This window comes from Rhodococcus sp. 66b, from assembly GCF_002076325.1.
GTDB lineage: Bacteria > Actinomycetota > Actinomycetes > Mycobacteriales > Mycobacteriaceae > Rhodococcus_F > Rhodococcus_F erythropolis.
This window is the reverse complement of the sequence record NZ_MUZB01000004.1, coordinates 109,849-164,994: the sequence shown is the minus strand read 5'-3', so window position 1 is coordinate 164,994 and position 55,146 is coordinate 109,849. Positions and strand designations below refer to the sequence as shown.

Genomic DNA, 55,146 nt, shown 5'->3' with positions numbered 1-55,146 from the left:
CCTGGTCATTACGGGGAACATACGTTGATCTTCGATGGTGTGGTGCAGAGTCAGCGTGTTGCAGTAGAAGTCGCAGTTGACCCGTAGTTGCCAGACGAAATCCGCGATCGTCAGATTGTCGATCATTTCGGGTATCCGAGTCAGATCGGCGGTTTCGTCCGACAACTGTTGCAGGGCGTTCTCGAGTACCTCGATATCGGCTCGTAGAGGTTCGTGAACCTGACGTAGCTGTTCGATCATCCTCAGACCGGCAACTGTTGCCGTGTTGTGCGAATTAGGGGCGTTCACGTCAGCGCAACTCGATCCCGCTCCGCGAGCATCCTCGCTACCGGCAGGACGTCCTTTGCTGCCATCTCGATACGCTCGAATACCTCGGGGTTGAGGATAGTCGTTCCGTCGAAATCACCTGAGCTGAGATAGATCCCGACCGGAGCGGTCAGCGCTTGGAAGAAAGCGAACAGTGGACGCAGGGCATGGTCCAACACGAGAGCGTGGCGGTCGCTGCCACCTGTCGCAGCAAGAATCACCGGAGTGTTGGCAAGCGCGTACTGGTCCACGAGATCGAAGAAATGCTTGAACATTCCCGTGTACGAGCCGCGGAACACCGGTGACGCCGCGATGACGATATCGGCGGACTCGACTGCTGCCAGCGCTTCGGCGGTCACTGAGTCGACGTGATCGCGATCCAGAGCAGATGCAAGACCTGGAATCAGATCCACGATCTCGAAAACTCGTGTGTCGATCTGCTCGAAGTCTCCCAAGGTTTCGACGATCAGGTCGACGAGGGCACGAGTCTTGGAGGGTTTTTGAAGGTTGCCGACAACGGCAACAATTTTGAGCGGTGTGCTCATCGAAACTCCTATTTTTGGGACGACTTCAGTGATTCGATTTCCTTACGCACAACGGGGGCTACTTCGGTGCCGAGGATCTCGATCGCACGCAGCATGTCCTTCTGTGGCACGTTGCCGAACCCCATCTGGATCATGATGCGGTCATGATGGAACAGTTCGTACTGCGCCATCGTCTTGTCGATGATTTCCTGCGGGCCGCCGAGGAAGAACGCACCCGCGGTGGTTGCCTGCGCTTCGTATGCCCTGCGCGGCATGGGAACTCCGTTTCCCCGCTGATGATGATTCTGCATCCACCCGGCCTGGAAGTACGGGTACGACGTGTCGAGTGCTGTTTGCTTCGAGGTATCGACAAATCCTGGCGAAGCAATCGAGACAGCCAGCTTCTTCGGATCGTGTCCGAACTCCGCTGCAGCCCTGCGGTACAGATCGACGAACGGTTCGAACTGTTGGTAGCTTCCGCCGATGATGGCAAGCGAGAGGGGCAGGCCCAGTTTCGCGGCACGGACGACAGAGGCCGGAGTACCTCCGACTGCGATCCACACCGGAATCTGACGGTCCGGGCGGGGCGTCACGTCACCGTCGATCAGTGGTGCGCGAAGTTGTCCTTCCCAGTTGATCGGGTTCTCGTCGCGCAGTTTCAGTAGTAGATCGAGCTTTTCGGCGAAGAGTTCGTTGTACTGGGACAGGTCGTACCCGAAAAGCGGAAATGACTCCGTGTACGAACCTCGGCCGGCAATGATCTCGGCACGGCCTTCGGAAAGCAGGTCAACTGTCGCGAACTGTTGGAACACACGTACGGGATCGTCGGAACTGAGTACAGTTACGGCGCTGGACAGCTTGATGTTGTCGGTAGCCTGAGCCATTGCCGCGAGCACAACTGCCGGGGCTGAGACTGCGAAGTCGGTGCGATGGTGCTCGCCGACGCCGAAGACATCGAGTCCAACCTGATCGGCAACGGTTGCCTGCTCGACCAAATGGCGAAGGTGGACACCGGGATTCATCATCGCGCCGGTAGTGGGATCTGGGGTGAGTTCACCGAAATGGTAGACGCCCAATTCGAAAGCCATGTTGTTTCTCGCTATCTGTTCGTGGGGGTGATGGAAAGTTGTTCTACGTGCGCATCGCATGCGCCGCCTTGATTCGTGTGATGTGCGGCAAGTCGGGAGAAGAAGCGTTCGAGTACCGGAAGCTCCTCGGTTTCAATGAGATCGGAGAAGTATTCGGCGATCCCTCGCGTGTGTATGGCGGACGCTTTTCGAAGCGTCTTCTTGCCCGCAGGCGTCATCGATACCGTCACGACGCGTCGATCGTTGTCCGGGCGAACGCGCTCTGCCAGTCCTGCCTCGACCAATCGATCGACGACGCGCGTCACGCCACTGGTGGTGACCAGGACCAGTTCGGCCAGATCGCCCATTCGGATCGTGTTTCCCGGCGCTTCGTGCAGTCGGAGCAGAACGTCGTACTGGCCAAGGGTGAGCCCGGTGGTGGTTCGAAGGTCCGCCTCCATCTTGCCGAGGATGACGCTGTGGCTGACCACTAGGTCGCGCCAGACGGAACCACGTCGACGTTCATCGGTAGTCATCGGTGACAGCCTCCATTTATTTGCGCTCGCAAGTATTGCTTACTCAAATAATACGCCTGGATCGATCGAACTATTCCCCGCTCTCATTTGTGCTGGTAGCAAAGCATTGACTCGAACACGTGTTCGAGTATTCTTGTGTGTAGGGGATCGGGGGATTCAATGAGCGTGCTGTTGTCGGATGTGGTGTCTGGTTCTGCGGTGGGGTTGCGCGGACGCCTGTGGCAGTTGTCTGCTTCTGAGTTACGTGCGGTTGCGGTGTCGGTGAGTGCGGAGGTTCTGCGTCTCGAGGCTGTTCGGGTGGCAGTGGTCGACGAACTCTCGATGCGCCCGGATGATCAGGTGATCGCCAGCCGCGGGGTGGGTTGCTGGTTGGCGGCCAACACGATGCTGCAGGTTCGGGACGGGAAGAAGATCGCCGCGTTGGGTGCTGCACTGAGGCCGTTTCCGGCGGTGGCGGCTCGGTTCGATGTCGGGGATTGCTCGTTCGAGCATGCCGTGTTGATCGTGGCGTTCTGCGAATCACCGCCGAAGGGCATGCCGGACGCCGCGTTGCCTCGCTGTATCGATTTGTTGTTGGCTGCCGCGTCGGGCGTGGAGGCGACAACGACGAAGGTGCGAAACGTGATCGCAACCTTGGAGCGAGTGTTCGAGTCCGATGAGATTCCGCCCGCCGAGGATGTGGATCGGAATGAGTTGCGGATCGCGTCGACGTTGAATGGTCGGGTGGTGGTGCGCGGGGATTTCGATGCTCTCACCGGTGAAATGCTGCTATCGGCGTTGTCGAATCTGACGATGCCCACCCCGGCACCGGATGGAACTCCCGATGCTCGGTCGGCGGCGAAGCGGACTGCGGATGGGTTCACGGAACTGATCCGCCGGTATCTGGACTGCGCCAAAACCGGCACCGATGGTGGTCAGCGTCCGCACGTGAACGTGCACATCAATGCTCGTGATTTGGCGGAGCATCGGGACTGCGCCGCCGCATCCTCGCCCGATGGTGTTGCTGTGGCTGTGTCGGATCTCGATGTGGGGCACATGCCCTGGCTGGGGCCACTGTCGGTGTCGCAGACCAGGCTTCTCGGGTGCGATTGTTTCCTCTCGACTGTGCTGCTCGACGACCACGGGGCGCCGCTCGATGCGAAACCCGGGAAACGGTTGGTCTCTGCGGAGCAGCGAGTGGCGTTGATTGCGAGGGACAAGGGGTGCGCGTTCCCCGGCTGCACATGTGTACCGGCCTGGACCGACGCACACCACATCCGGCACTGGGCGAACGGCGGCCCGACGGTGATGAGCAACCTTGTCCTACTGTGCCGTTCACATCATCGATTGATGCACCGGAAAACCGGATTCGTCGGGAAGTGGGTGATCCGAATCGGCGCCGACAACAAACCGTGGTTCATCCCACCACCCTCGATCGACCCCGGGCAGCACCCGCGGCCCGCGAACACCACCTTCAAAACCTGAGAAGAACCTCGGGCACAACAGAACACGGGCCAGCACCGCATCGAAGGGATCCTCCGATGCGGTGCCAACAGGCCGTGGGGGAGTCGAATCAGTGCTTCGAGCGCTTGTGGCGGTACATCTCGGCATCGGCCGTATCCCAAGTCTCGGAAAGGCTTTGGAACATGGAAAAGTCGGCTCGGCCGATCGAACAACAGACGTCGGCATTCCGGAACGCCTTCTCCAAACACTCGACCAGGTAGTCGACGGCGCGCGGCTGTGTATCGGGCAGAGCGATTCCGAACTCGTCTCCGCCCAACCGTGAAACCACCGCACCAGGGTGCGCGCATGCTGCCAAGATCTTGCCGGCCCGTTGAACATATTCGTCACCCGCGGCGTGACCGAGTTCGTCGTTGATGGTCTTCATGCCGTCCAGATCGACGATGATGATAGATCCCGGATCGGCGAATTGGCGGTACCGGGTTTGCTCGGCCTCGAGGATGCGGTTCCACCCGCGCCGATTGAGAAGACCTGTCAACGGGTCGGTCTCGGCATCGAGTTGCGCAGTTTCGGCCAGTCGCACTGACTGCGCGCGCTGATAGTCGACATCGAGAATCGTTCCGAGGAGTCGGCACAGGAGGGTGAGGAGGGCCAGGTTGTCCTCGAGTACGGAGTCGCCCGTAATCGGGTCGGCGCCACACAGAGTGCCGAAGAGACTGCCGTCGTTGTGAAGGATTGGGATGCTGACGTATGCGCCTATGCCTTCCCACCTGTCATCTCGGGAAAGTGCAGGTACGAGTGCGCGATTCGATGAGGCTGGCGGCGCATTTCCGAGGACTACCTCGCTGCACATGGTGTTTTGCCAAGTCCGGGTCTCGCCGACTTCGATGTGAAGTGGGTTGGGTGAGACGGTGAGAAAGATTTGATTCGACCCGTCGAACCGCGTGATCGACCACAGTGCCAGCGGAAGATATTCGTCGAGGTAGGACACGATCGAGCGACTGGCGTCGTCGAAATTCGTCAGTGGTGGCAGGAGTGGCAACATCGGGATGGTGCGCGCCTGGCCGTGCGGCATTTGGTGACCTCCTGATCGACCCTAAGATTCTGTCGATGTTCAGGCTCTTGGTCCCGCGTGCGACAAATCTTCCACGAACAGTCTGCCTCGAGAATCCTGGCGATTGCTGAAAGTGTGCTGTGATTCTTCCGACCGCGGGGCGGTTGATTCTTTGGTGGCCCGCTAATCTTCCGGTATGGAGCTGGCGCGTGGAGCGAACACAGTCGTTGACGGAACTTCGCTGAAGGTGGCGGTGAACGGTAGCGCCCCGGGCACGGTGGACCTGATGGTGTTCCAGCTCGACGAACGGAACAAGGTGCGGAACGACGCAGATTTTGTCTTCTTCAATCAGCCGGTGTCGCCCGAAGGTGCGGTGCGCTTGGAGTCCGGCGGCGTCATCCAAATCGACATTGCGAGGTTGCCCGCCGACATCCACCAGCTGAGTGTTGCCGTGGCGCTTGATGCGGCGGCAAACGGAACCCTTTCTGCTGTCGGGGGCCTTGGTGTCGTGGTGGAGCAGGCTGGTTCCACCGCTATCGTGGCTCAGGCTTTGGGTTTGACGAGTGAGAGGGCAGCGGTCCTCGTCGAGATCTATCGCCGCGGCACGGACTGGAAGGTTCGGAACGTTTCGGCGGGTTGGGACAGCGGATTGGCAGATCTGGTCACTGCATTCGGAGTCTCGGTCGACGAGGAACCGCAGAGCCGACCCGACTCGGCTGAATCGGCAGATGGCATTCGGACCGTGCCCGACGAAGCCAAACTCTCGATGGTGAAGCGGGAAAAACTGGACCTCCGAAAGCGCGAAGTGGCCAAGGTCCTGCTGACCAAGGGTGGCAACGGAATTCGGGCGCGAGTGGTCCTGGTGATCGACAAAACCGGAAGTATGGCCAAGCAGTACCGCACCAGAGTGGTGCATCGTGTTGTCGAACGCATGGTTCCCGTTGCGATCCAACTCGATGACGACGGCAAGCTCGAGCCGTACTTGTATGCAGTCAGTTTCGTCAAGCTTCCCGAGATCTCTGTCCATGACGCGGAAGAGTGGTCGGATACCTACCTGCACTTGCGCGGCTCGCACGGCGGATTCAACTATGACCAGATCGGCGCCGCAAATCGTGAAGTGCCGATCATGACTGAGATTCTCTCCGGCCTGACACGTGGTTCGGCGCCGACGCTCGTCCTGTTCTTCACCGACGGAGGCTTCAGCGAGCGCAAGGAAATCACGAAATTGATGCGCGAAGCGTCTGGGCTCCCGGCCTTTTGGCAGTTCGTCGGAATCGGCAAGGCCAACTACGGAGTGCTGGAGAAGCTCGACGACCTCGACGGCAGGGTGGTCGACAATGCCGGATTCTTCGCGCTGGACGACATCGACACCGTCGACGACGCCCAGTTGTACACCCGTTTGCTGAGTGAATTCCCGGATTGGCACAAGGCAGCTGTGGCCGCGGGCATCACGACGCCGTGATTTAGCTGGTCGAAACCAACTGCGGTGCATTCTCTTTCAAGAATTCGTCGATGTGCGCCCAGGTGGAGTCTCTCGCGGTGGGGCCGGCAACGAGCCCGAGGTGACTTCCCGGCGCCTTCTCGAACCGGACCGACGGCGCGCCGGTGAGGACCGACATGATTGCTTCCACCGAAGCGATGGGTGCAATCACGTCAGTGGTGCCGCCGATCGCGAGAACGGGAACGCTCAGAGCTGACAGTTTGATCTCGCGTCCGGCAAGCGTGACAGCGTCGTTGTAGAGATTGTTGCCGAGCATGAGTTGTTCGCAGATCTGCTGAAATGCCTTGCCCGGGTATCCAGGCATGGCTGCCATGAACTTGTCTATCGATTCCATGCGAGCCAGAGTCTCGGTGTTGTGGAGGTTGCGCACGATGAACCATGGCTTGAGGACTTCGCGCTGCAACGCCGTCACCTTGTAACTCGCCTGGACGAGCGGAGCAGGCAGTCCGCCGACCAGATTGGTCGCGGAGGTGAGCGGGGTGTCGCCCGTGTATTTGCCGATCAGCCTCAACGGGCTGATAGCGGGAATCTTCGTGTAATCGATGGGCGTGCCGATTGCCGTGATCGATGCGATCGGAAGGTCGGAGTGAGCGGAGCCCGTGAGCAGAGACATGGTCCCGCCGAGGCTCCACCCGATCAGCGAAACAGGTGCGCCGTCATGTAGGTCCGAGATCGTACGGATCGCTTCCGGGATGATGTCGTCGACCCAGGCCTCGAAACCCATTCCGCGGTCGGAGTACCGCATGGTCCCGTAGTCGAGGAGGTAGGGCGTGTTTGCGCCATCCAGTAGGTGTGCGGCGAGGCTCTGGCCTGCACGAAGGTCGTAGCAGTCGGCTGAAACCGCGAGGGGAGGTACGAGGAGAACCGGATTGCCTCTGGGCGTCCACAATGCGCCGAAGCGATATAGATCGCGGTGTAGACCTTCGCTGATCAGTACCGACGGCGTGCGTTCGGCCTTTTCGACACCGTCGCCGAACGAGAGTCCCCATGCATTGCGCGCTGCGGTGTCCAGCGTCGGACGCCACGTCGCGATCAAACCACTGATATCGAGCACTGGTTCCCCTCGGAGTCGAATCGGCGGACGGCCGAGTCAGCCGCGCTCGGTGTATGTTACCTGCCTTCACATACATCGATCTCGGGGGTGCAAAAACCCAGCTCGGCAACGGAGCCACCGTGCCGAGCTGGGCTGATCGGGGTGATATGGCAGTGATCGGGTGGGGACGATCAGGCGGGGACGATCAAGCCGGTCGAGGCTGTGGCCGTCGCGTATCGCTGTGCAACGTCTTCCCAGTTGATGACGTTCCAGTAGGCCTTCACGTAGTCGGCCTTGACGTTCTTGTACTGCAGGTAGAAGGCGTGCTCCCACATGTCGAGCATGAGCAACGGAACGATACCGATGCTGATGTTGCCTTGCTGGTCGGTGAGTTGCTCGATGACCAGGCGCTGCCCGACCGTGTCGTAGGCCAGTACCGCCCAGCCGGACCCCTGCAAAGTCGTTGCTACAGCGGAGAAGTGGTTGACGAATGCGTCGAAGGTACCGAAGTGCTCGTCGATCGCGGCTGCCAACTCGCCTTCTGGTCGCTCACCGCCGTTGGGGGAGAGGTTCTTCCAGAAGATCGAGTGATTGGTGTGGCCGCCGAGGTGGAAGGCGAGGTTCTTACTGAGCAGCGGCGCCTTCGCGGTGATCGTGCCGTCTTCGCGTGCAGCAGCCAACTGCTCGATTGCGCTGTTGGCGCCCGCCACGTACGTGGCGTGGTGCTTGCTGTGGTGCAGTTCCATGATCTCGCCGGAGATGTGCGGTTCGAGCGCGGCGTAGTCGTAGTCCAGCTCGGGGAGAACGTATTCAGTCATGTGACATGCCTTCCTTTGAGGAAATGTTGTGAGACGAGAGATTTCGATAGGTTCGATCGTGATAGACGAGCGGCGCTGACACGTGCTGCGGATCGATGACGTCGACGACGCGCGCGGTGACAATCACTGCGGAGCCACACGTCGTGGCATTCAAGGGAACCGCCCGCAAGGCGTGGCCCGTGCCGTGCAGGAATGGTTCACCCGTCGACAGAAACGACCAGCGCATGTCGTCTCCGAAGCGCACAGCGCCGCGGGTCGCGAACGTGGCCGCCAGTCGCTCGTTCGCCGAATTTGCCAGGTGAACAACAAAACTGCTTGCGGAAGCAATGACGCTCGCAGAACCACGCAACGACTGCAGTGAGAACGCCAGAACTGCCGGATCGGCGCTGATCGAGATCACCGAAGACGACGTGATGCCGGCCGGGCCGTCATTGCCCGTGGCGGTGATGATCGAGACGCCGGCGGGATGATTTCGGAATGCCTCGACGAATGCGCTTCGGATGGACGGCGCCGAATCAACAGCGACGTCCGAAAGAGGTTGGGTGCCAACCAGTTTTGTCGTCACACTTAGCACCTCTTCTGACTCGGGTTTTGCTGTCGTTGCACTGTCTTGTGCAATACCGACGTTAAAACCTCGAGTGCAGTTGAGGTCAAGGTGCTGTGGCGGACCTCACCGTCCGAGCTTGGCTGCCAGACGTTCCATGTATCCGACCACCTCTTCGGGGCTCTTGTCCGGAGTGCCGAACATCGCCTCCGTGACACCGATATCTGCCCAGTGGGCGAGCTTCTCCGGATCGGGTTTGCCTGCCAGGACGGTTATTTCAGGCTCGCCGACTCTACCTGCTTCGGCCCAGATCTTTCGGAGCAGTTCCACGTTTCCGTCGATCTCCTGCTCGATCGGTGTGGTGATCCACCCGTCGGCAGACTTTGCGATCCACTTGAAAGTCTTCTCGTTGCCGCCGCCGCCCAACAAGATGGGAGGACGGGGCTTCTGAACGGGCTTGGGCCAGGCCCAACTAGGCCCGTACTTCACGAATTGGCCGTCGTACGAAGCTTCTTCCTTCGACCACAGTTCACCCATGGCTTCGAGATACTCCCGGAGTGCGGTCCGGCGTTTGTTGGGCGGTACGCCGTGGTCGGCGAGTTCCTCTGCATTCCAGCCGAATCCGACTCCGAAAACCACGCGTCCGCCGGAAAGATGGTCCAGCGATGCGATGGTTTTCGCGAGAGTGATCGGATCGTGCTCGAGCGGGAGGGCCACCGAGGTGCCCAATCGGATGGTGCTCGTGACCGACGCGGCGGTGCCGAGGGCAACCCAGGGGTCGAGTGTGCGCATGTAACGGTCGTCGGGCAATTCTGCCGACTGGGTTCCGGGGTGATCGGAATCCCTCGATACGGGGATGTGAGTGTGCTCCGGAACGTAGAAGGCGTCGAATCCATTCGCCTCCGCAGCCTTTGCTGCATCGGCAGGCCGGATGCCGCGATCACTGGTGAACAGGCTGAGTCCGTAGCGCACTGGTTCTCCTTCGATGGTCCGTCGAAAAACTGTAACCTGTTGCATCTTCGTTCGGATAGGTTTCCAGCCCAGTAAATCGATTGCCGACGTGACCGGGGGCGTGGTGAACTCGGGCGGAGCTGTTGTGGGCCGAGAGGTGGATGCAGTAGAGATGGACGCAGTGGAGATGAATCGGTTGTCGTGGAATGCGGCGACCGTCGCTCACAACAGTCACAAAGGTGACCAAGCACAGTTCTTTCGCAACGGCGGGTCGACCTTGTTTCCGGAAGAAGTGGCGCTGCTCGGCGAGATCGACGGCTCCTCGATTCTTCATCTGCAGTGCAATTCCGGTCAGGATTCGTTGAGTTTGGCTGCTCTCGGTGCCGCGGTGACCGGCGTCGACATCTCGGATTCTGCGATCGACTTCGCGCGAACATTGTCTGAGGAATCCGGCATTGCCGCCGATTTCGAGCGAGCGGATGTATCTGCGTGGCTCCGAGATGCCGGCGCTGCCGGGAGGAAGTTCGATCGAGTCTTCTCTTCGTACGGAACGGTGATCTGGTTACCCGATCTCGACGAGTGGGCCGAGGGGATTGCCGGTGTTCTGGCGCCGAACGGTCGATTCGTTCTGGTGGAGTTTCATCCGTTTGCCATGTGTTTCGACGAGAAGTGGTCGCTGACATACCCGTACGGAGGCGGGACTCCCGTGACCGAACCCGGTGGCGTCGGCGACTACGTGGCAGATTCAGCCGATCTCGTCTTGCCGGGCGCTCAGGGAGACGGAGTCGAGAACTTCGAAAATCCCTTCCCTTCATGTGAATTCAACTGGTCCATCGCCGAGGTGCTCGGCGCCCTGCGGCGTGCCGGATTGACGCTCGAGTCCTTCGACGAGTACCCGTACGCCAACGGTTGGCAAGGATTCGAGGAGATGGCAGAACTCGGCGGCAAGCGTTGGGGAGTCCCGGCCGGACGACCCGAGATACCGCTGATGTATTCGCTGTCTGTTCGCTTGGCCGACTGACGCCTATTTCCCCCGCATTTGCGGGTAATTGCAGACACAGGTAGTAATTACCCCCATGCCCACGACGCCACTGACACGACGCATCGCCGTCGACCTGTGCCGTCTTGGTGCCAACTGCTGTTGCTGTTGATTCCTTCCGACTCTCCTGAGTGAGAACGGCGCCGCTCTGTGCGCCTTCGCCCCTGCATGTGCGCTCGTTGCTGCATGTGTGCCGGAATTTTCCGTACGTCGAGGAAGAACAGCGATGTCGACTCCTGTCGAAGCAATAGAACCAACATCAGTCGCGGAACCGAACCGTGAACCGCGTCGGCCGTGGACTTCGAGTGTGACCACTGTCGGACTGCCGGTGCTTTCCGTGATCGCATTCTTGGCCTTGTGGCAGGTCGCCGCGGCGAGCGGCACCTGGAGTGAGACCTTCGTGCCCTTTCCGAGCACGGTCTGGCATGCCTTCGTCAACACGATGACCACGCACGACGGAGTGCGTGGCTACCAGGGGTATTTGCTCTGGGAGCACCTCTACATGACGCTGCGACGGGTGCTGGTCGGTGTGATCATCGGCGTCGGATTGGGCGTGATCCTAGGTTTGGCAATGGGATCGGTGACATGGCTGCGGAGCCTGCTCGAACCGTGGTTGACCTTCCTGCGGGCACTGCCGCCCTTGGCGTACTTCTTCCTGCTGGTGATCTGGCTGGGAATCGACGAGGCGCCGAAGATCACGCTTCTGGCGTTGGCTGCGCTACCGCCGGCAGCAGTGGCCACCACAGCTGCTGTTGTCGCGGCACCCGTCGGGCTGGTCGAAGCTGCCAGGGCGCTGGGAGCCTCACGGGCACAAGTGATCCGAGACGTGGTTGTCCCGTCGGCGCTGCCTGAAACTTTCACGGGCATTCGCTTGTCGGTGGGTATGGCGTACTCGTCAGTTGTCGCGGCCGAATTGTTCAACGGCATCCCCGGAATCGGCGGAATGGTCAAGGATGCAAGCAATTACAACAACACTCCGGTAGTGCTGGTGGGGATCTTCGCCATCGGATTCTCCGGTTTGATCATCGACGGACTGTTGCGGGCTGCTGAGCGCCGCGCCGTTCCCTGGAGGGGAAAAGTATGACCGACAATAAGAAATATGGCAGCATTTCCGAGCCCAGCGGCAATCTGAAGCGCAACAGCAATCCGAACCGCAACGAGGGAAGGGCTTCCCGGACGGCGTTCACGGTGCTGATCGGCGTTCTTGCCCTTGTTCTCGGTGCGTGCTCGGTGGATCATTCGGGCCAGGACTCGTCCAAGGAAACGATCCGTATCGCTTACCAGTCGTTCCCGAGCGGCGACTTGATAGTCAAGAACAATCGCTGGCTCGAAGACGCATTGCCCGAGTACAACGTGAAGTGGACGAAGTTCGATTCGGGAGCCGACATCAACACCGCCTTCATCGCCGGTGAAATCGATTTCGGCGCAATCGGTTCGAGTCCGGTTGCTCGTGGCCTCTCGGCACCGCTGAACATTCCGTACCAGGTCGCGTTTGTTCTCGACGTGGCCGGCGACAACGAAGCCTTGGTGGCGCGCAACGCAACCGGAATCAAGACCGTCGCAGATCTGCGTGGCAAGAAAGTGGCCACGGCATTCGCCTCGACCGCGCACTACAGTCTGCTGGCAGCACTGAACCAGGCCGGACTCAGTGCTGACGACGTCCAGTTGGTGGATCTCCAGCCGCAAGCATCCCTCGCTGCCTGGCAGCGGGGTGACATCGATGCCGTCTACACCTGGTTGCCCACGCTCGACGAACTCCGTAAGGACGGAACACAGTTGATCGCCAGCCGCGAGCTCGCGACGGCTGGAAAGCCGACACTCGATCTTGGTGTGGTGTCGACCGCGTTTGCCAAGGACCACCCCGAGATCGTCGACACCTGGCGAAAGGTTCAGGCCCGCGCGCTCACGACAATCGCCACAGACCCGGACGCGGCAGCGGAAGCTGTTGCCGCGCAATTGAGCGCCTCGAAGGAAGACGCGGCAGCGCAACTGAAGCAGGGAGTGTTCCTCACTCCCGAGCAGATCTCCTCGCCGGAATGGCTGGGCACCGAAGGCGCTCCCGGGAATCTGGCAGTGAACCTGCAGAGTGCAGCGCAATTCCTGGCCGAGCAGAAGCAGATCGACAGTGTGCCTGATCTGGCGGTCTTTCAGAATGCTCTCTATGTGAAGGGGCTTCCCGATGTCCTTGACCAGTAGCGAGACCGCACAGCAGGCCGCGGGAGGATTCGCTGCCGACCGCCCGGGCGCGATCCGAATCGACACCGTCTCGCACAAGTACGGCCACGGTCGAGAGTCCGTCACGGCACTCGGGCCGGTATCGATCGACGTCGCCCCTGGTGAGTTTCTGGTCCTCGTCGGAGCGTCGGGTTGCGGCAAGAGCACATTGCTGCGGCTGATTGCAGGTTTCGAAAATCCTTCCAGCGGAACAGTTCAGGTATCAGGATCCGATCCGATTCCCGGGTCGAGTGCCGGCGTGGTGTTTCAGCAACCACGACTGTTTCCGTGGAAATCGGTGGGCGGCAACATCGATCTGGCACTCAAATATGCCGGGGTGACGAAGAGCGAACGCGGGCGAAGGCGCGACGAGCTTCTCGACCGCGTCGGTCTGGGCGGCACAGCGGACCGGCGTATCTGGGAAATATCCGGCGGGCAGCAGCAGCGGGTGGCAATTGCCCGGGCCTTGGCGGCCGAAACGTCGTTGCTGTTGCTGGACGAGCCCTTTGCCGCATTGGACGCCCTCACTCGCGAGCGTCTGCAGGAGGACCTCCGCAGTGTCAGTGCCGAATCGGGGCGAACAAGTGTCTTCGTCACTCACAGTGCCGACGAGGCGGCCTTTCTCGGCTCCCGCGTCGTAGTTCTGACAAGCCGGCCCGGCAAGGTCGCGCTGGACCTGAAAATCGATCTGCCACGAACCGGCGTCGATCCCGACGATCTCCGAGGCTCACCCGAATACGCGGCATTCCGAGCCGAAGTCGGCCATGCGGTCAAGGTTGCTGCTGCAGCGTAGGTACCCTGCGCGTCGACTACCAGGTGGCCGCGTCGATAATAGGAAGGAGAACGTGCAGGACACGACGAACAAGGAGTGGTCATGGCAACTGAGGTGGAGTCCGGTGACCTCGTGCAGGCAGCCGGCCATGCGGGTCCGTGGACGGTAGTCGAAGTTCGCCAGGGCATGGCGTTGCTCGAACACAGTGACGGGCACAGGTTGTCGCGTCGAACGACGACATTGACCGTCGTCCGTAAGGGCTCGGGCAAGAAGACGACGGCGGTCGACGACGGGAAAGACGAAAACGGGTCGCCTACCCTGTTCGACTGATCTTCTGTCAGCCCGAGACGGCGTCAGCTGGAGAAGACGTCGTCGACGCGTTTGTCGAAGTACTCGGCGATTCGGAACGCCAGCGACAGACGCGGGTCGAAGTGTCCCTTCTCGATCGAGATGACGGTTTGGCGCGTGATTCCGAGTGCGTCGGCGCACGCTTGCTGTGACAATCCGGCCGCCGTCCTGAGTTCTTGAAGATTGTTGCGCATCAGATCTCGATCGTGGGGGCGCGGTCCCTCGACACCGCCCAGTACCGAATTCCGAAGTCGACCAGGCCGAGGGCAGTGAAGATCAGGAGCGGCAGTTCGGGAGCGCCGAAGACATTGTGCGCGATCAGCGCGATTCCCATGGCAGTGATCAAGTCTGTGAACGCGCCGAATCCGGCCTTGCGACTCCATTCTGTTTCGACGGTGTCCTCGGGATAGGCGGGAGCCTTGTTCTTTTCCGATGGGAAAAGGGCCCATACCGATCCGATGCAAGCCGGCGCCATGACGATTGCGAAGACGACGAAGGTCAACGTCTTCTGGTCGCCGGCGGTCAGTGCTGCGAAAAAGCCGAGGGTCAGCGTTACTGCGACGCCGATGCCGATAACCAGGCTCCACCGTGCCGTGGTGCTCATGAAGCCTCCCGGATGTAAGAGTTCTTTGACAGGGGTTGAGCGTAGATTCACGCACGCCGTATGTCAAAGAACTCTTACATCGCGCTCTGGGTCACGCGATTCCGAAAGGCGCTGAGTATGAAAACTTCCCCGTCTGATCAGCGCGATGCGTGGTGAGCGTTCTGATCTGAAAGTGAGCGCCCCACTCAGCTTCCGGAGACTCCACTCCGACGTCCGTGCTGGTGACGAATCCGAACCGCGGGTAGTACTCGGTGCTGCCCAAGAGTGCGATCAGCGGCACGTCCAGGGCGTCGCACGCGCCGATCACCGCATGCATCAGTGCCGAACCAACCCCGCTGCGCTGGTTACCCGGGGTGACAGCCAGCGGGCCGAGGCCAACAGCCTCCACGGGACCGACCCATCCGCGTGTTCCGATCACGAAGCCGACGATCTCACCGCCGGCTACGGCGACCAGGGACAACTTCGGTAAGTAGTCGTCCGAGGCGAAGAGTTGGCGTGTCAGTTCGATCTCGTAGGGAGTCTCGCCGGGCGGTGCCTGGTCGGCAAACGCCGCCCCGAGCAGTGAATAGATGGCGTCACGGTCGGAAGAAGTTTCGCGGCGGATGTACATGGCCACGAAACTACCCGGTTCACTTCGGATTGCGCTCCCCGTTTTCGGCTTGACGTGCCACTCGCTTTTCGTAGTCCGCACGCCCGTTCGGATCTACCGATGTCAGTGCGCGGCGATCGTCGATCACCCGGCGGCCGATGTTGATGATCCATTCGGGGACCAGTGCGTCGACGAGATCCCAGCCCGCAAGGTAACGGGGAACTGCAGTTTCGGCTCGCCGATGCGCGACCGTGTCGACGACGGCCTTGGCCACTACCTCGGGCTCAACCGTCGGCATTCCCTTTCCGAGTGGCACGCCTGACGAGAGGCCGGTCCGCACCGCGCTGGGCAGGATCGCGCTGACGCTGACCCCGGAATCTGCGAATTCGACACGGGCAGAAGCCGAAAGACCCACTGCACCGAACTTGCTGGCGTTGTACACGGCCATCCCGGGTATCGGAAGTTTGCCTGCCATCGATGCGATGTTGACGACGTGCCCGCGTCGTCGATCCACCATGCCGGGTAACACGGTGCGCATCCCGTGAATAGGCCCCCAGATGTTGACGTCGAGGGTGACTCGACTGGTGGCGTCGGACTCGTCGAGGAAGCTGCCGAGCGGCATCACTCCCGCGTTGTTGACGAGAATGTCGATGTGGCCGAATTCGCCGATCACCTTGGAGGCGAACATATCCCAGGAATCGCGCGACGTGACGTCCAGCAGGTAACCGCGGGCACGTGGGCCGATGGACTCCGCTGTGTCGACGGCCGTCTCCTCGTCGAGATCGCCGACGCATACGAGTGCACCGCGAGTAGCGAACAACTTGGCTGTCGCCCGGCCGATTCCGCGGCCACCGCCCGAGATGACGACGACCGCTCCGTCGAGATCGATCGGCGGGTAGGTGGTGCCGAAGAGGCTCATGCGGTGTACTCCGGTTCCGGACTAGTGGTGGGCTCGGATGGCGTGGGTTCAGATGGCGTGGGTTCAGACGGCGTGGGTTCAGGGGGCGTGTTGTCTGACTCAGGGTTCGACGTGTGGTTGTAGGCATACGGATCGAAGTCCCGTAGCCGTCGACGCATGGCGCCGGACGACCACGGCCAGTTGAAACTGTTGCGGCCGTTGACGTCGAAGAAATAGCTTTCGCAACCACCGGCGTTGTAGACCGTGGTCCCCAATGCCTCCTGAACCTGAGAGTTGAAGGCTGCCTGAACTTCCTCTCGCACGTCGATGGTCTGCCAGCCGTGACGACGCGCGTGGCCGATTGCCTGCGCCACATAGTTCAGTTGGGCTTCCAAGATCATGAACGCCGATGTGTGCCCGGTGCCGAGGCTCGGGCCCAGCAGGATGAATGCGTTGGGGAATCCACTGACGGCGGAGCCGAAGTACGCCTGCGGGCTTCCCTGCCAATGATCGTCGAGTGATCGACCTTCTCCGTCGAATACCTTGGATGCGATGGGCATGTCGAGGATGTGGAAGCCCGTTCCGAAGATGATGGCGTCCACCTCCGCCTCCACTCCGTCGGCGCCGATCACGGTGTTACCGCGGATCTGCTCGACGGCGTTGGCATGGACGCTGACGTTGGGTTTGCCGAGGGCCGGATAGTACGAGTTCGACATGAGCAGTCGCTTGCAACCGAGGGTGTAGTCGGGAGTCAATGCCTTGCGCAGCTTCGGATCGCGTACCTGTAGGCGCAATTGGGCTGACCCGAGTTTCTGCACGATTCGCAGGATCCATGGATTACGGAATCCCAATCCGAGCGCTTCCATGATTCCGTATTCGATGCTGCGCAAGGCTTTCTGTGCTCCCGGCACGAATCGCATGACGGACCTTTCGATCCGCGGTACGTAGTGATCGGGTTTGGGGAGAACCCATTGAGCGGTTCGCTGGTAGAGGTGAAGGGCGGAGACCTGGGAGACGATGCGCGGAACGAACTGGACTGCCGACGCTCCGGTTCCTACGACGGCGACGCGTTTTCCGGTCAGGTCGTAGTCGTGATTCCACTGCGAGGAATGAAACACCTCTCCCTCGAACGCTTCCAGTCCGGGGATCGCCGGTGTCAGGGGTTCGTTCCATGGGCCGGCAGCGGCTATCACGAAGCGAGCAGTCAGTTCGCCGCTGGAAGTTGTTATCTTCCACAGTGATTGCGACGCATCCCATCGCGCGGAGAGCATTTCGACCCCGAAGCGAACGTGTTTGTCCACTCCGTGCGTGCCCGCCGTGTTCTCGATGTATTCGCGGATCTCCGGTTGCTCCGCGAACAAGCGCGTCCAATCCGGATTGGCGGCAAAGGAGTACGAGTACAGACCGGATGGAACGTCGCAGGCGCACCCGGGATAGGTGTTGGCGCGCCAGGTTCCACCGAGGGAGTCGGCCTTCTCGAGGAGTGCGAAGTTGTCGATTCCGAGACGCTGCAGGTGGATAGCCGCGCCGATTCCGGAAATTCCACCGCCGATGATCACGACCTCGAAGTGGTCAGATTCGTTGTTCACTGAGTCTGCGCTTTCACTGGTGGGAACGAGTGGGCTGGAACGGGTGCACATCGAGTTCGCGCTTGACACTCGCACGTGTTGTACGCAGCGATGATTCGAAGGTGGCGAGCCGTCGGCGGCCGTCCATGAAGTTGGCGCCCATCACGGCAAGGTCGTCGTCGGTGGCATCGATTCGTATGACTCTGGTACCCGCGGAGCGGACCAGTTCGATCTCCTGATCGAGCCCCTTGGACATGGCATTGCGCAGGGCACTGCGTTCGATACGGGCGGCGCCGCGCGCCGGCCTCAGGGTTCGAGAAGCCATGGGCGCCAGTACAACCAGCTCGTCCAGTTGAAGGGGGAGCAGAAGGTCTACCGAAGCCGTGGATGCGGCGCCGCCGTCGATGTACCTGACGCCGTCGATCGTGACGGGTGGAAACCAGCCGGGAATCGCCCATGACGCTCGGAGCGCTTCACCGACGGTCACTTTCGGAGCCCCCTGTGCCCCGAATGCGACCCGTCGCCCCGTTCTGTAGTCCATGGATACCATGTACGCGTTCGGATGTGGGAGCCACGAATCGCCCGGAGCAAGTGATTCGGCGAGCGTAGTGAGCCAGGACGGGTCGCCGCCACCAACCGGTGCGATGCCGCTCATCCGGCTCAGAACCGGAAGGTCTCGACGCGTGAGGAGTCGTGGATTGCCGACGCCCAGTCTCGGAAGTGGCGGGAGCTTTCCGGGCGCCGACGCGATGTGGGTGAGGAGCTCGGGGCGTGCGGCGGCGTTGCCGAGTTGCATGGCAACCAACTCGTCGACACCGACTCCGCTGCCGAGCATCGTCACGAACTCGGCGCCGGCGGACGTCCCGATGATGGCTGTGGCTTCCCGTGGGTCCCAGTCGAGTGCATCCCGGACCGAGGCGAGCGCGGCAACAGTCCAGGCAAAACCGAGAGTGCCGCCGCAGCCGATGGCCAAGCCGCGTCTCGGTGCGCTGTTTTGGCGCACGGTGGTACCGGTCACATCTGAAGTCATGTTTCGGAGACTATCAGTATCCGAATAACGTTGGTACCCCAAAATTGGTTTCAGTACTCCACTCGACAACCGTTCGCGGTATTCGGCTACCGTGGGAATCTCGATACCGAGGACCACTGGGAGGTTCCGATGGCGCGATTGACCAGGCAGGAAGCGCAGGCGCTGACCCGCGAGACCCTGTTGGCGACGGCCGTCGAGCACTTTCTCGATCGCGGATACGCCGCGGCCTCTCTCGATCAGATCGCCGAGGACGCCGGGTACTCCAAGGGGGCGGTGTACTCGAATTTCAAGAACAAGGATGAATTGTGTGCCGAAGTTCTCGGCCGGATCAGGCTGACCAAGGTCGGTGAGATCACTGCGCAACTCGGGGCGAAATCGACCCTCGACGATGCGGTGGCTGAATTCGCGCGGTGGGCCGAGCGAACAATCGGGGACCAGAGGTGGACGCTGCTCGAGGTCGAGTTCTCGGTGAGATCGCGGCACAGCGAGGACATTCGGGAGAAGATCGCGGCGGGTGCAGACCAGGTGCGCGGACTGATCGCCGGATTGGTCCAACACCTCACGGAATCCAACGGGGTGACGCCGACGCTGGATCCGGACGCAGCCGCGCTGCGAATGCTCAGCGTCGGAATCGGTTTGGGGCTACAGCGCGCAATCAGCCCAGAGCTTCCCGTCGATCCGCTGGTGGATACGGTGCGGGAAATTTTGTCGGGCGGCTGAGGAGTGCGCGGAGCATGCCGCCGATCTCGGCGACCGCTGCACGGGATCCGGCACTGGGCCCCAGAACGTTGACGAAACCGTGGATGAATCCGGGGTAGCGTCGATCCGTGACATGAACACCGTTGTCTCGCAATCGTGCTGCGTACGCTTCGCCTTCGTCCCGGAGTGGATCGAACCCCGCCGTGATCACGATGGCTGGTGGCAGTCCGGCCACGTCTGGGGCGCGTAGCGGCGACACCAACGGGTCGAGTCGATCGGCATCCTTGCCGAGGAAGCTGGACTCGTAGAAGTTCATATTGGCCTCGGTCAGGAAGAAGCCTTCACCGAACGTCGTTCTCGAGGGAGCCTTCTCGTGAAAGTCGGTCGCGGGGTAGATCAACAGCTGTGCTGCCGGTGGGGTCTTGCCGTCGTCGCGGGCACGCAACGCCACCGTCGCGGACAGGTGCCCGCCCGCACTGTCTCCTCCGACAGCGATGCGTGTCGGGTCTGCCCCGAACTCTTCGGCGCGGTCGACGATATCCTGGTACGCGGAATAGGCGTCGTTTACCGGTGTGGGGAAAGCGAATTCGGGTGAAAGCCGGTAGTCGACCGAGATGACCCGTGCGCCGGAGGTCTCGGCCAACAGGCGACACGGAGCGTCGTGGGATTCGATGCCGCCCTGTACCCAGCCGCCGCCGTGGAAGTAGGCGAGCAGAGCGCCGGAGTCGGCAGTCGGAACGTAGAGCCGGGCGCGGAGCGGGCCGTCGGAGCCCGAAACGGAGATCTCTTCGGTGCGGACCTGCGCGGGTCGGCCGCCCATCATGATCGCGGTTCGGGTGAGATTGGCGCGAGCAGCGGCGAGTGACTGGGGATCGGTGGAATGTGAGGGGAGTGGCCGCGTCTTCGCAAGCGTGAGCAGCAGGTGTGCGTCGGCGTCGAGCGTGTTGCCCTCGATGACGACGGGTGGCCCGGTGATTCGACGTTTCACCGCGCTGGGCAGCGCGAATGCGGCTGCTACCAAGGACGCTTCGGCGCGATCTCGAATGCTGCGGCTGCTGGCCTGCTTCACGGATTCCGACACGTGGCGCAGACTACCAAGCATGACTACTGCGGCACTGTCGATCACGCAGATCGAGAACACACATCTGGTTCGGTGCGGTCACGCCAATTGGGTCCTGGTCGAAGAGGGGGCCGATCTGACGTTGATCGACGGCGGATACCCGGCCAACGGCGCCGACGTCGAACGCTCGATCGAGCAGATCGGTCACCAGCTCGGGGATGTTCGGGCAATCCTCGTCACTCACGCGCATGTCGATCACATCGGTGGAATCGCGGACATCGTGACTCGGCTCCAGGTTCCGGTCCTGATGGATCCGTTGGAAGTGCCCCACGCGAAGCGGGAGTACCTGCAGCAGTTGTCGCCGGCCAAAGTTCCGTTGCTGTTGTGGCGGCGAGGCGCTCCGAAGTGGCTACTCGACGTGATCGGAGCAGGCGCGTTGAGAGGCGCGGAACTGCCTCGCGCACAGGCCTTTGCGGCAGGTGGTGCGCTGGACGTTCCCGGTCGGATCGTACCGATTCCTACCCACGGGCATACCGACGGCCACAGCGCTTACCTTGTCCCCGAGGCAGGAGTCATCGCGTCGGGTGACGCTCTGGTGACCGGACATGCGACGTCGAGCGTCGCCGGACCACAATTTCTGGTGTGCCCCTTCAACCATGACCGTGGAGCGACGGACCAGGCGTTGGACAATATTGCCGCTGCGCCCGCCGGCGCGCTGTTTCCCGGACACGGGCCGGTCTACGAAGGCAGCTTGGCTGCCGCAGTCGAACAGGCCCGAGCGGGCCGGACAAGGATGCGTCCATGAGTACTGTCGAAACGGTCGACGAAGGCGCGGTGCACGGTTTCCTGCACCGCCCCGAGTCAGTGCCCGTCGCAACCCTGGCATTGACCCACGGCGCCGGAAGTAATTGCGACACTGTGCTGTTGCGTGCTGTCGCCGACGGCCTTGCTGCAGCAGGAGTGCAAGTTCTGCGCTTCGATCTCGCGTTTCGGGTGCGTCGAGCTTCGGGGCCGCCGCATCCGTCGCGTGCTGCGGAGGATCGTGCGGGCATTGCCGAGGTGATTGCCGCTGTTCGCTCGGACTACTCGGTGCCCGGACCCGTTCTGCTCGGCGGACATTCGTACGGCGGTCGGCAGGCGTCGATGCTGGCAGCGGAAAACCCGGGACTTGTCGACGGCCTGGTCCTGCTGTCCTATCCACTGCATCCACCGAAGAAGCCCGAGAAGCTCAGAACCGAACACCTGCCCGACCTGAACACACCCGCCGTTGTCGTCCACGGATCGAAGGACGAGTTCGCGACGACGGAGGAGATACAGGCAGCACTCGACCTGGTTCCCGCCGCGACACGTCTGGTGGAGTTCGAAGGAGCGCGACACGACTTGTCCGTGGTGAAATTTCCGGTGGTGGAGGCGACAGTCGCGGCCGTATCGGCTTTGTTCGTGTTCTGAACGCCGAGCGGGCAGTTGCCCGTGTCGGTGGTTCCTGGTGAGATCGAATCATGAGTGCCCAGCCGTATCAGCCCAGTGCCCTGTCCGACGTCACGGTGAGCGTCGACGGGGACGACACAGTCGTCAGCTTCCCTCGGGTGCTGCCGTATCCCGTCGAGAAGGTGTGGGAGGCGATCACCGACCCGGAGATGTTGGCGCAATGGACGCCGTACACCGCCGATCGGAATCTGAGCCGTACCGGTGACGCCGTGATCACCATGCTCACCGAGGACGGTGCCCCCGAAATGTCGCTGCCGGTCACCGTTCACGTTGTGGAGACCACTCGGCGGCTCGAACACGAGTGGGGCCCGGACGAATTGGTGTGGGACCTGACCTCGGTCGAGGGCGGCACCCGCGTCGCACTTACGCAGAGGTCGCGCGCCGAGGGGATGGCGTCGGCACTCGCTGCCGGATGGCATTTGTGCTTCGACGTACTCGATGCCCTTCTGGCAGGCGAGCCCTTCGGACCGATCGTGGGCGAACGGGCGCGCGAGTACGGCTGGGACGCACTCAACTCCGGTTACGCGCGACAGTTGGGCATCGACGAATCTCAGGTTTGGTAGCTGCTCAGAGTTTGCGACTGGCAGGCTTTCTGGTGGAGGCTCGCACGATCAGTTCGACGGGAAGTTTCACGGATTCGACGTTCTTGCCGGAGATAAGTGCGAGTAGGTGCTCGAGCCCGGTCGCGCCAATCTTTCGGGCGGGGGACCTCACCGTTGTCAGGGGCACCGGGAGTTGCGAGACAACCGGAATGTCGTTGTAGCCGACCAGCGCAAGATCGTCGGGAATGCTCAACCCGAGATCACGGGCCACACCGAGTACGCCGATCGCGATGGTGTCGCTCACCGTGAAGACGGCGTCGGGGCGTGAATCCCCACCGAGCAATGTGGCCGCCGCATCGACACCCCCTTGAACTTCGAACTCGGACGCCACTATTCGGTTCGGCGGCAGTTCCAGACCGGCTTCGGTCAGGGCATCGCGGAAACCCGCGACGCGTTCCCGCGACGTGCTGGCGTGATCCGGCCCCGCGATCACTCCGAGATCGCGATAGCCGCAGTCCAGAAGATGCTTCCCCGCGAGGTAGCCGCCGAGGCGGTCGTCGCCGCTGACAAAGGGAAGACCTCGGTTCGGAGACGACGTCGCCGAGTCGATGTGCCGGTTCAGCAGCAGGATCGGGAGTGAGCGCAGGGGGAGCGAGTCGACGAAATCGGTACCCGGCAGGTGGATGCTGCTCAGCATGAGACCGTCGACCTGTCGGCTGACCAGGAACTCGACCGCTTTGCGCTGCGCGTCCAGATCGTCGGGTGGGCTGGAGAGAAGGACGGAGTACCCGGCTGCGGTGGCGGCTTCCTCGATGCCTTGGAACATCGTGGCCACCACGACGTCCGTCAGCCTCGGCATCACGACGCCGATGGTGGTGGTCTTGCGGGTACGCAGGCTGGCCGCCCACAGGTTCGGTTGGTAACCGAGTTCCTCGGCAACCTGACGAACTCGGAGTGCGGAGTCGGACCAACCGTCGGCGGGCTCGGGCTGACGGAGGACCCGCGACGCCGTCGAGATGTGGACCCCGGCCTGGTCGGCGATTTCGCGCAGCGTTGGCGGACGGCCGTTGCTGCGGTTCGACGGATCGGGCGTCATCTGCGTCGGGGCTCCTGGTGTGCGTCGGTTCTGAGCTGGTTCTGAGTCGGTTGGCCGTCCGGGGATTGACGGGTGTGCAACCGGGCTCTACTCTAGGCGATGCAAACGATTGCGCAATCGTTCTCGCAAAGGATTGCGCCCGAGAACACTGGAGGCCCCGTGACCACGCCGCAGTCCCTGTCCGAGCTTTTTGCCATCGACACCCTGCTGGACGCCGAGGAGATCGCGATCCGCGACACGGTCCGCAAGATGGTCGACGATCGCATTCGCCCGCACATAGGTGAATGGTTCGAAGCGGCAGCACTGCCGGCGCGTGAGCTGGCCAAGGAACTGGGCGCGCTCGGCGTTCTGGGCATGCATCTCGAGGGCTATGGCTGTGCCGGAATGAGTGCCACGGCGTACGGGTTGGCCTGCCAGGAACTCGAAGCTGTCGATTCGGGCATTCGCAGCCTCGTCTCGGTCCAGGGCTCACTGGCCATGTTCGCGATCCACCACAACGGAAGTGAAGAGCAGAAGGAAGAATGGCTCCCCCGGATGGCGGCGGGTGAAGCCATCGGCTGCTTCGGTCTCACGGAACCCGATTTCGGATCCAACCCCGGCGGTATGCGAACCAACGCCAAGCGCGACGGCGACGACTGGATCCTCAACGGCACCAAGATGTGGATCACCAACGGCTCCATTGCGGACGTCGCCGTGGTCTGGGCGCGAACAGACGACGGCGTGCGCGGATTTGTCGTTCCCACCGACACTCCGGGATTCTCCGCCCCCGAGATCAAGAACAAGATGTCGCTGCGCGCGTCGGTCACCTCGGAACTGGTGCTCGAGGACGTGCGTCTTCCTGCCTCGGCGATGCTGCCCAAGGCACGCGGACTTTCCGGGCCCCTCGGCTGCCTCAATGAGGCACGCTTCGGCATCATCTTCGGCGCGATGGGTGCCGCACGTGACTGCCTCGAGACCGCGATTTCCTACGCGCGTGATCGCAAGGTCTTCGACAAGTCGCTCGCTGCGTACCAGATCACCCAGGCCAAGATCGCCGACATGGCAGTCGAATTGGGCAAGGGGCAGTTGCTTGCCATCCACCTCGGACGCCTCAAGGACGCCGGGACGGTTCGCCCCGAGCAGGTCAGCACCGGCAAGCTCAACAATGTCCGCGAGGCCATCAAGATCGCCCGTGAATGCCGCACCATTTTGGGCGCCAACGGCATCACGCTCGAGTACCCTGTGATTCGGCACGCCAACAACCTCGAATCCGTACTCACCTACGAGGGCACCTCCGAGGTTCACCAGCTCGTGATCGGTCGGGCACTCACCGGTGAAGAAGCGTTCCGGTGACGGTCGACGCTGTCGGAGCGCTCGACGGGCTGGTGATCGCGGATTTCGGTCGCGTCCTCGCCGGCCCGTACGCCACGATGATTCTCGCCGACCTCGGCGCGGAGGTAGTCAAGGTCGAACGTCCGGGTGTCGGCGACGACACTCGTAGTTGGGGTCCGCCATGGGTCGGGGACGAGTCGAGTTACTTCCTGTCGGTGAACCGCAACAAGAAGTCGGTCACTCTGGATCTGCGCGAGCCGGAGGATCTGGAGAGTGCGCGTGAGTTGGTTCGCGGCGCGGATGTAGTGGTTCAGAACTTCCTGCCGGGAACGATGGACCGGCTCGGATTGGGCTACGACTCTGTGCGAGAAATGAATCCGCGTGCGGTCTACTGCTCGATCAGTGGCTTCGGTGGCAACAACTCTCTGCCGGGATACGACCTGTTGATCCAGGCGGTGGGCGGATTGATGAGTATCACCGGCCCCGATTCCAAGACTCCCACCAAGGTCGGCGTCGCGGTGGTCGACGTGATCACGGGCCTACACGCCAGCGTGGGAATCCTTGCAGCGCTACGCCATCGCGATCGAACGGGCGAAGGACAGCACGTCGAGGTCAATCTGTTGTCCTCGTTGCTCTCCGCGCTCGCCAACCAGTCGTCCGGCTACGTTGCCGCGGGCGTGGTGCCTCAGGCAATGGGCAATCGACATCCGAGCATCGCACCATATGAGGTATTCGACACCGCGGACCGTCCGCTGGTCCTCGCTGTCGGCAATGACCGGCAATTCGGTTCGTTGACAGAGGTTCTCGGAGTTCCCGAACTTGCCGCGGATGTGCGGTTCATCTCGAACCGGGATCGGGTCGCGCATCGAGAAGAGTTGTTCGATGCCGTCACTGCTGCATTGGCCAAGGGCACTGCGGACTCGTGGTTCGAGGCGCTGACCGAGCGAGGTGTCCCGTGTGGACCTCTCAACGACATCGCCGACGCGATAGCGCTGGCGGAGCGACTGAATCTCGATCCGGTGGTGTCCATCGACGACCCGCGTCGCGATGCACCGACCCGGCAGGTAGCCAATCCGATTCGGATGAGCGGCACACCGGCAACCTATCGGTCGGCCCCTCCGCGGTTGGGGGAGGACAGCGTTCCCACTCCGTCGGGAGTCAGTTGACCCAAGCGAATCGGCCACCGGAATACCCGGTGGCCGATCTGCGTGTGTGGGTGACTCAGCTGACCTTCAGGACCAGCTTTCCGGTGTTCGCACCGGCGAAGAGAAGGTTGAGGCTGTCGCCGAACGCGTCGATACCCCCGTCGACGACGTGCTCGCGGGCAGTCAATTCGCCACTCTTGATCCACTTTCCGATCTGCTCCTGCGCTTCTGCGTAGCGATCGAGGTAGTCGAAGACCACGAAGCCGGCCATCGTGGCCCGATTGACGAGAAGTGACAGGTAGTGCGCGGGGCCTGGCTGAGGCTCGGTGGCGTTGTAACCCGCGATGGCGCCGCAGATGACCACCCGAGCGCCCAGGCGCAAACGGGAGAGAGCAGCGTCGAGAATTTCTCCGCCGACGTTGTCGAAGTACACGTCGATACCGTCGGGAGCGTTGGACTTGAGCGCCTTGTAGACGGATTCGTTCTTGTAGTCGATGGCGACATCGAAGCCGAGGTCCTCGGTGAGCCACGCGCACTTCTCCGGACCGCCGGCGATGCCGATGACCTTGCATCCGTGGAGCTTTGCGATCTGACCGACCAGGCTGCCGACCGCGCCCGCAGCACCGGATACGACGACGGTGTCACCGTCTTTCAGCTTTCCGACGTCGAGCAGTCCGAAATATGCGGTGACGCCGGGGAATCCGAGAGCTCCGAGCCAGGTCGGTAGGGGAGCGATCGATTCGTCGACCCGGGTCACATCTGTTCCGTCGGACACTCCGTACTCGGAAGCGCCGAACGATCCCGCCACGATGTCCCCGACCTGGTAATCGGGGTGTTGGGATTCGGTGATGCGTCCGACGCCGTGGGCGCGCATGACGGAACCGAGCTTGACCGGCGGAACGTACGACTTGACGTCGTTGAGCCAACCGCGCATCGCGGGGTCGAGGGAGAGGTATTCGACCTTGACGACAAACTCACCCGGCCCGGCGGACGGGATCTCGGCGTCGACATATTCCCAGGTGGAAGCGTCGGGAAGTCCTGTCGGGCGGGCGGCGAGGCGTACTTGGCGGTTGGTCATCTCTCCCCTTCGGCGAAACGAATTGAACTTGAGGCCGGATTCAATATAGGTGATGGATCACGAACTGGGAAGAGTTGGATGAACCGATTGACGACTATGTATGTTCGATCGATGAGCAATGTCGTCGAAGACGCGCCTGGTTGGTTCACTCGGGCGCTGGAAGCGCCGGTCGAGACGGGGTCGGTGGAGGTCGAGGGCGCTTCGGTGCACTTTCGGGCTTGGGGGTCGGCGGGGCCGGGAATTGTGCTGATCCACGGCGGCGCAGCCCACAGTCGCTGGTGGGATCACATCGCGCCGCAGTTCGCCGAGGGGCGCCGCGTCGTCGCTCTCGACTTGACGGGCCACGGCGACAGTGACACTCGCGATGCCTACGCGATATCCCAGTGGGCTCGCGAGGTGCTGGCGGCGGCCGAGGCCGGGGGAATCGACGGCAAGCCGATTCTGGTGGGGCACAGTATGGGTGGGATTGTTTCCTTCGTGGCCTCGCATCTGCACGGCGAACTGTTGGACGGCGTTGTCATCATCGATTCGCCACTCAAGGCGCGGACGCCCGAAGAGGAGGCAGCTCGACGCCAGAATGCGTTCGGCCCCAAGAAAGTTTATCCCACCAGGGAAGACGCGATGGGTCGATTCCGCTTCGTTCCGCCCCAGGATTCGGGACTGCCTGCGGTGCGTGACCATGTGGCAGCCACGTCCATGGAGGAAGTCGATGGCGGTTGGTCATGGAAATTCGATCCGAACTTCTTTCTCCGAGTTGGCGCCGAAGATGTTCTCGACAGTGAACCGCGTTGCCGCGTAGCCTATTTCCGAGCTGAGAACGGTATCGTGTCCGATCGACTCATGGAGCACATGCGCGGACTGTTCGGACCGGAGGCCATCGTGGCGGAGATTCCCGAAGCCGGCCATCACGTCATGATCGATCAGCCGTTGCAACTCGTGACCGGGGTGCGAACTGTGTTGAGTGCGTGGGCCGTCGCAAGTCAAGTGCCGGTAAATCAAGCGGCAGGTAACATCGAGGAAAGGGTAGAAGCATGAGCACGGAATTGACGCTCGAACCGAAAGTCGAAGCTGCACTGCAGTTGTGGCACACCATGATCGAAACCGGTGACCTGTCGGCACTGCCGACCATTGTCGCGCCCGACGCGCAGTTCCGATCGCCCACCGGATTCAAGCCGTACCAGTCCGCGGATGCCGTTGTGCTCATTCTCAATACGGTGATCCAGGTGTTCGAGAATTTCGAGTACCACCGTCAGTTCGCCGGAGCCAACGGTCGGCAGGTCGTTCTCGAATTCAGTGCGAACATCGGAGACAAGAGCCTCAAGGGAATCGACATGGTCGAATTCGACGAGGACGGCAAGATCGTCGATTTCGAGGTCATGGTGCGTCCGGCCAGCGGGCTCGCCGCATTGGCTGCCGAGATGGGCCGCAGGCTCGGGCAGACGCTACCGAACTACAAGGCCTGACCTGATTTCGGAGCGGGCCGGGTCTGCCTGCTCAACTCGTGCTGAATCCGCCGTTGGAGTGAAGAAGTTGTCCTGTTATCCAGCCTCCGGCGTCGGACATCAGAAATCGGACGAGGTCTGCAGTGTCGCCGGGTGTACCCAGCCGGCCGGCAGGGGTGTGGAGGGTTGTGGCCTGTTTGATCTCCGGTGTCAGCCATCCTGTGTCGATCGGTCCTGGGTTGATGACGTTTGCCCTTACACCGCGTGACCCCAGTTCGACTGCGGCGGCGATGACGATGCGGTCGAGAGCGCCCTTGCTGGCGCCGTACGGAAGATTATGGGCCGCATGGTCGCTGGTGAGTGCGATGATCCGCCCGGTCACCTGACTGATTTCGCGTTGCTCCGGAAGGCGTTCAGCGAACGCTTTGATCAGCAGCCAAGAGGCGCGGGCGTTGACGGCGAAATGTCGTTCCCAGCTCTCGACGGTGGTATCGAGGATCGAGCTGTCGACGCTTTCGCAGTGCGAGAGAACCAGCCCACGAAGGTCATTCCGCGATGCGGCAGCGTCAACGAGCTGTGCGGCCGCATCCGGCGAGGCCAGATCTCCGGGAACCAGGTCGATACGGCCCCCGAGTGCGCGACACGTCTCGGCAACGTCCTGCGGATCGTGCGCTCCGCGGACGAACCCGACGCGTTCGTCATAAGGCGCCCAGTAGCCGATCGTCAGATCCCAACCATCCTCGGCGAGACCCAATGCGAGGCTTGCTCCGATCGACTTGCTCCGGCCGACGCCGGTGATCAACACGGTCCCGCGCTTGTCAGACACTGCTCGCCTCCAGAGATGTCCTGCAATTCAAATGGGGTGAGGTCACTTCAGTTGGAAGCATCACTGTAGCGGGCGAGCTGTCGCCTGTATCGAGGGAGCTGTCGCCGTAGGTGCCTCGACCTGACCAGTGTCTTGACACGGCGCTGGTCACAGCGTTTGACTGAGATGCAAGCTCGAGTTGATTCGCCGGACTGTGTCCCGGGAGGTTGACCTATGCGCGGCAATGGAATTGCAGGCAAGGCTTTCTCAGGCGAGGGCTGTAGACGTGGACAAGAATCTCACCGAGCAAGGTCTCATCGCGGGACCGTCTCGGTTCTGGCTTTGTTTGGGGTGTGCGTACTTTCGTTTGCCACCACTCAGATGGCCGGCGCGCAACCGGTTGCAGAGAATGTCGATACCGGGTTCGTGATCCCTTTTGCCGGGGCACCGGTCTACGAGAGCGTCGCGCCCACGCAGATGACTACTCCGGATCAACTCAACCAGCCGCTCGGTCAGCAGACTGCGGAAAAGATTGCCGCGCAGATCGGACTCGAGCCAGCCGACGCTTTGACCGAGGAGCAGTATCGCGACCTCATGGCCGGCGGTGGGGTCGGTGGCAATCTCGAGGATGCCGAGGTGATCGACGAATGCGCCCGGATTCTCACCAATACGAACGGGCGGCCCCTCTATTCCGGCACTACGCCGTCGGTTCTGGCCAGTTACGGGTTGTACGTGAATCCCGACGGATTGCTGGAGAGTCCGGCTAACGCGGATGCGCCGACGCGACAGGTGAATACGCTGATCGCCCCTGGCGGTTTTGTGGGCACCTGGTTGCGCAACAACGGTGCGACGCACACTCTGATTGCGCTCTATCAGTCGGCATACACGGTGCAGGCAGTCTACGGATTTGCAGCGCAACAGATTTCGGGAGCAGCGCAGCTGGTGACCAACACCAAAGGCGATGTGAGTTCGGAAGTCGGCATGTCGATGGCGCCGCCGCTCTGGATAGTGAACTTCGCACTGCTCTACATCTTGAAGCCGTCACTGGCGGCGGCCATGCCTGCGCACTGGGCTCCCATTCCGCCTGCCGTTGCCGACGCCGTGAAGGCGAGTCCCACCGGTCAAGTCGCCTTCAGTGACTACGCGTCCTATTTCGAGTGATCGGTCTGCCGGACAGCGCTGACGAACTTCTCGATCAAAGCGTGGTCCTTGACGCCCCTCGACGATTCGACGCCGCTGGAGACATCGACGCCCCAGGCACCGGTGGCATCCAGCGCGTCGCGCACGTTCTCCGGGGACAGTCCGCCCGCCAGGATCCACTGGCCGTGCGGGCGTGATTGCTGTTGTGCCCAGTTCCACGGCACCCCGGATCCGGCGTCGGCGCCGTCGATCAGGAGCTCGTCCTCACCGAGGTCGAGGTTGTAACCGTCGCGGACGTTGCTGGAGACAACAGCGCGGATGACAGTGAGGCCGGCGTCGTGCAGCCGCTGCACTTGCTCGGCGTCGACCAGATCGTGAATCTGCACGGTACGAAGACCGGTGATCTCGGCGATCTCGAGGACCTGATCGATCGGGTTGCCGAGAAATACTCCGATTGCCCGGATGTGTTCGGGGATTCGTGCAAGAAGATCGACTGCGAGTGCGGGGTCGACTTTGCGGACGCTCTCGGCGAAGACGAAACCGATGGCGTCGACGCCCAGGCCCACCGCGAGGTCGACCGTGTCAGCGTCCCGCAGCCCACAGACCTTGATGAATGTCACCTGATACACAGTACTAGCGTCGTCGCCGTACCAGCGTCGTCGTCTAGCCTCGTGCGTGCGACATTTCTACGTGCGAGAGGCTTGACGTGGACTGGCTCTACCGAATCAGTTTGATCTCGGGACCACTGCCGGTGATCCTGACTGTGCTCGGGGTCCTGGGTGGTGTGTGGCTGCTCGGTTCGAACGTCCGCTGGTACTACCGCAGAGCGGTACCGATCGCGGGGCTGATCGCGCTGGTGATCATGATCGCCGTCTGGATCACCGTCGAAAAGGTGATCGTGCCGTTCCCGGATCCCATCGAGATGTCGATCTACGTGTGGATCGGAATCGGTATCTACGCGCTGCTACTTCTCGGGCCGCGAATCAAAGCGGGCGGAACCGTAGCCAAGGCGGCGCTGTCTGTGGTTGCGACTTTGCTGGTCATCGTCACCGCCGCGACGCAGATCAATCTGGTCTTTGCTGCCTACCCGACAGTGGGAATTGCCTTCGGACACGACGATTTCGACCGCATTTCACTCAGCGAAGTTCCCGGTCCGACGGATCCTGTTGTAACCGGCGATCCCACCGACACGGTGTGGAAAGCGCCGGAAGGCATGCCGATTCGCGGACGAGTCACGACTTTGCCTGTTCCCGGAACGATTTCGGGATTCTCCGCGCGCGATGCCCAGGTGTATCTGCCGCCGTCGTACTTCACCAATCCGCGTCCGCTTCTTCCCGTGCTCGTGCTCATGGCCGGTCAGCCTGGCAAGCCGGAGGACTGGCTCCAGGGCGGAAAGCTGACCGCGACAATGGATGCTTTTGCCCGGGATCACGAGGGGTTGGCTCCGGTCGTCGTGATAGCCGATGGAACAGGCTCGCAGATGGCCAATCCGCTGTGCACCGACTCGTCGCAGGGCAAGGTCGGCACGTATCTGGCAAAGGACTTGCCCGCTGCGGTGGCGAAGGCGTTCCAGATCGACACGAACCCGAGGGCGTGGGCCATCGGTGGACTCTCCTACGGCGGTACCTGCTCGCTGCAGATGGCTACCAACTACCCCGACGTGTATCCAACGTTCCTCGATCTCTCCGGTCAGTTGGAGCCCTCGCTCGGTGACCGACAGCGAACCGTCGACGAGATATTCGGCGGCGACGAGGCGGCATTCGTGAAGGTGAATCCGATGGACCTGCTGGCGACCCGGAAGTTCCCGAACTCGGGCGGAGTGTTCGTGGTCGGAACAGATGACAACGAGTTCAAGCCCGGCCAGCAAAAGGTGTACGAAGCGGCCAAAGCGGCCGGAATGGACGCCAGATATCTCGAGCTTCCTGGTGGTCACAGCTTTTCGGTGTGGTCGGCCGGCGTCGAGCAGGAGCTGACGTGGATCTCGCAGCGAATGGGACTGATCAGCTGAATCCTGTTCCGGTTTTGGAACGTGTTCTATATTCGGTGTGTGGCTGCCGTTCGGCAGTCTCTCGATCGTTCACCGACTGGAGTTCAGGCACATGTACGAGTGGTCCGACACCGACCTGATGTTCCGCGACGCCTTGCGGGGCTTTATCGACAAAGAGGTGCGACCTCACGTCGACGAGCTCGAAAGTGGTGCGCTGCCGCCGTTCGACATCATTCGCAAGCTGTACTCGACCTTCGGTCTGGCCGACATGGCACGCGAGGGCCTCGAGAAGTCGCTCGCACGCGAGCGCGGCGATACTCCGTCCGGTGACGGTGAGAAGTCGAGCGCCTTCAGCGGCGCCGGCAGCATGGGCGTTGTGCTCAACAGCGAATTGGCCGGCGTCAGCCTCGGCCTTGTCGCGTCGTTGGGCGTCAGCCTCGGATTGGCTGCTGGAACTATCCGCAGCCGCGGCACACTCGCGCAGAAGGAACGCTGGCTCCCCGGCTTGGTGACTTTCGAAACCGTCGGTGCATGGGCGATCACCGAACCGGACTCCGGCTCGGATGCCTTCGGCGGTATGAAGTCCTACGTACGCCGCGACGGTGACGACTACATCCTCAACGGCAACAAGACCTTCATCACCAACGGTCCGTACGCCGACGTGATGATCGTCTACGCAAAGCTCGACGAGGGGGACGCTTCGGTTGATCGTCGTGACCGCAAGGTGCTCGCCTTCATCCTCGACAAGGGCATGGAGGGGCTCACACAGAGCCCGCCGTTCAAGAAGATGGGAATGAACTCCTCGCCGACGGGTGAGCTGTTCTTCGACAACGTCCGCATCACCAAGGATCGTCTGCTCGGCGAAACCGAGGACAGCGGAAAGTCCGACGGAAAGTCCAGCGCCAAGGAGAGCTTTGCCGCCGAACGCATCGGCATCGCATCGCTCTCGCTCGGCATCATCAACGAATGCCACCGTCTGAGCATCGAATACGCGAAGTCCCGCAAACTGTGGGGACGTGAGATCGGGCAGTTCCAGCTCATCCAGCTCAAGCTCGCCGAGATGGAGGTCGCTCGAATCAACGTGCAGAACATGGTCTTCAACGCGATCGAACGCACCGCGGCCGGAGACAAAGTGAGCCTGGCGGAGGCGTCGGCGATGAAGCTGTACTCGTCGCGCGCAGCGACCGAGGTCGCGATGGAAGCCGTGCAGCTGTTCGGTGGAAACGGCTACATGGCCGAGTACCGAGTGGAGCAGTTGGCGCGTGATGCCAAGTCGCTCATGATCTATGCGGGCAGCAACGAAATTCAGGTCACCCATATCGCCAAGGGCCTCCTGGGCTGACACCGGAACGTTTTCGCTGGTCGGTCGACCGCAGCAGGAACCGGATAGTCTTGCTGCGGTCGGCGACACCGCGCCGACGGATCGGAGTAAGCAGTGAACGCGCCAGATCCCACAAATGTTCATCCGATGGCCGGGCAACCACGAGTGGTGTTGCTGAAGCCGTTGATCGACAACCCGTTGATCGAGGTAGGGGAGTACACCTACTACGACGATCCGGAGTTCGCCGAAGAGTTCGAGACTCGAAACGTGTTGCATCACTACGGTCCCGACAAACTGGTGATCGGAAAGTTCTGCGCCCTGGCCACCGGTGTCACCTTCATCATGAACGGCGCGAACCATCGTATGAATGGTGTCTCCACTTACCCGTTCCCGATCATGGGCGGCGATTGGGCCCGGCACATGGATTTGGTGCAGGATCTGCCGTCGCGCGGTGACACCGTCGTGGGGAACGACGTGTGGTTCGGCGGGAACGTGACAGTCATGCCCGGTGTCCGGATCGGCCACGGGTCGATCGTGTCCACCGGCGCCGTCGTAACGCGCGACGTCCCGGACTACGCAATTGTCGGCGGCAACCCGGCGATGGAGATCAAGCGCCGCTTCAGCGCTGAAGACATCGAGAAGTTGGTGCGAATTGCGTGGTGGGACTGGCCGATCGAGAAGATCACCCGCCACGTCCGAGTGATCTCGGACGGAAGTGTCGCGGAACTCGAAGCGGTCGAGTGATCTCCGCGCCCGCTAGTTCGTTCGTGTGAGCGAGTAGTTCCGGACATAAAGCAGGGCGGCCGCGAGAAGGCCGACGGCAAGACCTGTTGCGGTGAAGGTGATCAGGACGCTCCGGAGTAATCCGGTCGCGATGAAAACTGCGAAGAGTGGTTCTGCAACACGGTCGCGCAGCGTTGTGAATCGCATTCGAGGATCGTCTCATCTCAGCCCGAGATCGAGACTCTTTGTCGGTGGCTTGCATTAGCTTGTGCGCATGACTCTCACACTCGGCATGATCACTTTCGACAGTCTCGATCCCGGTCCGCTCGCAACGTGGTGGGCGGCGCAGTTGGGCGGAAACATCGTCGAGGAGAACGACGGTTGGTTCTACATCGTCGCGGTCCCTGACAGCGCCACCAACTTCGCATTCCAGAAGGTCCCGGACCCCACTGCCGGCAAGAATCGCATCCATCTCGATTTGGGGAGTCCGGATCTCGACGCCGAGGTGGCGCGGCTCGTCGAGGCCGGAGCAACCGAGCACCACCGGGAGAACATGGACGGTTTCCGTTGGGTGACGCTCCTCGATCCTGATGGGAACCAGTTCTGCGTGTCCGGTCCTCACGCCTGAGCTGACAGGTTCTGAGCTCACCCGATTCGCGCCCACTGAAGTCGTGCCCACTGATTTCGCGGGCACCGATTCGGGCATGATGAGGGGCATGACTTCTCAGACTTCTCGGACCGGGGCCGACGCAGTCGGCCTGTGCAGCTTCGTCGATTCGTCACCGTCGCCGTTCCATGTGTGCGCGACGGTGGCGACCGAGCTGACGGCCGGTGGGTTCGTCGAAGTCCACGAAACGCAGTCGTGGCCCGCCGAGCCCGGACGGTACTTCCTCGTGCGCGGTGGTTCGCTGATTGCCTGGAGCACCGAGGGCGTGGGAAACACCGCTCCGTTCCGGATCGTCGGAGGTCACACCGACAGCCCGAATCTGCGGGTCAAACAGCATCCCGACCTCACTTCGGCCGGGTGGCAGATGGTGGGCCTCGAACCGTATGGTGGTGCGTGGCTGAACTCTTGGCTCGACCGCGATCTCGGTATCTCCGGCCGATTGAGTGTCCGGGTGGGAAACACGGTGGAGCAGAAGCTGGTTCGCATCGACGACCCGATTCTGCGTGTTCCGCAGTTGGCTATCCACCTGTCCGAAGATCGCAAGGGCGTGACGCTGGATCCGCAGCGGCACGTCAACGGAATCTGGGGAGTGGGTTCGAAGCCCAAGTCTTTCATCGGCTTTGTCGCCGAGCGTGCGGGTGTGGCCGCGTCGTCGGTTCTCGGCTGGGAATTGATGACACACGACCTTGCGCCCAGCGCAGTCGTGGGGGTGGACAAGGAATTGGTCAGCGCCCCTCGGCTGGACAATCAGGGCACGTGTTATGCAGGGACACAAGCACTTCTGGCCGCAGTCGAGTCACCCGGTCAGCAGGTCCCGGTGCTCGCACTCTTCGATCATGAAGAGGTCGGCAGCATGTCCGACCGTGGAGCTTTCTCAGATCTGCTGAACACCGTGCTAGAACGGATCGTGTTGGGGCGCGGTGGTGGCCGCGAAGAATTCCTGCAGGCGATGGCGGGCTCGGTGTGCGCGTCGGGCGACATGGCTCACGCGACGCACCCCAACTACCCGGACCGCCACGAGCCCGCTCATCGGATCGAGATCAACGGTGGGCCTGTACTCAAGGTGAACCAGAACCTGCGATACGCCACCGATGCGGCCGGTGCAGGCGAATTCGCGCTCGCGTGCGATCAGGCGGGAGTGCCGATGCAGCGCTACGTCCACCGCGCCGATCTGCCGTGCGGCTCCACCATCGGACCCATCACGGCGTCACGGACCGGACTGTCCACCGTCGACGTCGGCGCACCCCAGCTCGCGATGCACTCGGCCCGCGAGTTGATGGGCGCGTCAGACGTCCGCATGTATGCCGACGCGCTCGGTGCCTTCCTCACGCCTCGAAGTTAGAGGTCGCGTAGTCAAAGTGCTGAGAGCCCGGCGGGTGCGGCCGGGAGACCCTCGAAGAAGTCGGCGCTCGGTGTGAAGAACATCGAGCCCGTCACAGCCGTCGAGAAGTCGAGTAGTCGGTCGTAGTTGCCGCGGGGGTCGCCGAGAAACATGTTCTCCAGCATCCGTTCGGTGATCGCAGGCGTGCGGCAGTAGCCGATGAAAAAGGTGCCGATCTCGTCGTCACCGAGGCGCCCGTACGGCATGTTGGCACGCAGGATCTCGAGAGCCTTGCCGTTCTCGTCCTTGATCGCGTTGAGCGCGACGTGCGAGTTGGCCGGCTTCACGTCGGACGTCATCTCGATGTCCTCGAGCTTGCTGCGCCCGATCACACGCTCCTGCTCGTCGACGGTGATTGCTTCCCAATCGCGCATCTTGTGGATGTAGCGCTGGATATGGACGTAGCTGCCGCCGGTGAACGCAGGATCCTCGTCGCCGACCGTCACTGCGGCGACGGCGTCGCGGCCGACCGGATTCTCGGTGCCGTCGACGAAGCCGATGAGGTCGCGGTTCTCGAAGTACTGGAAGCCGTGAACCTCGTCGACCACCGTGGCCGCGCCGTGCAGTCGCTTCGTGATCTGCCGAGCCACCTCGAAACACGCGTCCATACTCATCGCGCGGATGTGGAAGAGCAGATCACCGGGAGTCGACGGCGCCGAGTGAACGTCACCCTGCAAAGCGGTGAACGGGTGCAGCAGCGCAGGGCGCTGACCGGCGAACAGTCGATCCCAGGCCAGCGAACCGATGCTCGTCACGACGTCCAAACCCGATCCAGGGACGCGCAGCCCCACAGCCCGCTGCAGGCCGGCGACATCGGCGAGCAGTTCTCGTGTGGTGTTCTCGCCACCCGGATTCACGGTCGCGACCAGGAAAATTGCAGCCGGAGTGAGGGGAGTGGTCACCGACTGGGACTGTGCCGTGAGGTCGGCTTGACGAACATCCTGGGGCATGCGAGACCTTTCGAGGGAAAGAATGAACCGGCCTGACCTTAAGAAAACCGACCGGATTACCCAAACCGGGGCGGGTGTGACGGGCGATACTTCGCAGGCCCGGAGGTGTTGCGGGTGCTGCCGTCTGCGGAAGTCGTCGGCCCACACCGATAGACTGTCCCCCGGCACGTTCTTTCGTTGGGCACATTCGTGGTGTCCCGCTCCGCGCCGGCTTGCCTCTTGACTCCCGTAGGGAAGGGACCACTCTCCAGTGTCTGCTCACCAGGTCGATACCGTCACGCACGCATCGGCTGATCCCGATGCCGCTCAGCCGTTCAAGGAGCTCGGTCTCAAGGACGACGAATACGCACGCATCAAGGAGATCCTGGGCCGCCGTCCCACGGACGCCGAACTGGCGATGTACTCGGTGATGTGGAGCGAGCACTGCTCGTACAAGTCCTCGAAGGTCCACCTCGGATACTTCGGCAAGACCACCACCGACGAGATGCGCGCCAACATGCTGGCCGGTATCGGCGAGAACGCCGGCGTCGTCGACATCGGTGACGGCTGGGCAGTCACGTTCAAGGTCGAGAGCCACAACCACCCCTCGTACGTCGAGCCCTACCAGGGTGCGGCAACCGGTGTCGGCGGCATCGTCCGCGACATCATGGCCATGGGTGCTCGTCCGATCGCCGTCATGGATCAGCTTCGGTTCGGTGCTGCCGACGCCCCCGATACCCGTCGCGTCGTCGACGGTGTCGTGCGTGGTGTCGGTGGATACGGAAACTCCCTCGGCCTCCCCAACATCGGCGGCGAGACGGTCTTCGACGAGTCCTACGCAGGCAACCCGCTGGTCAACGCACTGGCAGCCGGCGTCATGCGCGTCGAGGATCTGCATCTGGCCTTCGCTTCGGGTGCAGGCAACAAGATCATCCTGTTCGGCGCACGCACCGGTCTCGACGGCATCGGCGGCGTCTCGGTTCTCGCGTCGGCGACGTTCGACGACGAGGGTGGAGACACCGGCGGACGTAAGAAGCTCCCTGCGGTTCAGGTTGGCGACCCCTTCACCGAGAAGGTGCTCATCGAGTGCTGTCTCGACCTCTACAAGGCCGGCCTCGTTGTCGGCATCCAGGACCTCGGCGGCGCCGGGCTGTCCTGCGCCACCTCCGAGCTGGCTGCAGCCGGTGACGGCGGCATGCACATCAACCTCGAGAAGGTTCCGATGCGCGCCACCGGCATGACCCCCGCCGAGGTGCTCTCCAGCGAATCGCAGGAGCGCATGTGCGCCGTGGTCACGCCCGAGAACGTCGATGCGTTCATGGAGGTCTGCAAGAAGTGGGACGTCCTGGCCACCGACATCGGCGAGGTCACCGACGGTGAGCACCTCACCATCTCCTGGCACGGCGAGACCGTCGTCGATGTTCCCCCGCGCACCGTCGCTCACGAAGGCCCGGTCTACAACCGTCCCGTCGAGCGCCCGGCAAGCCAGGACGCGTTGATCGCGAACACGACCGCCGGACTGAAGCGTCCCGAAACCGACGCCGAGCTCGAAGCGACCCTGCTGAAGATGATCGCCTCGCCTGCCCTGTGCAGCCGCAAGTGGATCACCGAGCAGTACGACCGCTACGTCCGCGGTAACACCGTCCTGGCCGAGAACGCCGACGGCGGTGTCATCCGCATCGACGAGAAGACCGGACGCGGAATCGCCCTGTCCACCGACGCTTCGGGCCGCTACACCGCGCTCGATCCGTACACCGGTGCGCAGCTCGCATTGGCCGAGGCTTTCCGCAACGTGGCAGTCACGGGCGCAACGCCCAAGGCCGTCTCCAACTGCCTGAACTTCGGTTCGCCCGAGGACCCGGGTGTCATGTGGCAGTTCCAGCAGGCTGTTCGCGGCCTCGCCGACGGTTGCGCCACCCTCGGCATCCCCGTCACCGGCGGCAACGTCAGCTTCTACAACCAGACCGGATCCACGGCCATCCTGCCGACGCCGGTGGTCGCCGTCCTCGGTGTGATCGACGACGTTCACCGCCGTATCCCGACGGGCCTCGGACTCGAGCCTGGCGAGACGCTGATCCTGCTCGGCGACACCCACGACGAGTTCGACGGTTCCATCTGGTCGCAGGTCGAGCACGGTCACCTCGGTGGCGTGCCGCCGAAGGTCGACCTCGCCCGTGAGCAGCTGCTTGCGGACATCCTGCTCGCTTCCTCGCGTGACGGACTGGTCACCGCAGCTCACGACCTCTCCGAGGGTGGACTGGCCCAGGCTGTCGTCGAAGCCGCGCTGGCCGGCGAAACCGGTTGCCGCATCCTGATTCCCGAGGGCGCAGATCCGTTCGTGACCCTGTTCTCGGAATCGTCCGGACGCGTCCTGGTTGCGGTTCCTCGCACCGAGGAGACCCGCTTCACCGGTATGTGCACCGCTCGCGGCTTGCCGTGGACGCGTATCGGGGTCGTCGACGAGGGCAGCGACTCCGTCGAGGTCCAGGGACACTTCTCCGTCACGATGGCCAAGCTCCGTGAGGCCTTCGAGGGAACGCTGCCCGCACTGTTCGGGTGATAGATGGTCGATTCCGGAGAACTGACTTCGTCTGACAGCCAGCCGCAGGAACACCACCTGCGGCTGGCTGTTCCCGCATCTCTCGAGAAGTTCGACAACCGCTTCACCGAGTGGGCGTGGGGGCTCCTCAAACTCGACTTCACCGGCATCGCGTTTGCCGCGTTCTTCTTCTGCTGGTCTCTGACGCCGTCGTTGCTGCCGCGCGATTGGCTCTTCCAGGGTCTGATCGGCGGCATCAACTCGGCCATCGGCTACGGCGTCGGCACCGCGATCGGTTGGGCTGTGGAGCGATACCTGCTCAGCGGTCGACGGTGGTGGCCCCTGCCCGAGCCGGTGCCTTCCGCGATCAAGGTCTTCGTACCGGTCGCATCCATCGTCGCGGCGATCATCATGTTGGTCTACGCCGCCGGGTGGCAACGCGAAATTGCGGCGCTGACCGACGCCGAAGGCACGACCACCTCCGGCTACATCCGAACCCTCGGATTGAGCCTCTTCATCGGGGGCCTGCTCATCTCGATCTGGCGGGTCCTCCACGATCTGGTGAAACTGATTGCCCGACAGCTGATGCGGCGGTTCCACTGGTCGCGGTCTGTGGCCAATGGTGTCGGCGTCCTGGTTGTCACCGTCCTGTTCTTCATGTTGGTCGACGGCGTCCTCGTCCGCGGAATCTATGCCGCGACCAACTCGATCTTCAGTCTGCAGAACTCGACCACTCGCGACGGCGTCGTCGAACCGCAGGATCCGATGAAATCGGGCAGCCCCGAATCTGCTGCTCCCTGGGACACATTGGGGTTCGAGGGGCGCAACTTCGTCTCGCGTGGACTGGACGCCCAGGAACTCGAAGCGGCAACCGGTAACCCTGCGATGGATCCGATTCGCGTGTATGCCGGACTCGAAAGCGCCGAAGATCCCGAAGAGCGTATGGATCTGGTCATCAAGGAACTGGAGCGAACCGGCGCCTTCCAACGCAAGGTCCTCGTGGTCATTCCGACGACAGGTACAGGGTGGGTCAATCCCACTGCGGCACAGGCAATCGAGCTTGTACATGGCGGCGACACTGCTCTCGTCGCCAGCCAGTACTCGTACCTGCCGAGTTGGATCTCGTTCCTCGCAGACCAGGAGAAGGCGCAAGCTGCCGGTCGCCTTTTGATCGAGCGGGTACACGAAAGATGGCTTCAGGAACCGGAAGCCACCAGACCGAAGTTCATGGTCTACGGCGAGAGCCTCGGCGTCATGGCCGGCGCGGGGGCATTCGACACACTGCAAGCGGCGCGCGATACCGCCGACGGAATTCTGTGGGTAGGTCCACCGAACGCGACGCAGTTGTGGCGTTCGATCGAGAAGAGGCGCGATCCCGGCACTCCCGAAGTGGCGCCCGTGTACGCGGACGGTCTGGCCGGAGTCCGGTTCGCGGATCGCTCCGAAGACATTCCGACCGACGGTATGACGTGGCCGCAGCCGCGAGTTCTGTTTGTCCAGCATCCTTCCGATCCGGTGGTGTGGTGGTCACCCGACCTCATGTTCAACCGGCCCGAGTGGCTCAAGGAAGTACCGGGATTCGACCGCTCACCGTCGATGAAATGGTTCCCGGTCGTGACGTTCTGGCAGGTGTCCGCAGACCTCGGTAACGCCGCGGGAGTTCCGGACGGTCACGGTCACAATTACGGAACCTCCGTTCTGGACGCCTGGATCAGCGTCGCCCAGCCCGAGGGATGGACGGCCGCAGAAACCGAGCGGGTGCGGTCGGCGTTGGTTGTCGCCGTGAAATCCGAGGGCCCCGAGAAGTGAGGGGAGTCGCCTCGATCGCGCTCTCCGCCGCCGCGATCACCTGGAGCAACGTCGTGCTTCCGGCATTCGGTCTTTCGCCTCGCGCTCGCGCCGTGGTCAACACCGCAGCCGGTCTGTCGGCCATCGGAGTCTTACTCGCGCGTGGTTACACCCGCGAGGAACTCGGATTGGCGCACACCGGAATTCGTGGTGGTGCCCAGTTCGGCGGAGCCGCGGCCGGGGCGGTCCTCACCGGCTACAGCGCCGCTCTGGTTGTCCCGTCCTTGCGTGCGACACTCGCTGCCGACGAGCGAGCAGACGGCCGTGAGGACTTCCTCGAATGGATCATCTTGCACATCCCCTTCGGCACGGTGCTTTCCGAGGAACTGCTGTTCCGTAGCGCGATGTCCGCAGTCTGGAATCGTGAGCTGAACCGTCCCACCGCGCAGGCTGTTCATGCACTGACTTTCGGGTTGTGGCACGTCGCCCCCGCCCGCGGCGCCGGCGACAACGTTCCCGCTGCAGTGGCATTCACCGGCGCGTCGGCACTGCTGTTCGAGTGGCTGCATCGCAGGGGTGGCAGCGTCCTCGCACCGGCATTGCTGCACCTCGCGACCAATGCCGGTGGCGCACTTGCCGTTCGTATCGCTACTCGCAGACAGGGAGTGAACTGATGCCGCCCCGCCGCGCCGTCGACCCCGCCGAATTCCGTGCCGCAGTCCTGGCTGTCGGCCCGTGGCTTCGCGATCCGGAACTTCCGAAGCCTTCTCGCGCCGAACTCGGCGCCGCAGTGAAGATGAGTGCGCGCACTCTCGAACAGATCGCCCCCGGATCGAGCGTCGAGGTGCGGGTGCCGCCGTTTGTCGCCGTGCAATGCATCGAAGGTCCACGCCATACGCGCGGAACCCCGCCAAACGTCGTCGAGACGGACGCTCGCACGTGGTTGCAGATGGTCACCGGATTGCTCGAGTTCTCCGAGGCCGCAGGGGACGGGCGAGTCGACGCCTCAGGTAGCCGCGCCCCCGAAATTGCACACTGGCTCCCACTGCTCCGGTTGGCGTAGTGACAGAGACCATCCGGTTCGCTTCGGCGTGATCTGAGGCCCAAGGCTGCCCTCAGGGGAAGTGTGTCCCAAAATGGCCGTAGACTGTGGATGCCCCCCAACCCCTGCCCACAAAGGGAGCGCCCGGTGACTCGTGCCGATCTGTCGGTCAACAGTCCAAATCTCCTCGCTTCGAACCCGTCCGACGAGGACGAGAACGAGCCCCGCGAAGAATGCGGTGTATTCGGCGTCTGGGCGCCGGGAGAGGATGTGGCGAAGCTCACTTATTACGGCCTGTACGCACTTCAGCACCGTGGTCAAGAAGCTGCCGGCATTGCGGTAGCCGACGGCTCCCAGGTGTTGGTGTTCAAGGATCTCGGCCTGGTCAGCCAGGTATTCGACGAGCAGACTCTCGCAGCGATGCCAGGACATGTCGCCGTCGGACATTGCCGTTACTCCACCACCGGTTCCACGACGTGGGAGAACGCGCAGCCCATCTTCCGTACGACCACTGCCGGTACCGGCATCGCGCTCGGCCACAACGGCAACCTGGTCAACACCGCTGAACTCGCGAGCCGCACCCGTGCCGCCGGCCTGGTCAACGACAAGCGCCCCAATGCCGCGACTTCCGACTCCGACCTCATCGGTGGTCTCCTGGCACACGCTGCCGGCGACAGCACCATCGAACAGGCCGCGATGGAATTGCTTCCCACGTTGGAGGGCGCGTTCTGCCTCACCTTCATGGACGAGCACACGCTGTACGCAGCGCGCGATCCGCACGGCATCCGCCCGCTCTGCCTCGGTCGACTCGACCGCGGTTGGGTAGTCGCCAGCGAGACCGCAGCCCTCGACATCGTCGGCGCGTCGTTCGTTCGCGACATCGAGCCCGGTGAGCTACTCGCGATCGACGCAGACGGCGTCCGCTCCTCGCGTTTCGCGAACCCGACTCCCAAGGGTTGTGTCTTCGAGTACGTCTACCTCGCGCGTCCCGACAGCGTCATCGGTGGCCGTTCGGTCCACTCGACCCGCGTCGAGATCGGCCGTCTGCTCGCCAGCGAGCACCCCGCCGAAGGCGACCTGGTCATCCCCGTTCCCGAGTCCGGCACCCCCGCCGCCGTCGGGTACGCCCAGGGTTCGGGCATTCCTTACGGCCAGGGTTTGATGAAGAACGCTTACGTCGGCCGTACCTTCATCCAGCCGTCGCAGACGATCCGTCAGCTCGGTATCAGGCTCAAGCTCAACCCGCTCAAGGAAGTCATCCGCGGCAAGCGGCTTGTGGTGGTGGACGATTCGATCGTCCGCGGTAACACTCAGCGTGCGCTCATCCGGATGCTCCGCGAAGCCGGCGCCCTCGAAATTCACGTCCGTATCGCCTCGCCGCCGGTCAAGTGGCCCTGCTTCTACGGCATCGACTTCGCCTCACCGGCCGAATTGATCGCCAACGGAGCAGGCGGACAGGATGCGACGTTCGAGGAAATGCTCGACGGTGTGCGTCGTTCCATCGGAGCGGACACGCTCGGATACATCTCCACCGAAGGCATGATCGCCGCGACCGAGCAGCCGGCCAGCCGTCTGTGCGCCGCATGCTTCGACGGGACCTACCCGATCGCGCTTCCCAAGGAAACGTCGATCGGCAAGAACGTCCTCGAGGGGATGCTCGAGAGCACCGCAGGTTCGACGGCCACTCGCGACAACGACAACGCGAGCGCGCTCAGCCGCCCCTGAACACCGAAAGCTGCAAAGCGCCGAAAATCGATAGCCGAGAATCTGCCGTCCACAACATGTGGGCGGCAGATTTTCTGTTCCACGACTTTCCGTTCGACGACATGGCATACGTCGTGAGCATCTGGCATAGTGCCCTCCGTGGCGCAACTGAGAATGGATGGGCACCGGGTACTGGTCGCAGACCTGGTGGGGGACACCATCAAAGCGATCAACGGTTCGATGGTGGCGTACGAGGGTGCGATCACCTTCAAGAACGCCGGTATGGGCGGTGGCGGAGGGTTACGTGCCGCGCTGAAACAGAAGGCGGCAGGTGAATCACTGTCCCTGATGGAAGTCAGCGGACAAGGCACCGTCTACTTCGCGGTCGACGCCCAGGACATCACGATCATCGAACTCGACAACGACGCTCTGCACGTGGAAGCGTCACAGTTGCTCGCACTGGTCGGACAGCTGCGAACCGATGTGAAATTTGCCGGCCTCCGCGGCGCAGGTTCCGGACAGGGCTTGTTCACGACGGTCGTCAGCGGCACCGGTCTGGTGGCCGTGCTGTCGAAGGGCGGACCGATCATCGCGCTCGAAGTCAGCCCGCAGTATCCGCTGGTTGCCGATCCCGACGCATTCGTCGCTCACCGTGGCCAGCTCAACCAGAGCTTCGTCACCGACGTCACCTGGCGCTCCGCGATCGGCGGTGGCAGCGGTGAAGCGTTCTCGCTGCGATTCGACGGATCCGGAGTCGTCTACATCCAGCCCGAGGAGCGCTGAACCATGCCGTTGGAATTGGTGAACAGCAAGGTCGTCAAGTCGACCCTCGCGCCTGGCCAGAACGTGCTCGCCCGCACCGGGTCGATGCTCTACTACACCGGTGACGTCCGCTTCATCCCGCACAGCATGGGCGGTGGGCCAGGCGCCATGCCGAACATGGGCGGTATCGCCGGGATGGCCGGCCGCATGATGTCCGGCGAGCATGCACGCATGATGGCGGCCGAGGGAAACGGTGAGGTCTTCTACGGGCACGCCGGCTTGTACGTCGAGGTCATCCACCTCGACGGTTCGTCGATGCTCACGGTCGAAGCCGACCGACTCCTCGCACACGACGGTTACCTCCAGAGTTCGATAGTCGCTCTCACGTCGCAGGGCGGTGTGCGCGGAGCGGTACGTGGAGCCATGACCGGTCAAGGGCTGTTCACGACGCAGTTGCACGGACAGGGAAGCGTCGCGGTTCTCTCGCACGGGGGCGCGATTCCGTTGCAGGTCGGTCCGAACAATCCTCAGGTCGTCGTCGACCCGCAGGCATACGTGTGCCACATCGGTCAGATCAACGTCGACATCTCCGCGAACGTCGGCTGGCGCGAGGCCGTCGGCAAGGGCTCGGGGGAGTCCATCCAGCTGAAGATGACCGGCGCCGGCACCGTCTGGGTCCAGGCGTCCGAGCAGAAGTTCTGAGAGGGCAACGAGCATGGGTATCGAAATTCACAATCCGGCAACTCTGCCCGCCAACGACAACGTCCCGGGCAACGACTACGCCTTCTGCGTCGAGATGGCCGGACAACCGTGGTTCACGTCCAAGGGCGCGATGATCGCGTACTACGGAAACATCAACTTCGAGCCGCTCGGGCGCACGAGTATGACGGCGATCGTCGCGGCCAGGTTCTCTTCGCCGCTCTACGCGGACGACTGGGTGCTCGCCCAGGGGCAGGGCAAGTTGATCCTCGGCGACCGCGGATTCAACATCAATTCCTACGACCTCGACGACGGCAACCTCACGATTCGCGCGGCCAATCTCCTCGCCTTCGAGACGAGCCTGGACCTCAAACAGTCCATCGTCCCAGGCTTTTTGACGCTGCTGGGAACGGGCAAGTTCCTGGCGTCGTCCAACGGCCCGGTCATGTTCGCGGAGCCGCCGCTGCGCATCGACCCGCAGGCGTTGGTGGGTTGGGCCGACTGCCCGTCGCCGTCCCATCACTTCGATGCGGACTGGATGCAGAGCTTCCTGGGCGCGGTTCGGGGAAGCATGTTCGGCGCGAATACCGGTGAAGAACGCCAGTTCGATTTCACCGGAGCCGGCACGGTGCTGATCCAGTCGAGCGAGAAGGTCGTCCACGACGGGCACCTCCTCAAACACATCGAATCCGAGACCGTTGCACTCGGGCAGAACAGTCTGCGAGCGCTGCACTCCTCGATCGGTGCGCGGCTGCAGAACTGACGTCTCGGGGTACGCGAGGTCTCACCGAGGGGGCCGGTCCGGTAGCGTATGGGCGTAATCGTCGGTATTTGTGTGCGCGCTCTGGGTCTCGAGTCGAACGATCCATCTCGCGTCACGAGGATTGCAAACACTTCACATTGCAAGACCACTTACCTGTGCACGAGCAATACGTGCTCGCGAGAAATACAAGGCTGGAGTAGTAACCCGATGACCGAGGACAGTCACCGCACCGCAGGCGCCTCCTACGCGGCAGCAGGAGTCGATATCGCCGCAGGCGACCGGGCGGTGGAACTCTTCGCCCCTCTGGCCAAGAAGGCCAGCCGCCCCGAGGTCATGGGTGGCCTCGGTGGTTTCGCCGGCTTGTTCTCCCTCAAGGGTGACTACAAGGAGCCGCTGCTCGCCGCATCGACCGACGGCGTCGGAACCAAGCTCGCTGTCGCGCAGGCGATGGACAAGCACGACACGGTCGGACTCGACCTCGTCGCCATGGTTGTCGACGACCTCGTCGTCTGTGGCGCCGAGCCGCTGTTCCTTCAGGACTACATCGCTGTCGGCCGGGTCATCCCCGAGCGCGTCGCGGAATTGGTCAGCGGCATCGCCGAGGGCTGCATCCAGGCCGGTTGCGCTCTCCTCGGTGGCGAGACCGCCGAGCACCCCGGCATCATGGCTGACGGTGACTACGACCTCTCCGCCACCGGCGTCGGTGTCGTGGAGGCCGAGAAGCTGCTCGGACCGGACCGCGTTCGCCCCGGCGACGTCGTCATCGCCATGGGCTCGTCGGGACTTCACTCCAACGGTTACTCGCTGGCCCGCAAGGTCCTGCTCGAGATCGACCGCATGAACCTGAGCGCACACGTCGACGAGTTCGGCCGCACGCTCGGTGAAGAATTGCTCGAGCCCACCAAGATCTACGCCAAGGACTGCCTGGCACTCGCTGCCGAGACCGACGTGCGCACGTTCTGCCACGTCACCGGTGGCGGCCTCGCCAACAACCTCGCGCGCGTCATGCCCAAGGGCTTGGTCGCCGAACTCGATCGCGGAACCTGGAGCCCCGCTCCGGTGTTCGCGATGATCGCGCAGCGCGGACGCGTCGAGCGCGCCGAGATGGAGCAGACCTTCAACATGGGCGTCGGCATGGTTGCCGTCGTGGCGCCCGAGGACGTCGACCGCGCACTTGCCGTCCTGACTGCACGCCACATCGACTGCTGGACGCTCGGTAGCGTCAAGAAGGCGTCGGACGCCGCTGCAGAGCGTGCGTTCCTGGCCGGAGACCACCCGCGCTTCTAGACCGCAACGTCAGCTGCCCCATCGGAGAGATCCGGTGGGGCAGTTTTGTGTGTCCGTACAAGCAGGCGCGAGGCAGAAAATGGAACGCAAAAATGAGGAAGAGCGATCAGCTCTTCCTCATTTCACAGTCTGCGCGGTGGCAGTGCGCGGTCAACGCCGCCAGTCGTCGTAGTCGTCCTCTCGCGCATGCCCTTCCCTATCGGAAGTCTGGTCCGATCGGACACTGCTCCGATGCGAGTTGGTCGATCCACCTGCGAGCTCTCTTTGCAGGCTGTCGAAATCCGTGGTCGGTACGCTGTACTTCAATTCGCGTGCAACCTTGGTCTGCTTTGCCTTAGCCCGGCCGCGGCCCATGGCTGACCCCCTCGCGCTTTCGCGGGGCGGCCTGGGGAATTTGGCGGCCCCGTTTGAGTGTGTAAGTTTCCTGACACACACTCTAGCGTGGAAAAGTCGCTTCCGCTTCCACGAACGCCTCACCGCCGTGTCTGATTGCTCTCACTATGGCCGCGAGCTGCCAGGATGCTGAAAGAACTCGTCAGAACTTTGTGAGAACTGCTCAGAAGTTTCCGGGAATTGCGCGAATCGTCCCCACTCGGGCGTCGCCGCCGAAGACCGGAGCGGATGCGAGAGCCGCCAATTCCTCGGTCCACTCGGTGTTCATTCGCTTGAGCAGAGCTGCCGCCAATGGCAGGAGCGCCCGCTCGTGGCCGTCGTCGATCTTGAGGGCGAAAGCGGAACCGTCGGGAAGCGCTCCGGCGTAGATGCCGTCGTATCCGGTCTTGGAGAACAGCCCCGGCACGGCGGACATCAGGCGCTGATCGTTGCGGCCCGTGCCCGAGACGAGGAAGGGGTTTTCGCGGACCGCGTCGGCCACAGCCCGTTCGGGGGAGTCCGGCTCAGCCGAGGGCAGGCGTCCGAATGCCCGAGCCAGGTTCGTGAGCGAAAGCGGGACGATCGGGAGACCACAACCGTCGATGCCGAGTTCCTGCTCTTCCTCGCCGCTGAGATCGAAGATCGTCTCCTGGATCGCGAGTTGGAGGGGATGGGTCGGCTCCATGTACGTCTCGAGCGGCCAGTCGTTCACGACGCACGTCGCGAGCATCGCGGAGTGCTTGCCCGAGCAGGTCATGTAGATCGGACTGGGAAGTTCGCCCGCTGCGATCAGTTCGGCTCGGGCCAGTTCGTTGCCCGGCAGATCGGAGGGGCACTGCAACTGGTCGACACCGAGTTGGTGGCGAGCGAGAAGCGCGGCGACCAGTTCGATGTGATCGGCCTCGCCCGCATGTGAGGACGACGCAACGGCCAACTCTTCCGGACTGGTGGGTGCAAAGCCGTTACGAAGCGCAGCGACGGCTTGCAGCGGCTTGTTCGCCGAGCGCGGGTAGATGGGTGTGTGAATTTCCCCAAGTCCGACAACGACCTCGCCGTCGGCGCCGAGAATGACGGCCGATCCGCGATGCACGCATTCGCGGAATCCGGAGCGGACCACTTCCACCAATTCGATACTCACGAGTGCACCTGCGCTTCTGCTTGTTCGATGAACCTCTGGACGCGCGCGGCGACGTTCGGTGCAAGATCGGTGTGTTCTGCGAGGAGCCGTCGGAGTCTCTCGGGGTCGGTTCCGGCGAAGACCTCTCGAACAGTCACGCCGTGATCCGGTACGTGGACTCGGGTGACCGAGTCGCCGGCAGCGATCGTGCCGGTCCGGTTGACGCGAAGGTAGGCGCCGACGTCGGTTCGCTCGGTGAATCTTTTGACCCAGCCCTTTTCCGCGGCCCAGATGCCGAACGTGCCGCACGGGACGCGGGGAGCGGTTACTTCGAGTTCTAACACGTCGGACGCCTCGGCTCCGGTGATGTGCCAACGCTCGCCGATCACGGCGTCCGTGACCAGCATTCCGCTGATGTGGAGGTTCTCGCCGAACCACCCCGGGGCGAGCGGTCGGCCCAACTCGTCCGACCATCGCTGCGCTTCGTCGCGCTGATACGCGTAGACAGCTTGGAAGGCGCCGCCGTGGAATTCGGTGTCGCAGACGTAGTCGCCACCCAGGCCGAGTCGGCCGACCGCTACGCGGCCGTCGACGGGACGCTTGTCGATCGCGGTCCGGGGGACTCGCCTGACGCCACTGTCACGTTCGGTGTGGACGACGCAGACCGCGTCGACCATGCCCGTCACTTTCCGCGCAATCGGTTGACAGCCTCACGTCCGGCCTGGGGTGCGTCGTCCGCGACGATCGAATCCGGATCGATGGACGCAGCGCTGGGGCCGGCCATCAGTTCGGTGTCGACCGGAATGTTGCGCTTGATCAGAGCGAGCGCGATCGGGCCGAGTTCGTGATGATTGACGACGGTCCCGACACGTCCGACTGCCCGTCCGCCCGCCGTGATCGGATCACCCGGTTCCGGGACCGCTTCGGCGCTGCCGTCGAGGTGCAACATGACGAGATGGCGCGGGGGCTTGCCGAGATTGTGAACCCGGGCGACGGTTTCCTGACCGCGGTAGCAGCCCTTGTCGAGGTGGACGGCGCCGTGTTCGGCCGGCCCGCCGATCCAGTGGACCTCGTGCGGGATCGTCCGCTCGTCGGTGTCCAGTCCGAGGCGAGGCCTCCTCGCTTCGACGCGGAGCGCCTCGAAGGCCCAACTTCCGGCGGGCTTGGCACCGGCATCGGTCAGCTTGGTCCACCACGCCGCCAGTTGCTCACGTGGGACGAGCAGATCGAAAGAGTCCTCGGTGGGCCACGGCATGCGGCGGACGAACCCGCCGTCGGCCAGCGCGAGAGCGTCGTAGGCATCGGCTGGTGTCTGCACGCCGATCGCGGAGAGGACAGCCGGGGATTCGGGACCGACCAGGCTCAATACCGCGAGCTCGTTGCCGTCCCGAGGCTCGGCCTTGGACCAGAACACCATCTTCTTCAAGAAGGAGAGGAGGTCGGGTCCGCGGTCGGCTTCGGTGTCGATCCAGGTGACACCGGCCAGGTCCGTCTGCACGAAGTGGTGCTCGACGCGTCCGTTGACATCCAGGCTCAGGTTCTCGGCACTCTTGCCGTCGGGGAGCGCGGCGATGTGCTGGCTCGAAATCGTGTGCAGCCACGTGAGGCGTTCGTCGCCGGGAATGGCGATCACGAATCTGTGACTGCGGTCGACCACCACTGCTGCGCGCTGCGCGGTTCGCTGTTCACCGAGGGGATCGCCGTAGTGCCATGCGACACCGATGTCGGCCGAACCGTCCGGTGCGGTGACCGCGCCGGGGGAAGTCAGAAGTGGGCTGTTGGGCACAAGAGCGTTGTCGACCACAAGACCAGTCTAGGAGTGTGGGCGGGATCGCGGTTACAGGGCGGCCCCGGCGGCTTGGCGGATCGTTAGGGTTGATGGCATGCCTGATCGCGTATTGGTGACTCTCGACCATGAGGTGCTCGATGCTGACGCACCGTTTCTGCACGCCGACGACCTGGCGGTGGTGCGCGGCGACGGAGTCTTCGAGACGCTGTTGGTACGCGACGGTAGGGCGCGGGTGGTCGAGGGACATCTGAGTCGACTGGTTCTGAGCGCGCGGGCACTGGGTCTGCCCGCCCCCGTTCTCGATGACTGGCGTCTGGCGATCGAGATGGCAGCCGAGGAGTGGGGGACAGAGAAGGAAGGCGCTCTTCGTCTTGTTCTGACCCGCGGCCGTGAGAGCGGCGACAAGCCGACAGCCTTCGTGATGGTCGGTCCGGTGGCTGATCGGGTCAGACAGGTCCGCGAATCGGGGCTGTCGGTGATGACTCTCGAGCGAGGTTTCTCGGTCGATCTCTCCGCCCGGGCACCCTGGCAGCTACTGGGCGCGAAGACGTTGTCTTACGCAACCAACATGGCAGCGCTCCGATATGCGGCGAATTTGGGTGCCGACGATGTGATCTTCGTCAGTTCCGAGGGCAATGTGTTGGAGGGGCCACGCTCGACGGTGGTGATTGTTCGGGACAGGACTTTGATCACACCGCCTCCCGCACAGGGCATTTTGATGGGTACGACGCAGCGTGCCCTCTTCGACGTTGCCGGCAGTGCTCGCTTCGATTGCCGATACGAAACCCTCCGACCTGCGGATTTGATTGCGGCCGACGGAGTGTGGATGGTTTCGAGCGTCACGCTGGCCGCACGCGTCCATACACTCGACGGGCTCGCATTGCCAGAGCCGAAGGTCTCCGAGGAATTCGCGGAATTGGTTGAACGTGCAATTGATTCGGATTCAGCAGGGCGATAGGCGAATAGGAATCGCGACAGGTCTCTACTACATTTGGTAGTAGCAAAGTCCTGCGGTCCAAACCGGACAGCAGTACCGTGTCCGCAGGGGCCGAGCGACTGCCCGCGTCTCGAACCCCGAAGCCTGTCCCAGGGCCCTACTCTCGGAGTAGCCAATGGATACTTTGGACGTCTCCAGGTGGCAGTTCGGTATCACTACCGTCTACCACTTCATCCTTGTTCCGCTGACCATCGGACTTGCACCGATGATCGCGATCATGCAGACGATGTGGGTGGTCACCAAAAAGGACCACTGGTATCGGCTCACCAAGTTTTTCGGCAAGCTCTTTCTCATCAACTTCGCACTCGGTGTAGCCACCGGCATCGTGCAGGAGTTCCAGTTCGGAATGAACTGGAGCGAGTACTCGCGATTCGTCGGCGACGTCTTCGGAGCTCCGCTCGCATTGGAAGGCCTTGTCGCCTTCTTCATGGAGTCCGTCTTCATCGGACTCTGGATCTTCGGTTGGGGCAGGCTGCCCAAACTTGTACACCTGGCGTGCATTTGGCTCGTGGCGATCGGCGTCAACGCGTCGGCGTTCTTCATCATCGCGGCCAACTCGTTCATGCAGCATCCGGTCGGTGCGACGTACAACCCTGAAACGGGTCGTGCCGAACTCACCAGCATCTGGGAGTTGTTGACCAACAACACCGCTCTTGCTGCCTTCCCGCACGCGGTTGCCGGCGCCTTCCTGACGGCGGCGACGTTTGTTGCCGGCATCAGTGGTTGGTGGATGGTGCGGAACATGCGCCGCGCCAAGCAGGCTGAGGCCGCCGAAGCCGAGCGTCTCGAAACCGACGCACGAACGATGTACCGCCCGGCAACACGATTCGCCTTGCTCGTCATGATCGTGGCCGGAATCGGCATCATCTACACCGGTGACGTTCAAGGCAAGCTCATGTTCCAGCAGCAACCCATGAAGATGGCGTCGGCAGAGTCGCTGTGCGACACCGAGATGGATCCGGATTTCTCGATTCTCACCATCGGTACACACAACAACTGTGACAGCGTGACGCACGTTCTGAAGGTGCCGTTCGTTCTACCGTGGTTGGCCGAGGGCAAGTTCACCGGCGTCGAACTGCAAGGCGTGAACCAACTGCAGGAGCAGGCGGAGCAGGACTTCGGACCGGGCAACTACCGACCGAATCTCTTTGTCACGTACTGGTCTTTCCGCGCCATGATCGGTCTCGCCGCCGGTTCGGCAGCACTGGCTCTCGCGGGACTGTGGGTCACACGTAAGGGGCGGGTCCCGGACCAGAAGTGGTTCGGAATCCTCAGTCTCGTCGCGATTCCCACTCCGTTCATGGCGAACAGCGCGGGCTGGATCTTCACCGAGATGGGCCGTCAGCCCTGGGTGGTGCATCCCAATCCGACCGGCGTCGACATGATCAGACTGACTGTCGACCAAGGTGTTTCGGACCACGCGTCGGCTACCGTCTGGGTTTCGCTGATCACCTTCACCCTCCTGTACGGAGCGCTGGGTGTCGTCTGGTTCAAGCTGATCGTGCGGTACGCGAAGGAAGGTCCGTTGGAGCACGACATGCATCCACCGGGCGATACGGATCATGACGAGCCGGAAGATCCGGACAAGCCCAAACAACTGTCGTTCGCGTACTAGGAGGCGATCATGGGACTTCAAGAAGTATGGTTCGTGCTCGTCGCAGTGCTCTTCATCGGTTACTTCGTCCTCGAAGGGTTCGACTTCGGTGTCGGAATGCTCATGCCGATTGTCGGCAGAGGCAGTGACCTCCCGGCAGATACGCGTCGACGGGTGGCGCTCAACACGATCGGCCCGGTGTGGGACGGCAACGAGGTGTGGCTGATCACCGCCGGTGGCGCGATGTTCGCGGCATTCCCGGAGTGGTACGCGACCTTGTTCTCCGGGTTCTATCTGCCGCTGCTGATCATCCTGGTGGCCTTGATCGTTCGAATCTGTGCCATCGAATGGCGAAGCAAGATCGACGACGACAAATGGCGTCAGCGCTGCGACTGGGGCATCATCTTCGGCTCCTGGGTCCCGGCAGTTCTCTGGGGCGTGGCTTTCGCGAACATCGTTCGGGGCGTGGCGATCAACGCCGACAAGCAGGTCGAGTCGGGATTTTTCGATCTGCTCAACCCGTACGCACTGCTCGGCGGTCTGACCACCGCGCTGGTGTTCGCTCTCCACGGCGCTGTGTTCCTGGCGCTCAAGAGTGCCGACGAGGTTCGTGAAGACGCAGTGAAAATTGCTGCACGACTCGCAATTCCGGCTATTCCTGTCGCCGGCGGATTCGTCCTGTGGACGCAGCTCGCCTACGGCAAGGGATGGACGTGGATTCTGGTAGCCGCAGCTGCTGCTGCACTGATCGGCGTCGTCTTCCTGACGCGGGCCGAGCGTGAAGGCTGGGCTTTCGTTCTCACCTGTGTGGCCGTCATCGCCACCGTCGTGCTGCTGTTCGCCTCGCTGTTCCCGAACGTCATGCCGTCGACGCTCGATCCGGCGTACAGCCTCACCATCGAGAACGCGTCGTCGAGTCCGTACACGCTCAAGGTGATGACGTGGGCCGCGGCATTCATGACGCCGGTGGTGATCATCTACCAGGGTTGGACGTACTGGGTGTTCCGACAGCGCATCTCCTCGAAGCAGATTCCGGCGTCGAT

The 55,146-nt window shown here is 62.6% G+C and carries 59 protein-coding genes (2 of these 59 cut by a window edge); 33 read left to right on the top strand and 26 right to left on the bottom strand.

Annotated elements, in window-relative coordinates; translation table 11 throughout:
• The 4 genes in view from B0E55_RS08870 to B0E55_RS08855 are tightly spaced (at most 11 nt apart) and all read right to left on the bottom strand, a layout consistent with a single transcriptional unit that may run on beyond the window.
• Positions 1-288: the 5' portion of a hemerythrin domain-containing protein gene (locus B0E55_RS08870; RefSeq protein ID WP_021345440.1), read on the bottom strand. The gene continues 240 nt to the left of window position 1, outside the view; only the first 288 of its 528 coding nucleotides appear in the window; the start codon lies at positions 286-288; its stop codon lies beyond the left edge, outside the window.
• Positions 285-851: an FMN reductase gene (msuE, locus tag B0E55_RS08865; protein ID WP_019745144.1), complete on the bottom strand. Its 567-nt coding sequence runs from the start codon at positions 849-851 to the stop codon at positions 285-287. Before msuE ends, B0E55_RS08870 begins: the two co-directional genes overlap by 4 nt.
• Positions 852-859: 8 nt before the next feature.
• Positions 860-1,918: an LLM class flavin-dependent oxidoreductase gene (locus tag B0E55_RS08860; RefSeq protein WP_021332078.1), complete on the bottom strand. Its 1,059-nt coding sequence runs from the start codon at positions 1,916-1,918 to the stop codon at positions 860-862.
• Positions 1,919-1,929: 11 nt separating this feature from the next.
• Entirely contained in the window at positions 1,930-2,433 is a 504-nt protein-coding gene (locus B0E55_RS08855) for a MarR family winged helix-turn-helix transcriptional regulator (protein ID WP_020970654.1), read from the bottom strand.
• Positions 2,434-2,592: 159 nt separating this feature from the next.
• Between B0E55_RS08855 and B0E55_RS08850 the strand changes: the two genes are divergently transcribed.
• Positions 2,593-3,897, top strand: a complete 1,305-nt coding sequence (locus tag B0E55_RS08850) for an HNH endonuclease signature motif containing protein (protein WP_080909550.1) — start codon at positions 2,593-2,595, stop codon at positions 3,895-3,897.
• An 88-nt stretch (positions 3,898-3,985) separates the two neighbouring features.
• Here B0E55_RS08850 and B0E55_RS08845 read toward each other — a convergent pair whose 3' ends face one another.
• Positions 3,986-4,948: a GGDEF domain-containing protein gene (locus B0E55_RS08845; RefSeq protein ID WP_070385771.1), complete on the bottom strand. Its 963-nt coding sequence runs from the start codon at positions 4,946-4,948 to the stop codon at positions 3,986-3,988.
• Positions 4,949-5,123: 175 nt separating this feature from the next.
• On the opposite strand from B0E55_RS08845, the gene B0E55_RS08840 reads away from it, so the two are divergent.
• Positions 5,124-6,389 (top strand): vWA domain-containing protein, encoded by a 1,266-nt coding sequence (locus B0E55_RS08840; RefSeq protein WP_080909549.1) that lies wholly within the window; start codon positions 5,124-5,126, stop codon positions 6,387-6,389.
• 1 nt (position 6,390) lies between these two features.
• Here the strand turns inward: B0E55_RS08840 and B0E55_RS08835 are convergent, their stop codons facing one another.
• The 4 genes from B0E55_RS08835 to B0E55_RS08820 form a co-directional block, all read right to left on the bottom strand.
• Positions 6,391-7,482, bottom strand: coding sequence for an alpha/beta fold hydrolase (locus B0E55_RS08835; RefSeq protein ID WP_080909548.1), 1,092 nt, complete (start codon positions 7,480-7,482; stop codon positions 6,391-6,393).
• Positions 7,483-7,652: 170 nt separating this feature from the next.
• Positions 7,653-8,279 carry a superoxide dismutase gene (locus tag B0E55_RS08830; protein ID WP_003940303.1) on the bottom strand — a complete coding sequence of 209 codons (627 nt, stop codon included), beginning with the start codon at positions 8,277-8,279 and terminating at the stop codon, positions 7,653-7,655.
• On the bottom strand, positions 8,272-8,844 hold the full coding sequence (locus B0E55_RS08825) for a flavin reductase (RefSeq protein ID WP_080909547.1): 573 nt from the start codon (positions 8,842-8,844) through the stop codon (positions 8,272-8,274). The genes B0E55_RS08830 and B0E55_RS08825 overlap by 8 nt, the downstream gene beginning before the upstream one ends.
• A gap of 105 nt (positions 8,845-8,949) precedes the next feature.
• The gene (locus B0E55_RS08820) at positions 8,950-9,795 is read right to left on the bottom strand and encodes an LLM class F420-dependent oxidoreductase (protein ID WP_080909546.1); all 846 of its coding nucleotides are present in this window, start codon (positions 9,793-9,795) and stop codon (positions 8,950-8,952) included.
• Between the two features lie 88 nt (positions 9,796-9,883).
• Here B0E55_RS08820 and B0E55_RS08815 point away from each other — a divergent pair, with 88 nt between their 5' ends.
• From B0E55_RS08815 to B0E55_RS08795, 5 genes are all read left to right on the top strand, one after another.
• Positions 9,884-10,795 carry a class I SAM-dependent methyltransferase gene (locus B0E55_RS08815; RefSeq protein WP_080909545.1) on the top strand — a complete coding sequence of 304 codons (912 nt, stop codon included), beginning with the start codon at positions 9,884-9,886 and terminating at the stop codon, positions 10,793-10,795.
• Between the two features lie 244 nt (positions 10,796-11,039).
• Positions 11,040-11,897, top strand: a complete 858-nt coding sequence (locus B0E55_RS08810) for an ABC transporter permease (RefSeq protein ID WP_020970648.1) — start codon at positions 11,040-11,042, stop codon at positions 11,895-11,897.
• Positions 11,894-13,009 carry a taurine ABC transporter substrate-binding protein gene (locus tag B0E55_RS08805; protein ID WP_080909544.1) on the top strand — a complete coding sequence of 372 codons (1,116 nt, stop codon included), beginning with the start codon at positions 11,894-11,896 and terminating at the stop codon, positions 13,007-13,009. Before B0E55_RS08810 ends, B0E55_RS08805 begins: the two co-directional genes overlap by 4 nt.
• The gene (locus B0E55_RS08800; RefSeq protein WP_019745131.1) at positions 12,993-13,820 is read left to right on the top strand and encodes an ABC transporter ATP-binding protein; all 828 of its coding nucleotides are present in this window, start codon (positions 12,993-12,995) and stop codon (positions 13,818-13,820) included. The genes B0E55_RS08805 and B0E55_RS08800 overlap by 17 nt, the downstream gene beginning before the upstream one ends.
• An 81-nt stretch (positions 13,821-13,901) precedes the next feature.
• Positions 13,902-14,129, top strand: a complete 228-nt coding sequence (locus B0E55_RS08795) for a hypothetical protein (RefSeq protein WP_021345436.1) — start codon at positions 13,902-13,904, stop codon at positions 14,127-14,129.
• A gap of 23 nt (positions 14,130-14,152) precedes the next feature.
• Here B0E55_RS08795 and B0E55_RS08790 read toward each other — a convergent pair whose 3' ends face one another.
• The 6 genes from B0E55_RS08790 to B0E55_RS08765 form a co-directional block, all read right to left on the bottom strand.
• Complete coding sequence (locus B0E55_RS08790; protein WP_019745129.1) at positions 14,153-14,341, bottom strand: helix-turn-helix transcriptional regulator; 189 nt, start codon at positions 14,339-14,341, stop codon at positions 14,153-14,155.
• Positions 14,341-14,751, bottom strand: a complete 411-nt coding sequence (locus tag B0E55_RS08785) for a hypothetical protein (protein ID WP_020970646.1) — start codon at positions 14,749-14,751, stop codon at positions 14,341-14,343. The genes B0E55_RS08790 and B0E55_RS08785 overlap by 1 nt, the downstream gene beginning before the upstream one ends.
• Before the next feature lie 91 nt (positions 14,752-14,842).
• Positions 14,843-15,361, bottom strand: a complete 519-nt coding sequence (locus B0E55_RS08780) for a GNAT family N-acetyltransferase (RefSeq protein WP_047889623.1) — start codon at positions 15,359-15,361, stop codon at positions 14,843-14,845.
• A 19-nt stretch (positions 15,362-15,380) separates the two neighbouring features.
• The gene (locus tag B0E55_RS08775; protein WP_080909543.1) at positions 15,381-16,259 is read right to left on the bottom strand and encodes an SDR family oxidoreductase; all 879 of its coding nucleotides are present in this window, start codon (positions 16,257-16,259) and stop codon (positions 15,381-15,383) included.
• Positions 16,256-17,827: a flavin-containing monooxygenase gene (locus B0E55_RS08770; protein ID WP_047889621.1), complete on the bottom strand. Its 1,572-nt coding sequence runs from the start codon at positions 17,825-17,827 to the stop codon at positions 16,256-16,258. Before B0E55_RS08770 ends, B0E55_RS08775 begins: the two co-directional genes overlap by 4 nt.
• Before the next feature lie 13 nt (positions 17,828-17,840).
• Positions 17,841-18,836 carry a patatin-like phospholipase family protein gene (locus B0E55_RS08765; protein WP_047889620.1) on the bottom strand — a complete coding sequence of 332 codons (996 nt, stop codon included), beginning with the start codon at positions 18,834-18,836 and terminating at the stop codon, positions 17,841-17,843.
• Between the two features lie 129 nt (positions 18,837-18,965).
• On the opposite strand from B0E55_RS08765, the gene B0E55_RS08760 reads away from it, so the two are divergent.
• The gene (locus B0E55_RS08760) at positions 18,966-19,556 is read left to right on the top strand and encodes a TetR/AcrR family transcriptional regulator (protein ID WP_019745124.1); all 591 of its coding nucleotides are present in this window, start codon (positions 18,966-18,968) and stop codon (positions 19,554-19,556) included.
• Here B0E55_RS08760 and B0E55_RS08755 read toward each other — a convergent pair.
• The gene (locus B0E55_RS08755; RefSeq protein WP_241896036.1) at positions 19,492-20,616 is read right to left on the bottom strand and encodes an alpha/beta hydrolase; all 1,125 of its coding nucleotides are present in this window, start codon (positions 20,614-20,616) and stop codon (positions 19,492-19,494) included. The genes B0E55_RS08760 and B0E55_RS08755 overlap by 65 nt on opposite strands.
• Positions 20,617-20,635: 19 nt before the next feature.
• Here B0E55_RS08755 and B0E55_RS08750 point away from each other — a divergent pair, with 19 nt between their 5' ends.
• The 3 genes from B0E55_RS08750 to B0E55_RS08740 are packed head-to-tail and all read left to right on the top strand — an operon-like array spanning position 20,636 to position 22,646.
• The gene (locus B0E55_RS08750; protein ID WP_080909541.1) at positions 20,636-21,400 is read left to right on the top strand and encodes an MBL fold metallo-hydrolase; all 765 of its coding nucleotides are present in this window, start codon (positions 20,636-20,638) and stop codon (positions 21,398-21,400) included.
• The gene (locus B0E55_RS08745; protein WP_080909540.1) at positions 21,397-22,044 is read left to right on the top strand and encodes an alpha/beta hydrolase family protein; all 648 of its coding nucleotides are present in this window, start codon (positions 21,397-21,399) and stop codon (positions 22,042-22,044) included. Before B0E55_RS08750 ends, B0E55_RS08745 begins: the two co-directional genes overlap by 4 nt.
• A 50-nt stretch (positions 22,045-22,094) precedes the next feature.
• Positions 22,095-22,646 (top strand): SRPBCC family protein, encoded by a 552-nt coding sequence (locus tag B0E55_RS08740; RefSeq protein ID WP_029256137.1) that lies wholly within the window; start codon positions 22,095-22,097, stop codon positions 22,644-22,646.
• Between the two features lie 4 nt (positions 22,647-22,650).
• Here B0E55_RS08740 and B0E55_RS08735 read toward each other — a convergent pair whose 3' ends face one another.
• Positions 22,651-23,721 carry a LacI family DNA-binding transcriptional regulator gene (locus B0E55_RS08735; RefSeq protein WP_020970637.1) on the bottom strand — a complete coding sequence of 357 codons (1,071 nt, stop codon included), beginning with the start codon at positions 23,719-23,721 and terminating at the stop codon, positions 22,651-22,653.
• Positions 23,722-23,880: 159 nt separating this feature from the next.
• On the opposite strand from B0E55_RS08735, the gene B0E55_RS08730 reads away from it, so the two are divergent.
• Both B0E55_RS08730 and B0E55_RS08725 read left to right on the top strand, forming a co-directional pair.
• Positions 23,881-25,053, top strand: a complete 1,173-nt coding sequence (locus B0E55_RS08730; protein WP_046380332.1) for an acyl-CoA dehydrogenase family protein — start codon at positions 23,881-23,883, stop codon at positions 25,051-25,053.
• Positions 25,050-26,198: a CaiB/BaiF CoA transferase family protein gene (locus tag B0E55_RS08725; protein WP_042952819.1), complete on the top strand. Its 1,149-nt coding sequence runs from the start codon at positions 25,050-25,052 to the stop codon at positions 26,196-26,198. Before B0E55_RS08730 ends, B0E55_RS08725 begins: the two co-directional genes overlap by 4 nt.
• Positions 26,199-26,253: 55 nt before the next feature.
• Here the strand turns inward: B0E55_RS08725 and B0E55_RS08720 are convergent, their stop codons facing one another.
• A complete protein-coding gene (locus B0E55_RS08720) occupies positions 26,254-27,255 on the bottom strand; it encodes an NADP-dependent oxidoreductase (protein WP_003939765.1) in 1,002 nt (333 codons plus the stop codon).
• Positions 27,256-27,366: 111 nt separating this feature from the next.
• Here B0E55_RS08720 and B0E55_RS08715 point away from each other — a divergent pair, with 111 nt between their 5' ends.
• On the top strand, positions 27,367-28,290 hold the full coding sequence (locus B0E55_RS08715; protein WP_019745115.1) for an alpha/beta fold hydrolase: 924 nt from the start codon (positions 27,367-27,369) through the stop codon (positions 28,288-28,290).
• Positions 28,287-28,718: a nuclear transport factor 2 family protein gene (locus tag B0E55_RS08710; protein WP_019745114.1), complete on the top strand. Its 432-nt coding sequence runs from the start codon at positions 28,287-28,289 to the stop codon at positions 28,716-28,718. The genes B0E55_RS08715 and B0E55_RS08710 overlap by 4 nt, the downstream gene beginning before the upstream one ends.
• 31 nt (positions 28,719-28,749) lie before the next feature.
• Here the strand turns inward: B0E55_RS08710 and B0E55_RS08705 are convergent, their stop codons facing one another.
• Positions 28,750-29,523 (bottom strand): SDR family NAD(P)-dependent oxidoreductase, encoded by a 774-nt coding sequence (locus tag B0E55_RS08705; RefSeq protein WP_080909539.1) that lies wholly within the window; start codon positions 29,521-29,523, stop codon positions 28,750-28,752.
• A 213-nt stretch (positions 29,524-29,736) separates the two neighbouring features.
• Between B0E55_RS08705 and B0E55_RS08700 the strand changes: the two genes are divergently transcribed.
• Entirely contained in the window at positions 29,737-30,663 is a 927-nt protein-coding gene (locus tag B0E55_RS08700; RefSeq protein WP_080909538.1) for a hypothetical protein, read from the top strand.
• On the opposite strand, the gene B0E55_RS08695 is transcribed toward B0E55_RS08700, so the two are convergent.
• The gene (locus B0E55_RS08695) at positions 30,651-31,262 is read right to left on the bottom strand and encodes a phosphoribosylanthranilate isomerase (RefSeq protein WP_024487295.1); all 612 of its coding nucleotides are present in this window, start codon (positions 31,260-31,262) and stop codon (positions 30,651-30,653) included. The two genes, B0E55_RS08700 and B0E55_RS08695, sit on opposite strands and share 13 nt — an antisense overlap.
• Positions 31,263-31,348: 86 nt before the next feature.
• Between B0E55_RS08695 and B0E55_RS08690 the strand changes: the two genes are divergently transcribed.
• The 3 genes from B0E55_RS08690 to B0E55_RS08680 all read left to right on the top strand — a co-directional run bounded on the left by B0E55_RS08690 (position 31,349) and on the right by B0E55_RS08680 (position 34,694).
• Positions 31,349-32,650, top strand: a complete 1,302-nt coding sequence (locus B0E55_RS08690) for an alpha/beta hydrolase (RefSeq protein ID WP_080909537.1) — start codon at positions 31,349-31,351, stop codon at positions 32,648-32,650.
• Positions 32,651-32,741: 91 nt separating this feature from the next.
• Positions 32,742-33,971: an acyl-CoA dehydrogenase family protein gene (locus tag B0E55_RS08685; RefSeq protein ID WP_020908942.1), complete on the top strand. Its 1,230-nt coding sequence runs from the start codon at positions 32,742-32,744 to the stop codon at positions 33,969-33,971.
• A gap of 126 nt (positions 33,972-34,097) precedes the next feature.
• On the top strand, positions 34,098-34,694 hold the full coding sequence (locus B0E55_RS08680; RefSeq protein ID WP_070796070.1) for a CatB-related O-acetyltransferase: 597 nt from the start codon (positions 34,098-34,100) through the stop codon (positions 34,692-34,694).
• Positions 34,695-34,706: 12 nt separating this feature from the next.
• Here the strand turns inward: B0E55_RS08680 and B0E55_RS31665 are convergent, their stop codons facing one another.
• Positions 34,707-34,880, bottom strand: a complete 174-nt coding sequence (locus B0E55_RS31665) for a hypothetical protein (protein ID WP_157902078.1) — start codon at positions 34,878-34,880, stop codon at positions 34,707-34,709.
• Between the two features lie 67 nt (positions 34,881-34,947).
• Between B0E55_RS31665 and B0E55_RS08675 the strand changes: the two genes are divergently transcribed.
• Together B0E55_RS08675 and B0E55_RS08670 are read left to right on the top strand one after the other, a co-directional pair.
• Positions 34,948-35,301 (top strand): VOC family protein, encoded by a 354-nt coding sequence (locus tag B0E55_RS08675; protein WP_020970627.1) that lies wholly within the window; start codon positions 34,948-34,950, stop codon positions 35,299-35,301.
• An 88-nt stretch (positions 35,302-35,389) separates the two neighbouring features.
• Entirely contained in the window at positions 35,390-36,682 is a 1,293-nt protein-coding gene (locus B0E55_RS08670; RefSeq protein WP_080909653.1) for a M18 family aminopeptidase, read from the top strand.
• A gap of 11 nt (positions 36,683-36,693) precedes the next feature.
• On the opposite strand, the gene B0E55_RS08665 is transcribed toward B0E55_RS08670, so the two are convergent.
• Positions 36,694-37,671: a Dyp-type peroxidase gene (locus B0E55_RS08665; RefSeq protein ID WP_021332102.1), complete on the bottom strand. Its 978-nt coding sequence runs from the start codon at positions 37,669-37,671 to the stop codon at positions 36,694-36,696.
• A 250-nt stretch (positions 37,672-37,921) separates the two neighbouring features.
• On the opposite strand from B0E55_RS08665, the gene purL reads away from it, so the two are divergent.
• From purL to purM, 9 genes are all read left to right on the top strand, one after another.
• Entirely contained in the window at positions 37,922-40,210 is a 2,289-nt protein-coding gene (gene purL / locus B0E55_RS08660; RefSeq protein WP_019745104.1) for a phosphoribosylformylglycinamidine synthase subunit PurL, read from the top strand.
• 3 nt (positions 40,211-40,213) lie between these two features.
• Positions 40,214-41,998 (top strand): alpha/beta hydrolase, encoded by a 1,785-nt coding sequence (locus tag B0E55_RS08655; protein WP_020970624.1) that lies wholly within the window; start codon positions 40,214-40,216, stop codon positions 41,996-41,998.
• Positions 41,995-42,651 (top strand): CPBP family intramembrane glutamic endopeptidase, encoded by a 657-nt coding sequence (locus B0E55_RS08650; RefSeq protein WP_019745102.1) that lies wholly within the window; start codon positions 41,995-41,997, stop codon positions 42,649-42,651. Before B0E55_RS08655 ends, B0E55_RS08650 begins: the two co-directional genes overlap by 4 nt.
• Positions 42,651-43,040, top strand: coding sequence for a sterol carrier family protein (locus B0E55_RS08645; protein WP_003939745.1), 390 nt, complete (start codon positions 42,651-42,653; stop codon positions 43,038-43,040). Before B0E55_RS08650 ends, B0E55_RS08645 begins: the two co-directional genes overlap by 1 nt.
• 126 nt (positions 43,041-43,166) lie before the next feature.
• The gene (gene purF / locus B0E55_RS08640) at positions 43,167-44,744 is read left to right on the top strand and encodes an amidophosphoribosyltransferase (protein ID WP_003940541.1); all 1,578 of its coding nucleotides are present in this window, start codon (positions 43,167-43,169) and stop codon (positions 44,742-44,744) included.
• Positions 44,745-44,897: 153 nt separating this feature from the next.
• Positions 44,898-45,506 (top strand): AIM24 family protein, encoded by a 609-nt coding sequence (locus B0E55_RS08635; RefSeq protein WP_020970622.1) that lies wholly within the window; start codon positions 44,898-44,900, stop codon positions 45,504-45,506.
• Between the two features lie 3 nt (positions 45,507-45,509).
• Complete coding sequence (locus B0E55_RS08630) at positions 45,510-46,187, top strand: AIM24 family protein (RefSeq protein ID WP_003939918.1); 678 nt, start codon at positions 45,510-45,512, stop codon at positions 46,185-46,187.
• Between the two features lie 13 nt (positions 46,188-46,200).
• Positions 46,201-46,947, top strand: a complete 747-nt coding sequence (locus tag B0E55_RS08625) for an AIM24 family protein (protein WP_019745100.1) — start codon at positions 46,201-46,203, stop codon at positions 46,945-46,947.
• 207 nt (positions 46,948-47,154) lie between these two features.
• On the top strand, positions 47,155-48,234 hold the full coding sequence (gene purM, locus B0E55_RS08620) for a phosphoribosylformylglycinamidine cyclo-ligase (protein WP_003940225.1): 1,080 nt from the start codon (positions 47,155-47,157) through the stop codon (positions 48,232-48,234).
• Positions 48,235-48,384: 150 nt separating this feature from the next.
• Here the strand turns inward: purM and B0E55_RS08615 are convergent, their stop codons facing one another.
• The 4 genes from B0E55_RS08615 to ygfZ all read right to left on the bottom strand — a co-directional run bounded on the left by B0E55_RS08615 (position 48,385) and on the right by ygfZ (position 51,527).
• Positions 48,385-48,588, bottom strand: a complete 204-nt coding sequence (locus B0E55_RS08615) for a DUF3073 domain-containing protein (protein WP_003940337.1) — start codon at positions 48,586-48,588, stop codon at positions 48,385-48,387.
• Between the two features lie 202 nt (positions 48,589-48,790).
• Complete coding sequence (locus B0E55_RS08610) at positions 48,791-49,744, bottom strand: asparaginase (RefSeq protein WP_080909536.1); 954 nt, start codon at positions 49,742-49,744, stop codon at positions 48,791-48,793.
• Entirely contained in the window at positions 49,741-50,409 is a 669-nt protein-coding gene (locus B0E55_RS08605) for an MOSC domain-containing protein (RefSeq protein ID WP_019745099.1), read from the bottom strand. The genes B0E55_RS08610 and B0E55_RS08605 overlap by 4 nt, the downstream gene beginning before the upstream one ends.
• Positions 50,406-51,527, bottom strand: a complete 1,122-nt coding sequence (gene ygfZ / locus B0E55_RS08600) for a CAF17-like 4Fe-4S cluster assembly/insertion protein YgfZ (protein WP_029256128.1) — start codon at positions 51,525-51,527, stop codon at positions 50,406-50,408. The genes B0E55_RS08605 and ygfZ overlap by 4 nt, the downstream gene beginning before the upstream one ends.
• Before the next feature lie 79 nt (positions 51,528-51,606).
• Between ygfZ and B0E55_RS08595 the strand changes: the two genes are divergently transcribed.
• The 3 genes from B0E55_RS08595 to cydB form a co-directional block, all read left to right on the top strand.
• Entirely contained in the window at positions 51,607-52,470 is an 864-nt protein-coding gene (locus B0E55_RS08595; RefSeq protein ID WP_019745097.1) for an aminodeoxychorismate lyase, read from the top strand.
• A gap of 154 nt (positions 52,471-52,624) precedes the next feature.
• Positions 52,625-54,124, top strand: a complete 1,500-nt coding sequence (locus B0E55_RS08590; RefSeq protein ID WP_021332106.1) for a cytochrome ubiquinol oxidase subunit I — start codon at positions 52,625-52,627, stop codon at positions 54,122-54,124.
• Positions 54,125-54,133: 9 nt separating this feature from the next.
• On the top strand, positions 54,134-55,146 hold the 5' portion of the coding sequence (gene cydB / locus B0E55_RS08585; RefSeq protein ID WP_003939727.1) for a cytochrome d ubiquinol oxidase subunit II. The gene runs 31 nt beyond the window's last position; the window shows 1,013 of its 1,044 coding nt (coding positions 1-1,013); its start codon is at positions 54,134-54,136; its stop codon lies beyond the right edge, outside the window.

Excerpts from the sequence above, each read along its gene's own strand:
- B0E55_RS08645 (WP_003939745.1), top strand. The coding sequence starts at position 42,651 with ATGCCGCCCCGCCGCGCCGTCGACCCCGCCGAATTCCGTGCCGCAGTC.
- B0E55_RS08860 (WP_021332078.1), bottom strand. The coding sequence starts at position 1,918 with ATGGCTTTCGAATTGGGCGTCTACCATTTCGGTGAACTCACCCCAGAT.
- B0E55_RS08630 (WP_003939918.1), top strand. The coding sequence starts at position 45,510 with ATGCCGTTGGAATTGGTGAACAGCAAGGTCGTCAAGTCGACCCTCGCG.
- B0E55_RS08775 (WP_080909543.1), bottom strand. The coding sequence starts at position 16,259 with ATGAGCCTCTTCGGCACCACCTACCCGCCGATCGATCTCGACGGAGCG.
- B0E55_RS08715 (WP_019745115.1), top strand. The coding sequence starts at position 27,367 with ATGAGCAATGTCGTCGAAGACGCGCCTGGTTGGTTCACTCGGGCGCTG.
- B0E55_RS31665 (WP_157902078.1), bottom strand. The coding sequence starts at position 34,880 with ATGCGATTCACAACGCTGCGCGACCGTGTTGCAGAACCACTCTTCGCA.
- B0E55_RS08810 (WP_020970648.1), top strand. The coding sequence starts at position 11,040 with ATGTCGACTCCTGTCGAAGCAATAGAACCAACATCAGTCGCGGAACCG.
- B0E55_RS08685 (WP_020908942.1), top strand. The coding sequence starts at position 32,742 with ATGTACGAGTGGTCCGACACCGACCTGATGTTCCGCGACGCCTTGCGG.
- B0E55_RS08830 (WP_003940303.1), bottom strand. The coding sequence starts at position 8,279 with ATGACTGAATACGTTCTCCCCGAGCTGGACTACGACTACGCCGCGCTC.
- B0E55_RS08710 (WP_019745114.1), top strand. The coding sequence starts at position 28,287 with ATGAGCACGGAATTGACGCTCGAACCGAAAGTCGAAGCTGCACTGCAG.
- B0E55_RS08845 (WP_070385771.1), bottom strand. The coding sequence starts at position 4,948 with ATGCCGCACGGCCAGGCGCGCACCATCCCGATGTTGCCACTCCTGCCA.
- B0E55_RS08805 (WP_080909544.1), top strand. The coding sequence starts at position 11,894 with ATGACCGACAATAAGAAATATGGCAGCATTTCCGAGCCCAGCGGCAAT.
- B0E55_RS08790 (WP_019745129.1), bottom strand. The coding sequence starts at position 14,341 with ATGCGCAACAATCTTCAAGAACTCAGGACGGCGGCCGGATTGTCACAG.
- B0E55_RS08740 (WP_029256137.1), top strand. The coding sequence starts at position 22,095 with ATGAGTGCCCAGCCGTATCAGCCCAGTGCCCTGTCCGACGTCACGGTG.
- B0E55_RS08840 (WP_080909549.1), top strand. The coding sequence starts at position 5,124 with ATGGAGCTGGCGCGTGGAGCGAACACAGTCGTTGACGGAACTTCGCTG.
- B0E55_RS08850 (WP_080909550.1), top strand. The coding sequence starts at position 2,593 with ATGAGCGTGCTGTTGTCGGATGTGGTGTCTGGTTCTGCGGTGGGGTTG.
- B0E55_RS08680 (WP_070796070.1), top strand. The coding sequence starts at position 34,098 with ATGGCCGGGCAACCACGAGTGGTGTTGCTGAAGCCGTTGATCGACAAC.
- B0E55_RS08855 (WP_020970654.1), bottom strand. The coding sequence starts at position 2,433 with ATGACTACCGATGAACGTCGACGTGGTTCCGTCTGGCGCGACCTAGTG.
- B0E55_RS08665 (WP_021332102.1), bottom strand. The coding sequence starts at position 37,671 with ATGCCCCAGGATGTTCGTCAAGCCGACCTCACGGCACAGTCCCAGTCG.
- B0E55_RS08735 (WP_020970637.1), bottom strand. The coding sequence starts at position 23,721 with ATGACGCCCGATCCGTCGAACCGCAGCAACGGCCGTCCGCCAACGCTG.
- B0E55_RS08675 (WP_020970627.1), top strand. The coding sequence starts at position 34,948 with ATGACTCTCACACTCGGCATGATCACTTTCGACAGTCTCGATCCCGGT.
- B0E55_RS08760 (WP_019745124.1), top strand. The coding sequence starts at position 18,966 with ATGGCGCGATTGACCAGGCAGGAAGCGCAGGCGCTGACCCGCGAGACC.
- msuE (WP_019745144.1), bottom strand. The coding sequence starts at position 851 with ATGAGCACACCGCTCAAAATTGTTGCCGTTGTCGGCAACCTTCAAAAA.
- B0E55_RS08720 (WP_003939765.1), bottom strand. The coding sequence starts at position 27,255 with ATGACCAACCGCCAAGTACGCCTCGCCGCCCGCCCGACAGGACTTCCC.
- B0E55_RS08795 (WP_021345436.1), top strand. The coding sequence starts at position 13,902 with ATGGCAACTGAGGTGGAGTCCGGTGACCTCGTGCAGGCAGCCGGCCAT.
- B0E55_RS08670 (WP_080909653.1), top strand. The coding sequence starts at position 35,390 with ATGACTTCTCAGACTTCTCGGACCGGGGCCGACGCAGTCGGCCTGTGC.
- B0E55_RS08615 (WP_003940337.1), bottom strand. The coding sequence starts at position 48,588 with ATGGGCCGCGGCCGGGCTAAGGCAAAGCAGACCAAGGTTGCACGCGAA.
- B0E55_RS08655 (WP_020970624.1), top strand. The coding sequence starts at position 40,214 with ATGGTCGATTCCGGAGAACTGACTTCGTCTGACAGCCAGCCGCAGGAA.
- B0E55_RS08780 (WP_047889623.1), bottom strand. The coding sequence starts at position 15,361 with ATGTACATCCGCCGCGAAACTTCTTCCGACCGTGACGCCATCTATTCA.
- B0E55_RS08625 (WP_019745100.1), top strand. The coding sequence starts at position 46,201 with ATGGGTATCGAAATTCACAATCCGGCAACTCTGCCCGCCAACGACAAC.
- B0E55_RS08800 (WP_019745131.1), top strand. The coding sequence starts at position 12,993 with ATGTCCTTGACCAGTAGCGAGACCGCACAGCAGGCCGCGGGAGGATTC.
- B0E55_RS08595 (WP_019745097.1), top strand. The coding sequence starts at position 51,607 with ATGCCTGATCGCGTATTGGTGACTCTCGACCATGAGGTGCTCGATGCT.
- B0E55_RS08765 (WP_047889620.1), bottom strand. The coding sequence starts at position 18,836 with ATGACTTCAGATGTGACCGGTACCACCGTGCGCCAAAACAGCGCACCG.
- purM (WP_003940225.1), top strand. The coding sequence starts at position 47,155 with ATGACCGAGGACAGTCACCGCACCGCAGGCGCCTCCTACGCGGCAGCA.
- B0E55_RS08785 (WP_020970646.1), bottom strand. The coding sequence starts at position 14,751 with ATGAGCACCACGGCACGGTGGAGCCTGGTTATCGGCATCGGCGTCGCA.
- B0E55_RS08635 (WP_020970622.1), top strand. The coding sequence starts at position 44,898 with ATGGATGGGCACCGGGTACTGGTCGCAGACCTGGTGGGGGACACCATC.
- B0E55_RS08700 (WP_080909538.1), top strand. The coding sequence starts at position 29,737 with ATGCGCGGCAATGGAATTGCAGGCAAGGCTTTCTCAGGCGAGGGCTGT.
- B0E55_RS08590 (WP_021332106.1), top strand. The coding sequence starts at position 52,625 with ATGGATACTTTGGACGTCTCCAGGTGGCAGTTCGGTATCACTACCGTC.
- B0E55_RS08745 (WP_080909540.1), top strand. The coding sequence starts at position 21,397 with ATGAGTACTGTCGAAACGGTCGACGAAGGCGCGGTGCACGGTTTCCTG.
- B0E55_RS08750 (WP_080909541.1), top strand. The coding sequence starts at position 20,636 with ATGACTACTGCGGCACTGTCGATCACGCAGATCGAGAACACACATCTG.